The sequence below is a fragment of the Romboutsia hominis genome, from assembly GCF_900002575.1.
Classification (GTDB): Bacteria; Bacillota; Clostridia; order Peptostreptococcales; family Peptostreptococcaceae; genus Romboutsia_C; species Romboutsia_C hominis.
The window spans coordinates 2,710,559-2,768,229 of record NZ_LN650648.1; the positions used below are offsets into that span (position 1 = coordinate 2,710,559).

General features: G+C 29.2%; 50 protein-coding genes and 1 riboswitch (2 of these 51 running past the window's edge). Of the genes, 11 read left to right on the plus strand and 39 right to left on the minus strand.

All coding sequences use genetic code 11. From position 1 onward, the window contains the following. A protein-coding gene (locus FRIFI_RS13115; RefSeq protein WP_240275503.1) for an HD domain-containing phosphohydrolase crosses the window boundary here: on the minus strand, positions 1–1,748 show its 5' portion. 43 nt of this gene lie to the left of the window's left edge; 1,748 of the gene's 1,791 nt are visible here — the first part of the coding sequence; it begins with the start codon at positions 1,746–1,748; its stop codon lies beyond the left edge, outside the window. A gap of 279 nt (positions 1,749–2,027) precedes the next feature. On the opposite strand from FRIFI_RS13115, the gene FRIFI_RS13120 reads away from it, so the two are divergent. Next, positions 2,028–2,303: a hypothetical protein gene (locus tag FRIFI_RS13120; RefSeq protein WP_092922079.1), complete on the plus strand. Its 276-nt coding sequence runs from the start codon at positions 2,028–2,030 to the stop codon at positions 2,301–2,303. Positions 2,304–2,406: 103 nt separating this feature from the next. Here FRIFI_RS13120 and FRIFI_RS13125 read toward each other — a convergent pair whose 3' ends face one another. The 9 genes from FRIFI_RS13125 to purE form a co-directional block, all read right to left on the minus strand. Next, entirely contained in the window at positions 2,407–3,777 is a 1,371-nt protein-coding gene (locus tag FRIFI_RS13125) for an MATE family efflux transporter (protein WP_166506074.1), read from the minus strand. A 375-nt stretch (positions 3,778–4,152) separates the two neighbouring features. After that, positions 4,153–7,968: a phosphoribosylformylglycinamidine synthase gene (locus FRIFI_RS13130; RefSeq protein ID WP_166506075.1), complete on the minus strand. Its 3,816-nt coding sequence runs from the start codon at positions 7,966–7,968 to the stop codon at positions 4,153–4,155. 276 nt (positions 7,969–8,244) lie between these two features. Further along, a complete protein-coding gene (purD, locus tag FRIFI_RS13135) occupies positions 8,245–9,516 on the minus strand; it encodes a phosphoribosylamine--glycine ligase (RefSeq protein ID WP_166506076.1) in 1,272 nt (423 codons plus the stop codon). A 10-nt stretch (positions 9,517–9,526) separates the two neighbouring features. Further along, entirely contained in the window at positions 9,527–11,059 is a 1,533-nt protein-coding gene (gene purH, locus FRIFI_RS13140; protein WP_166506077.1) for a bifunctional phosphoribosylaminoimidazolecarboxamide formyltransferase/IMP cyclohydrolase, read from the minus strand. After that, positions 11,052–11,645 (minus strand): phosphoribosylglycinamide formyltransferase, encoded by a 594-nt coding sequence (gene purN, locus FRIFI_RS13145; protein ID WP_166506078.1) that lies wholly within the window; start codon positions 11,643–11,645, stop codon positions 11,052–11,054. Before purN ends, purH begins: the two co-directional genes overlap by 8 nt. Then, a complete protein-coding gene (gene purM / locus FRIFI_RS13150) occupies positions 11,639–12,709 on the minus strand; it encodes a phosphoribosylformylglycinamidine cyclo-ligase (RefSeq protein ID WP_166506079.1) in 1,071 nt (356 codons plus the stop codon). The genes purN and purM overlap by 7 nt, the downstream gene beginning before the upstream one ends. After that, on the minus strand, positions 12,703–14,070 hold the full coding sequence (gene purF, locus FRIFI_RS13155) for an amidophosphoribosyltransferase (protein WP_166506080.1): 1,368 nt from the start codon (positions 14,068–14,070) through the stop codon (positions 12,703–12,705). Before purF ends, purM begins: the two co-directional genes overlap by 7 nt. An 11-nt stretch (positions 14,071–14,081) precedes the next feature. Further along, positions 14,082–14,777, minus strand: a complete 696-nt coding sequence (gene purC / locus FRIFI_RS13160) for a phosphoribosylaminoimidazolesuccinocarboxamide synthase (protein WP_176579624.1) — start codon at positions 14,775–14,777, stop codon at positions 14,082–14,084. Between the two features lie 2 nt (positions 14,778–14,779). Further along, a complete protein-coding gene (purE, locus tag FRIFI_RS13165) occupies positions 14,780–15,259 on the minus strand; it encodes a 5-(carboxyamino)imidazole ribonucleotide mutase (protein WP_092922043.1) in 480 nt (159 codons plus the stop codon). Positions 15,260–15,613: 354 nt separating this feature from the next. Between purE and FRIFI_RS13170 the strand changes: the two genes are divergently transcribed. Further along, complete coding sequence (locus tag FRIFI_RS13170; protein ID WP_242977257.1) at positions 15,614–16,267, plus strand: biliverdin-producing heme oxygenase; 654 nt, start codon at positions 15,614–15,616, stop codon at positions 16,265–16,267. A gap of 42 nt (positions 16,268–16,309) precedes the next feature. Here the strand turns inward: FRIFI_RS13170 and FRIFI_RS13175 are convergent, their stop codons facing one another. Both FRIFI_RS13175 and FRIFI_RS13180 read right to left on the minus strand, forming a co-directional pair. Next, positions 16,310–16,654, minus strand: coding sequence for a hypothetical protein (locus tag FRIFI_RS13175; protein ID WP_166506081.1), 345 nt, complete (start codon positions 16,652–16,654; stop codon positions 16,310–16,312). Between the two features lie 199 nt (positions 16,655–16,853). Beyond that, on the minus strand, positions 16,854–18,182 hold the full coding sequence (locus tag FRIFI_RS13180; protein WP_278336158.1) for an NCS2 family permease: 1,329 nt from the start codon (positions 18,180–18,182) through the stop codon (positions 16,854–16,856). Between the two features lie 335 nt (positions 18,183–18,517). Here FRIFI_RS13180 and FRIFI_RS13185 point away from each other — a divergent pair, with 335 nt between their 5' ends. Then, on the plus strand, positions 18,518–19,384 hold the full coding sequence (locus tag FRIFI_RS13185) for a potassium channel family protein (RefSeq protein ID WP_166506082.1): 867 nt from the start codon (positions 18,518–18,520) through the stop codon (positions 19,382–19,384). A 26-nt stretch (positions 19,385–19,410) separates the two neighbouring features. Here FRIFI_RS13185 and FRIFI_RS13190 read toward each other — a convergent pair whose 3' ends face one another. From FRIFI_RS13190 to FRIFI_RS13235, 10 genes are all read right to left on the minus strand, one after another. Continuing rightward, on the minus strand, positions 19,411–20,433 hold the full coding sequence (locus FRIFI_RS13190) for a BMP family lipoprotein (RefSeq protein ID WP_092922031.1): 1,023 nt from the start codon (positions 20,431–20,433) through the stop codon (positions 19,411–19,413). 80 nt (positions 20,434–20,513) lie between these two features. Next, on the minus strand, positions 20,514–21,851 hold the full coding sequence (locus tag FRIFI_RS13195; RefSeq protein ID WP_166506083.1) for an NCS2 family permease: 1,338 nt from the start codon (positions 21,849–21,851) through the stop codon (positions 20,514–20,516). Between the two features lie 159 nt (positions 21,852–22,010). Then, positions 22,011–23,543 (minus strand): glutamine-hydrolyzing GMP synthase, encoded by a 1,533-nt coding sequence (guaA, locus tag FRIFI_RS13200; protein ID WP_166506084.1) that lies wholly within the window; start codon positions 23,541–23,543, stop codon positions 22,011–22,013. Between the two features lies 1 nt (position 23,544). Beyond that, positions 23,545–25,008, minus strand: coding sequence for an IMP dehydrogenase (guaB, locus tag FRIFI_RS13205; protein ID WP_166506085.1), 1,464 nt, complete (start codon positions 25,006–25,008; stop codon positions 23,545–23,547). A 213-nt stretch (positions 25,009–25,221) separates the two neighbouring features. Further along, a riboswitch (purine riboswitch) is annotated at positions 25,222–25,323 on the minus strand. A gap of 47 nt (positions 25,324–25,370) precedes the next feature. Beyond that, entirely contained in the window at positions 25,371–26,555 is a 1,185-nt protein-coding gene (gene larC, locus FRIFI_RS13210; RefSeq protein WP_166506086.1) for a nickel pincer cofactor biosynthesis protein LarC, read from the minus strand. Positions 26,556–26,585: 30 nt separating this feature from the next. Next, a complete protein-coding gene (gene larB, locus FRIFI_RS13215) occupies positions 26,586–27,329 on the minus strand; it encodes a nickel pincer cofactor biosynthesis protein LarB (protein ID WP_166506087.1) in 744 nt (247 codons plus the stop codon). Between the two features lie 285 nt (positions 27,330–27,614). After that, positions 27,615–29,240: a chaperonin GroEL gene (gene groL / locus FRIFI_RS13220; RefSeq protein ID WP_092922007.1), complete on the minus strand. Its 1,626-nt coding sequence runs from the start codon at positions 29,238–29,240 to the stop codon at positions 27,615–27,617. A gap of 18 nt (positions 29,241–29,258) precedes the next feature. Continuing rightward, positions 29,259–29,543 carry a co-chaperone GroES gene (locus FRIFI_RS13225; RefSeq protein ID WP_092922004.1) on the minus strand — a complete coding sequence of 95 codons (285 nt, stop codon included), beginning with the start codon at positions 29,541–29,543 and terminating at the stop codon, positions 29,259–29,261. Positions 29,544–29,697: 154 nt separating this feature from the next. Beyond that, positions 29,698–31,188: a cardiolipin synthase gene (gene cls / locus FRIFI_RS13230; RefSeq protein WP_166506088.1), complete on the minus strand. Its 1,491-nt coding sequence runs from the start codon at positions 31,186–31,188 to the stop codon at positions 29,698–29,700. A gap of 16 nt (positions 31,189–31,204) precedes the next feature. Next, a complete protein-coding gene (locus FRIFI_RS13235) occupies positions 31,205–32,080 on the minus strand; it encodes a DNA-3-methyladenine glycosylase family protein (RefSeq protein ID WP_092921998.1) in 876 nt (291 codons plus the stop codon). 175 nt (positions 32,081–32,255) lie between these two features. Here FRIFI_RS13235 and FRIFI_RS13240 point away from each other — a divergent pair, with 175 nt between their 5' ends. From FRIFI_RS13240 to FRIFI_RS13250, 3 genes are all read left to right on the plus strand, one after another. Beyond that, positions 32,256–32,924, plus strand: coding sequence for a deoxynucleoside kinase (locus FRIFI_RS13240; protein WP_092921995.1), 669 nt, complete (start codon positions 32,256–32,258; stop codon positions 32,922–32,924). Beyond that, the gene (locus tag FRIFI_RS13245) at positions 32,912–33,565 is read left to right on the plus strand and encodes a deoxynucleoside kinase (RefSeq protein ID WP_092921992.1); all 654 of its coding nucleotides are present in this window, start codon (positions 32,912–32,914) and stop codon (positions 33,563–33,565) included. Before FRIFI_RS13240 ends, FRIFI_RS13245 begins: the two co-directional genes overlap by 13 nt. Positions 33,566–33,738: 173 nt before the next feature. After that, complete coding sequence (locus tag FRIFI_RS13250; RefSeq protein WP_166506089.1) at positions 33,739–34,998, plus strand: cation:proton antiporter; 1,260 nt, start codon at positions 33,739–33,741, stop codon at positions 34,996–34,998. Between the two features lie 82 nt (positions 34,999–35,080). Here the strand turns inward: FRIFI_RS13250 and FRIFI_RS13255 are convergent, their stop codons facing one another. Next, positions 35,081–36,133, minus strand: a complete 1,053-nt coding sequence (locus FRIFI_RS13255; RefSeq protein ID WP_166506090.1) for a YeiH family protein — start codon at positions 36,131–36,133, stop codon at positions 35,081–35,083. A gap of 180 nt (positions 36,134–36,313) precedes the next feature. On the opposite strand from FRIFI_RS13255, the gene FRIFI_RS13260 reads away from it, so the two are divergent. Further along, complete coding sequence (locus tag FRIFI_RS13260) at positions 36,314–37,207, plus strand: LysR family transcriptional regulator (protein ID WP_166506091.1); 894 nt, start codon at positions 36,314–36,316, stop codon at positions 37,205–37,207. Between the two features lie 379 nt (positions 37,208–37,586). Here FRIFI_RS13260 and pyrE read toward each other — a convergent pair whose 3' ends face one another. From pyrE to pyrB, 4 genes are read right to left on the minus strand one after another with little or no spacing between them, the layout of a single operon-like run. Further along, entirely contained in the window at positions 37,587–38,171 is a 585-nt protein-coding gene (gene pyrE, locus FRIFI_RS13265; protein ID WP_166506092.1) for an orotate phosphoribosyltransferase, read from the minus strand. Between the two features lie 59 nt (positions 38,172–38,230). Beyond that, the gene (locus tag FRIFI_RS13270) at positions 38,231–39,133 is read right to left on the minus strand and encodes a dihydroorotate dehydrogenase (protein ID WP_166506093.1); all 903 of its coding nucleotides are present in this window, start codon (positions 39,131–39,133) and stop codon (positions 38,231–38,233) included. Then, positions 39,126–39,818 (minus strand): dihydroorotate dehydrogenase electron transfer subunit, encoded by a 693-nt coding sequence (locus tag FRIFI_RS13275; protein ID WP_166506094.1) that lies wholly within the window; start codon positions 39,816–39,818, stop codon positions 39,126–39,128. Before FRIFI_RS13275 ends, FRIFI_RS13270 begins: the two co-directional genes overlap by 8 nt. Before the next feature lie 30 nt (positions 39,819–39,848). Further along, positions 39,849–40,820, minus strand: a complete 972-nt coding sequence (gene pyrB / locus FRIFI_RS13280; RefSeq protein ID WP_166506095.1) for an aspartate carbamoyltransferase — start codon at positions 40,818–40,820, stop codon at positions 39,849–39,851. Between the two features lie 416 nt (positions 40,821–41,236). Between pyrB and FRIFI_RS13285 the strand changes: the two genes are divergently transcribed. Next, positions 41,237–41,746, plus strand: a complete 510-nt coding sequence (locus FRIFI_RS13285; RefSeq protein ID WP_092921965.1) for a ferritin — start codon at positions 41,237–41,239, stop codon at positions 41,744–41,746. Between the two features lie 63 nt (positions 41,747–41,809). Here the strand turns inward: FRIFI_RS13285 and FRIFI_RS13290 are convergent, their stop codons facing one another. The 5 genes from FRIFI_RS13290 to cooS all read right to left on the minus strand — a co-directional run bounded on the left by FRIFI_RS13290 (position 41,810) and on the right by cooS (position 47,946). Then, complete coding sequence (locus tag FRIFI_RS13290) at positions 41,810–43,015, minus strand: C40 family peptidase (protein WP_242977258.1); 1,206 nt, start codon at positions 43,013–43,015, stop codon at positions 41,810–41,812. A gap of 398 nt (positions 43,016–43,413) precedes the next feature. Further along, on the minus strand, positions 43,414–44,223 hold the full coding sequence (locus tag FRIFI_RS13295) for an ATP-binding protein (protein ID WP_166506096.1): 810 nt from the start codon (positions 44,221–44,223) through the stop codon (positions 43,414–43,416). 114 nt (positions 44,224–44,337) lie between these two features. Continuing rightward, on the minus strand, positions 44,338–45,606 hold the full coding sequence (locus tag FRIFI_RS13300; protein ID WP_330405535.1) for an NAD(P)/FAD-dependent oxidoreductase: 1,269 nt from the start codon (positions 45,604–45,606) through the stop codon (positions 44,338–44,340). Continuing rightward, positions 45,600–46,052, minus strand: coding sequence for a 4Fe-4S dicluster domain-containing protein (locus FRIFI_RS13305; RefSeq protein WP_166506097.1), 453 nt, complete (start codon positions 46,050–46,052; stop codon positions 45,600–45,602). Before FRIFI_RS13305 ends, FRIFI_RS13300 begins: the two co-directional genes overlap by 7 nt. After that, positions 46,045–47,946, minus strand: a complete 1,902-nt coding sequence (gene cooS / locus FRIFI_RS13310) for an anaerobic carbon-monoxide dehydrogenase catalytic subunit (RefSeq protein ID WP_166506098.1) — start codon at positions 47,944–47,946, stop codon at positions 46,045–46,047. Before cooS ends, FRIFI_RS13305 begins: the two co-directional genes overlap by 8 nt. A 392-nt stretch (positions 47,947–48,338) precedes the next feature. On the opposite strand from cooS, the gene FRIFI_RS13315 reads away from it, so the two are divergent. Further along, positions 48,339–48,509, plus strand: coding sequence for a DUF362 domain-containing protein (locus FRIFI_RS13315; protein WP_092921951.1), 171 nt, complete (start codon positions 48,339–48,341; stop codon positions 48,507–48,509). A 47-nt stretch (positions 48,510–48,556) separates the two neighbouring features. Here the strand turns inward: FRIFI_RS13315 and FRIFI_RS13320 are convergent, their stop codons facing one another. Next, positions 48,557–49,195, minus strand: a complete 639-nt coding sequence (locus FRIFI_RS13320) for a redox-sensing transcriptional repressor Rex (RefSeq protein ID WP_092921948.1) — start codon at positions 49,193–49,195, stop codon at positions 48,557–48,559. Positions 49,196–49,314: 119 nt separating this feature from the next. Here FRIFI_RS13320 and abc-f point away from each other — a divergent pair, with 119 nt between their 5' ends. Together abc-f and FRIFI_RS13330 are read left to right on the plus strand one after the other, a co-directional pair. Next, complete coding sequence (gene abc-f, locus FRIFI_RS13325) at positions 49,315–51,228, plus strand: ribosomal protection-like ABC-F family protein (RefSeq protein ID WP_166506099.1); 1,914 nt, start codon at positions 49,315–49,317, stop codon at positions 51,226–51,228. 162 nt (positions 51,229–51,390) lie between these two features. Then, entirely contained in the window at positions 51,391–52,767 is a 1,377-nt protein-coding gene (locus FRIFI_RS13330) for an MATE family efflux transporter (protein WP_176579625.1), read from the plus strand. A 42-nt stretch (positions 52,768–52,809) separates the two neighbouring features. Here FRIFI_RS13330 and FRIFI_RS13335 read toward each other — a convergent pair whose 3' ends face one another. From FRIFI_RS13335 to FRIFI_RS13360, 6 genes are all read right to left on the minus strand, one after another. Further along, a complete protein-coding gene (locus tag FRIFI_RS13335; protein ID WP_166506100.1) occupies positions 52,810–53,082 on the minus strand; it encodes a hypothetical protein in 273 nt (90 codons plus the stop codon). A 32-nt stretch (positions 53,083–53,114) separates the two neighbouring features. Then, positions 53,115–54,131, minus strand: a complete 1,017-nt coding sequence (tsaD, locus tag FRIFI_RS13340; RefSeq protein ID WP_092921936.1) for a tRNA (adenosine(37)-N6)-threonylcarbamoyltransferase complex transferase subunit TsaD — start codon at positions 54,129–54,131, stop codon at positions 53,115–53,117. Positions 54,132–54,133: 2 nt separating this feature from the next. Continuing rightward, positions 54,134–54,589, minus strand: coding sequence for a ribosomal protein S18-alanine N-acetyltransferase (rimI, locus tag FRIFI_RS13345; protein ID WP_242977259.1), 456 nt, complete (start codon positions 54,587–54,589; stop codon positions 54,134–54,136). Then, the gene (tsaB, locus tag FRIFI_RS13350) at positions 54,579–55,295 is read right to left on the minus strand and encodes a tRNA (adenosine(37)-N6)-threonylcarbamoyltransferase complex dimerization subunit type 1 TsaB (RefSeq protein ID WP_166506101.1); all 717 of its coding nucleotides are present in this window, start codon (positions 55,293–55,295) and stop codon (positions 54,579–54,581) included. The genes rimI and tsaB overlap by 11 nt, the downstream gene beginning before the upstream one ends. After that, positions 55,295–55,747: a tRNA (adenosine(37)-N6)-threonylcarbamoyltransferase complex ATPase subunit type 1 TsaE gene (tsaE, locus tag FRIFI_RS13355; RefSeq protein WP_092921932.1), complete on the minus strand. Its 453-nt coding sequence runs from the start codon at positions 55,745–55,747 to the stop codon at positions 55,295–55,297. The genes tsaB and tsaE overlap by 1 nt, the downstream gene beginning before the upstream one ends. 611 nt (positions 55,748–56,358) lie before the next feature. Further along, positions 56,359–57,671: the 3' portion of a basic amino acid/polyamine antiporter gene (locus tag FRIFI_RS13360; RefSeq protein ID WP_166506102.1), read on the minus strand. Its footprint extends 166 nt past the window's final position; only the last 1,313 of its 1,479 coding nucleotides appear in the window; the start codon falls outside the window, past its right edge; its stop codon occupies positions 56,359–56,361.

Here is a 57,671-nt window from a genome sequence, read left to right on the forward strand (position 1 = left end):
TTAGGATCAAATTGGGTACCTCTACAATACATCATTTCTTTTATAGCATCTTCTTTATTTTTTACTATATTATATCCTCTATCATTAGTCATAGCATCATAAGAATCTACTATATTTACTATTCTAGCCATAATAGGAATTTCTTCTCCTCTAAGGCCCAGTGGATACCCTTTACCATCATATCTTTCATGATGTGCGAGAATACCTATAGCAACATGTGATAGTTCACTTGATGTTTGAAGTATTCTGTACCCTTTTTCTGTATGAGATTTTATTATATTAAATTCATCTTCAGTTAATTTTCCTTTTTTTAAGAGTATCTCTTCACTGATACCTATTTTTCCTATATCATGTAACTTTGTTACTAATTCTAGTTCATCTAATTGAGCAGTTGTAAATCCTAACCTTTTTCCTATTTTGATTGCATAATTTGTTAGTCTTTGAGTATGTTGTTCAGTTTCTAAATTTTTTTCTTGAAGAGATTTATTTAATGAAAATATTATGGAATTTCTTACACTTTTAGAATTTAAAAGCTTTTGTCTATATAACTTTTCTTCTGCTTCTTGGAGATTTGTATAAATATCTTCACCTAAACAATTTTTTATAGATGATCCTAAAGAAATACTCATGTCAATAAGATTAAAGTCACCTTTTTCACATTCATCAATTATTTTAGATATCGCTTCTTCACATTTTTGTTCATCACAATTTGGTATAAGTATAACAAATTCATCGCCACCCCACCTAAATATGAAGTCTTCCTCTCTAGTTACACTTTTTAATATCTTAGCCATTTCCTTTAATAATCTATCTCCTTCAAGATGACCAAATGTATCATTTATAACTTTTAAACCATTAACATCTCCCATTATAACTCCTATAGGAAGATGTTCGATATTATTTAATTCTTCTTTTTTCTCCTCAAAACAAGCTCTATTGTATACCCCTGTTAAACTATCTGTAAAGCTAAGTTTCATTAGTTTTTCTTTTAGTTCTGTTTTTTCAGTAACATCACTAGATATACCTACTATTCCCCATACTTGACCTTGTTCATCTATCACAGGTACTTTTATAGTTTCTTCTATTATTTCTCTACCATCTTGACCGTTGATTCTTCGCTCGACCACTTTCATCTTTTTACTTTCTATTATTGCTTTATCTTCTTCCATAAATCCCCTAGCTACTTCTTCAGATACAGTTTGTGTTTCAATATCATTCTTTCCTATCATACTTCCTATTCCTAGTGCATCATAATGTTCTTTCCATTTTTTGTTATACCCTATATATTTACTGTCTCTATCTTTATAGAAAATGTATTGTGGCAATGTATCTATTATTGTTCTTAATATATTTTCTCTCTCTTCTAATTTACTTTGTTCTTCCTTTAAAGGTGTTATATCTATTAACATACCCATTACACCTATTATTTCTTCGTATTCATTTATATAAGGAGTAACATAACACTGACTAAATTTACCATTTATGCACACTTCAAAATTCTTAGGCTCTTTAGTCATAATTACAGACTTAAAATCTTCATTACATATATCATTGTTGCTACACTCTAAACATTTGTTATTTATTACACTTATATCTTCATTATTTCTAAAGTTGTATATATGTTTAAATGCCTTGTTCGTGGCAATTAATTTTCCATCTAAATTTTTTATCCATATTGGAAATGGTATATTATCCATTATTATATTATTACTAGTTTGTGTATCTTCTTTCTCGGTTTTTAATAACATTACCCCTCTCCCCCTGCTTATTACTACCTAAATAATATTATAAAATAATGATTTTTATATTTCTACATATATTAAATATATTAGATCATAAAAATATTTTATATTATATATATTTCCTTACTCCATTTATACCAAACATGTTATCACTTATTGCTTATTTAAAAATGGGTATTCTTAATTGTTTTTATACTAAATTTTATGAATAAAAATATTATATCCTTAATAGTATTAATTAAAGGTAAACAAGCCTAAGATTATTATCAATATAAGGGGGATACTATGTTAAATGTATTTGTTAGGGATTTAAATGAAAAAACTAAATCTATAAGAAGTAAAGGCTATATTCCAGGTGTTATATATGGAAACAAATTAGATAAAAGCATACCTATTTCAGTATATAAAACAGATTTCACTAGATTAATAGATTCTAAGAATCATGATGGTTATATTCAACTAAATCTAAATAACAAAGTATACAATTGCATTATTACAGATGTTCAAGTAGATAGTGTAAAAGATTTGTTCTTACATATAGACTTTAAAGAGATGAAATAAAATATAAAAAAGGAGAGTAAAACTCTCCTTTTTTATATTTTAACATTCGTGTCTGTTAACCATCATTCTTTTAAATTTAAATGTTCAATCATATTTACTATGACTACATTATTTGCTCTAAATTTGAATTTTTATACTTAAATGACTTGTGATTTTTATATTTCTCAATTGTTAAAATCATACCTAGTATAGTTAACGTAATTAGTTCAGCTAAAGGTAATGATAAGAAAACTCCTCTAACACCTATTATTGGAGGTAAAATCATTGTTAATATAAACTGAAACAAAAATCCCCTTCCTATTGACAATATGTTAGCATATATATTTTTTCCTATTGCTTGATAATATCCACTCATCGCAAATATGATACCTATAACAGGGCTTCCTAAACAATATATTAATATTTCGCTATATGCAAATTCTATATTTTCACTACTTATTCCAAATATTTGTATAAGTTCTCTTCCAAATGAGTTAATGCCTATATATACTAATGTTCCACCTATTGCACATACCCCAATAGTTATATATAGTAATTGTCTCATTCTTTTTATTTTGTTCGCTCCATAATGATACCCTATAAGAGGTTGTAGACCTTGTGATATACCCATGCAAGTATTAACTAAGAAGCAATTAATATAAGTTGCAACTGTATATATAGCAACATCTACTGTATTTCCATATAAGTACATTGTTTTATTTTGAACAAATAATATTATTCCATATGATAACTGTATTGCAAAACTTACAAATCCTATTTTAAGTATTTCTTTTAATATACTTACATCTATTTTTAAATACTCTTTCTTAATCTTTATATTAGCGTTCCCTTTTACAAAGTAGTATAATGATACAACTGTTGATATAAATATACTGGCGCTAGTTGCCATAGCAGCACCCTTAACCCCATATCCAAGTTTCATAACAAATACCCAGTCTAATATAATATTACAAATAGCACCTATTCCTATCATCATCATTGATAACTGTGGTCTACCATCTGCTCTTACTATTGGATTTAACGCTGTTGAAAACAAATATGGTATGGTTATTAAGTAAATTACACTATAATAATCTCTTGCATTTTCTATAGTATCTTTTTCTGCACCTAGCATCTTAAGTATCGGTTCTCTAAACATAAACCCTAAAATCATAATTATAGCGCCTATTAATACTATGGATGTTACAGATATTCCTAAACACTTTTGAGCACTTTCTTTATCTTGTTTTCCAATATATATGGCAATTATGCTACTTGACCCAATCCCTATCATAAGACCAGTTCCAACTATAACAGTTACAGCTGGCCAGACTATATTAACACTTGCAAGACCTACTTCTCCCACTCCTTGACCTACAAATATACCATCTACCATAGTGTAGATAGTATTTAGTACAACGCCAATAACAGATGCAATTACAAATTTTGCCCATACTTTATGTATTGGCACATTTAGAACTTGTTCTATTTTCATCTCCTTATTTTTATCCCCCTTTAATTTCACTATAAATAGCTACAGATAAGGCTATTTATAGTCTATTTCTATAGCTTTAACATTTTTTAATTTTCAATTTCCCTTGCATAATTATAGCACCTTGTTATATAGATTTATAGAATATTTTCAAACTGTAATAATTTTATTTTTAACTAATATTAACATGGTGTTTATATATGGTTTTACAAATTTAAAATAAATTATTTATTAATTTATTTTAATTTCTATATCTGATCACATTTAAACTAATTCAGCAATTCATTATACTATGTATATTTACTTTGTATAATTCAACCATTTTAATTCAAATAAAAATAGACTATTTAAAAGCTTAGATAGTCTATTTTCTATATTTTATTTAAAGTAATTTACTCCACTTTCAAATATTCTTTGTTCTTTTTCTCCTAATATATTTTTCATTACATGGTTGCCAACTCTTTCAGAGTGACCCATCTTACCAAGTATTCTTCCATCAGCACTAGTTATTCCTTCTACTGCATAGAATGAGCCATTTGGATTAAACTCTATATCATAAGTAGGATTGTTATCAAAATCTACATATTGAGTAGCTATTTGCCCATTAGCTATTAGTTCTTTCATAACTTCTTCACTAGCTACAAATTTACCTTCTCCATGAGATATTGCTATACTATGAATATCTCCTATCTCTGTTCCTGATAGCCAAGGCGACTTGTTTGATGCTATTCTTGTTCTTACCACTTTAGCTTGATGCCTTCCTATATCATTGTAAGTAAGTGTTGGTGCATCTACTGATGTATCCCTTATTTCTCCATATGGCACTAATCCAAGTTTTATAAGAGCTTGGAATCCATTACATATTCCTAGCATTAATCCATCTTGTTTAGTTAAAAATTCATTTACAGCTTCTTTTACTCTCTCATTTCTAAATACTGTAGCTATAAATTTACCAGAACCGTCTGGTTCATCACCTGCACTAAATCCTCCAGGTAACATTATTATCTGAGACTTTCGTATTTCTTTTACTATAGTATCTATAGATTCTTCTATGTCTTTATATGTTAAGTTCCTAAATACTTCTATATTTGCCTTTGCTCCAGCTTTTTCAAATGCCCTAGCTGAATCATATTCACAGTTTGTTCCCGGGAATGTAGGTATAAATACCCTTGGCTTAGCAACTGCTATAGAAGATTTTTTATATTTATCTTGAGAAGCAAAACTTATAGTCTCTACTTTACCTTTTATTTCTACTGATTTTGTTGGGAATATAGACTCTAAAGTATTACAATGAGCTTTGTATAATTCATCTAAACATATTTCTTCATTTTCAATAAATATTTTTTCTTCTTCTATTGTAGTACCTAGGACTATATAATTATATCCTTCTAATATACTTAAATCATTTTGAGATAATTCGAAAATTATATTTCCATACCCTGTTTCAAATAGGTTCGTAACTCCTTGTTCAAATTTAAATCCTATTTTATTACCAAATGCCATCTTACTTATAGCTTCACTTATTCCACCATCTCCTAGTGCATATGTTGATAAGACCTGCTTATTGTGTATAAGTTCTGTTACTTTATTTAAATTTTTCTTTAGTAAATCAAAGTTAACCACACCATTTTCTAGTTTATCTGTGCATAACATAACAACTTGTGAATTACTTTTCTTAAACTCTGAAGATACTACCTTTTCTGCATCCACAGTATCAACAGCAAATGATACTAATGTTGGTGGAACATTTATATCTTTAAATGTCCCAGACATACTGTCTTTTCCTCCTATTGCAGGTATTTCTAGTCTATTTTGAGCATAATATGCACCTAAAAGTGCTGCAAATGGCTTACCCCATTTAGTTGGGTTATCCCCAAGCTTTTCGAAATATTCTTGTAAAGTAAGCCTAATCGAACTATAGTTACCCCCAATAGCCACAACTTTACACACAGATTCTACTACTGCATATAGTGCTCCATGGAATGGACTCCATTTTCCTATCTTTGGATTATATCCATAAGTCATTATAGTCGATGTATTAGTTTCTCCACCAAGTACAGGTATTTTTGCTACCATACCTTGAGCTGGTGTTGCTTGATACTTTCCTCCAAATGGCATTAATACTGTATTTGAACCTATTGTGTTATCAAATCTTTCAACTAATCCTTTTTGTGAGCATACATTTAAATCTGATAATACATTTATAAATCTTTCTTTTATACTTATATCTTCATCTACTACTAATTCACAAGCTTCTTCATTTCTTATACTTCTAAAGTATGGCTTTTCTTCATCTACCTTATCTACATGTACTTTTGTAGTCTGTTTAACCCCATTAGTTTCTAGGAAGTTTCTACTTATATTTACTATCGCTTTGTCATTCCAGAACATTCTCATATATCCACTGTCTGTAACTGTAGCTACATGAGTAGCCTCTAAATTTTCTTTTCTTGCTAATTCTATAAATTTTTCTTTATTTTTAGATTCAACAACTACTGCCATACGTTCTTGAGACTCTGATATAGCTATTTCAGTACCGTCAAGTCCATCATATTTTTTAGGAACTAAATTTAAATTAATATCTATGCTATCTGCAACCTCTCCTATAGCAACGCAAACTCCGCCAGCTCCAAAGTCGTTACATCTTTTTATCATTTGAGCTACTTCTTTGTTTCTGAAGAATCTTTGTATTTTTCTTTCATTTGGAGCATCTCCTTTTTGAACTTCAGCACTACAAGTAGTTAAAGATTTTTCACTATGCTCTTTAGATGAGCCCGTTGCTCCTCCACATCCATCTCTTCCTGTTTTTCCTCCAAGAAGTATTACTATATCTCCACTTTTTGGAGTTTCTCTAATTACATTTTCCTTTGGAACTGCTGCTATAACTGCACCTATTTCCATTCTTTTAGCAACAAAGTCCTCATCATAGACTTCAGCAACTTGGCCTGTTGTTAATCCTATTTGGTTACCATAGGAACTATATCCATGAGCTGCATCACGAGTTATTTTTCTTTGCATAAGCTTTCCAGGTAGTGTATTTTCTAAGGTTGTTCTAGGGTCTGCACTTCCTGTAACACGCATTGCTTGATATACATAGCTTCTTCCTGATAATGGGTCTCTTATTGCTCCACCTAAGCATGTAGCTGATCCACCAAAAGGCTCTATCTCTGTTGGATGATTGTGTGTTTCGTTTTTAAACATTACTAAGTATGGTTCGACTTTACCATCTATCTCAACATCTACGTTTATGCTACAAGCATTTATTTCTTCACTTACATCTAAATCTTCTAACTTACCATCTTTTCTTAATTCTTTCATAGCTATTGTCGCTATATCCATTAGACATACATCTTTTTGTCTATCTACATAAACCTTATTTCTTGAATTAAGATACATATCATAAGCTTCTTTTACTATATCTGTATATTTACCATCTTCTATTTTTACATCTTCTATTTCTGTCATAAAAGTAGTATGTCTACAATGATCTGACCAATATGTATCTAGTACTTTTATTTCCGTTATGGTTGGATTTCTTTTTTCTGTATCTCTAAAATAATTTTGTATATGTTCTAAATCACCTAATGTCATTGCTAATCCATTACTATTTAAAAACTCTTTTAGTCCATCTATTGTTAATTCTATAAATCCATTTAGCACTTCTACTTCTATGGGTATTTCACTTTCTATTTTTAATGACTCTGGCTTTTCTAATGATGCCTCTCTACTATCTACAGGATTTATACAATATTCTTTTATTCTATTAAAATTTTCATCACTTATATTTCCACTAAATATATATACTTTAGCTGTATTTATAGTTGGTCTTATTCCTTGATTGACTATTTGAATACATTGACTTGCCCAATCCCCTCTTTGGTCATACTGCCCTGGCAAATATTCTATAGCAAATATTCTTTCCTTTGTTTCATCACTATTTGTAACATCTAATGTTTCATGATAAACAATATCTAAATTTGGCTCTGAGAATACTGTTTGAGCTACTTTTTTATATACTTCATAATCTATTCCTTCTATATCATATCTATTTAAAATTCTTATACTTTCTATTCCCTTTATATGTAAGCTTTCTATTAAATCCTTTTTTAAAGCTTTAGCTTCAAGATCGAATCCTGGCCTTTTTTCTACAAATATTCTTCTAACACTTGACTCTAAACTTATAGTATCTAACATATCTTATCTCCCTTTTATAAAATTAGATTTTTACTACATTGATTAATTCATTAATACATTATTTAAATCTTATTTGTTCTTAAAATTTAAGTAACCTGTCAACGAATTAGTTTTTAAAGCTACCATGTATTCAAATATAAAACCTCTAATTAAAAAATCTAAAGTATATGAATATATAATTGTAGATTTTTTAAATTACATCTAATAATTTCTAGTATGTTATACTTAACACATATAACATACTAGAAATTATCCTATTATGATTTAAAAATATCTTTAACTTAATTCTTCGCACAATGTTATTCCTATATCTGTTCTATAGTGCATTCCTTCAAAATTTATTCTTTCAATATTTTCATAAACTTTTTTCGCTGCTTCTTCTACAGTAGATGCACTAGAGGTTATACCTAACACTCTACCACCATTAGTTACTAGTTTTCCATCTATGAGCTTAGTCCCACTATGAAACACTACTATGTCATCATCTAATTTATTAAGACCTTCTATAACTTTTCCCTTTTCATAGTTATCTGGATATCCTCCAGATGTAAGCATCACACAAACAGACTCTTCTTTTTTATAGACTATATCTATTTCATTTAATTTATTGTTTAATATTGCTTCAATTATATTATTTAAATCTGTTTCTAGTCTAAATAATACTGATTGAGTTTCTGGATCTCCAAATCTTACATTATATTCAAGGACTTTAGCACCTTCTTCAGTTATCATAAGACCGATAAATAATATACCTTTGTAATCTAATCCATCTTTTTTGAATCCTTCTAAGGTTTTTAACAATACTTCCTTTTCTATTTCCTTAGCTACTCTATCTGTATATATTTCACTTGGAGAGAAGGTTCCCATTCCACCAGTATTAGGGCCTTCTTCATTGTTATATACTTTTTTGTGATCTTTTGCACTTACCATAGGAACTATAGTATTATTATCTACAAAAGCTAATATTGATGTTTCTATACCTTTTAAAAACTCTTCTACAACTATTTTATTACCAGCTTCCCCAAATTTTTTATGACTCATCATTTCATGCAAAGTCTGCATTGCTTCTTCTCTATTTTGTGGTATAATAACACCTTTTCCAGCAGCTAATCCATCAGCCTTTATTACTACTGGATATCCAAAAGTGTCTATCTCATTTATAGCATCTTCTATATTTGTATACTCTTTATACTTTGCAGTAGGTATATTATGTCTTACCATAAAGTCTTTAGAAAAAGCTTTACTTCCTTCAAGCCTAGCACATTCTTTATTAGGTCCAAATATTCTAAGTCCACACTTTTCAAATTCATCTACAATTCCTTTTACAAGTGGTACTTCTGGTCCTACTACCGTTAAATCTATCTTATTTTCTTTAGCAAATACTAAAAGTTTATCTATATCACTATCGTTTATATCTATACACTGAGCTACATCTGAAATCCCTGCATTTCCTGGAGCGCAGTATATTTTTACTATACCTTTTTCTTTACTTAATTTCCAAGCTATAGCGTGTTCTCTACCTCCACCACCTATAATTAATATCTTCATAGCCTACCCCCTAGTGTTTGAAATGTCTTATACCCGTAAACACCATAGTCATTTGATTTTTATTACAAGCATCTATAGATTCTTGATCTTTCATAGAACCTCCTGGTTGAACTATTGCATCTATTCCATATTCATGTGCTAATTCTACACAGTCACTAAATGGGAAGAATGCATCTGATGCAAGGACTGCTCCTTTGAAATCTTTATCTTTATTATTTTCTAAAGCATTTTTTAATGCCCATATTCTTGAAGTTTGACCACATCCTAGAGCTAAAGTCTGACCATCTTTAACTATAGCTATTGCATTTGACTTCATATTTTTAACTACTCTCATACCAAATTCCATATCTATTAATTGACTTTCACTTGGCTTAACATCTGTCACCACTTCACATTTTTGTGCTAAAGTGTTGTTTCTATCTTGTATTAGTAATTTTCCATCAAGGTATTTCATATCATATGGTTGTAAACTCTTTTCTATTTTAGCTAACTTTAAAATTCTAAGGTTTTTCTTTTCTTTTAATATATCTAATGCTTCGTCTGTATAATCATAAGCTACTACTATTTCTAAAAATATATCATTCATCATCCTTGCAGTTTTAGCATCAACAGTAGAAGTTATTCCTACTATTCCACCAAATATAGATACTTTATCAGCTTCATAGCATTTTTTATAAGCTTCTAAACTATCTTTTCCTATTCCTACTCCACATGGGTTGGTATGTTTAATAGCTACACTAACAACTTCTTTACTATCTTTAAACTCCCTCATTACCTCCAAACATCCATGTAAATCATTTATATTGTTAAATGAAAGCTCTTTTCCATTTAATTGTTCATAATTTAATATTGAATTTTTAGCATTTGGTTGAGTATATAAAATACCATTTTGATGTGGATTTTCGCCATATCTTAAAGTTTCTTCTTTTTGGAATGTTAAGTTTAATATTTCAGGATAAGTATCTCCTACTTGCTCTGCAAAGTAAGTTGATATAAGTGCATCATATCTAGCCGTTGTAGAGAAAGCCTTGTATGCTAATCTTTTTCTATCTTCTAAAGTTAAATCATTATTTTTTAGTTTTTCTATTATCATATCGTAATCATCTACATCTACTACGATTGTTACATCTTTATAGTTTTTAGCTGCTGAACGTATCATAGATGGTCCACCAATATCTATGTTCTCTATCATCTGTTCATGATTTTTTCCTGCTTTTAATGTTCCTTCAAAGTCATATAAATTGACTGCTACTAAATCTATCGATCCTATATTGTACTCGTTTACTGTATCTATATGTGATTTTTCATCTCTCTTATAAAGTATCCCTCCATGTATATATGGATTTAATGTTTTAACTCTTCCGTCTAACATTTCAGGAAATTTTGTTACATCTTCTATAGTTATAGAATTTACTCCATTTTCTACTAGTGTTTTAAATGTATTACCTGTAGATATAACTTCATATCCTAGACTATTTAGCTCTCTAGCAAATTCTACTACTCTACTCTTATCTGTCACACTTATTAATGCTCTTTTACTCATTTATAAACACTCTCCTCCCCTGAATACTTAATTTATTTTCGCAGAACAACCTTATACTTTCATTTAATATTTTATGCTCAACTTCTAATACTCTTTTAGATAATGTTTTAGCATCATCATCTTGCTTAACTTCAACTGTTTTTTGCATTATTATTGGCCCATTATCCGCAACCTCATCTACAAAATGAACTGTTGCGCCTGTAAATTTAACTCCATAATCTATGACAGCTTGATGCACCTTTTCTCCATAATAGCCTCCACCACAAAATGATGGTATTAATGATGGATGTATATTTATAATCTTATCTTTAAATTCTGATACAAACTTAGGACTTATTATCTTTAAGTATCCTGCTAGAACTACTAAGTCAACTTTATACTTTTTTAATATTTCTATAATCTTATCTTCATTAGTTTCATATATAGCATCTATATCATTATGCTTTGCTCTTTGTAGAGCATAGGCATTCTCTTTATTTGATATCACAACATTAACATTACCTTTGATGTTTCCAAATTTAGTTCCATCAATGATTGATTGTAAATTAGTCCCTCCACCAGATACTAATACTCCTATGTTTAACATAGACTTACTCCTTCATGAGTGTCTACAACGTTTCCTATTATATATGCTTTATCTTTCATCAGTCCCTTATATTTTTCATCTATATTTATTTCTTGATCTTTAGTATTTATATAATTTACAACTTCTTTTGCTCTTTCACTATCTACAACTAGCACTAATCCAATTCCCATATTAAAACTCTTATGAAGTTCTCTTTCTTCTATAGAATTAAATCCTTCTATCATTTTGAATATAGGAGGTTTTTCCCATGAATCCTTCTTAATATCTATACCTAAATCTTTTGGTATAACTCTAGGTATATTCTCTATAACTCCTCCACCTGTTATATGAGCTATAGATTTTATTTCAAATTTATTTATTAAATCTAAAACTAACTTTACATATATTTTAGTAGGAGTTAAAAGTGACTCTCCTAAAGTCATCCCTAATTCTTCTATGTACTGTTCTAATTTATAATTATATGTATCTAAAAAAATCTTTCTTATAAAAGAATATCCATTGCTATGAACTCCACTTGATGATATCCCTATAAGCACATCTCCATTTTTAACATTTTTACCAGATACTATTTTTTCTTTGTCAGCTATTCCAACTGAGAATCCTGCTAAATCATATTCATCATCAGAATACATACCTGGCATTTCAGCTGTTTCTCCACCTATAAGTGCAGATCCTGCCATCTTACATCCTTTTGCTATACCCGAAACTATCTGTTCTACTTTCTCTGCAACTAATTTTCCAGTAGCTATATAATCTAAGAAAAATAATGGCTTTGCCCCTTGACATATTAAGTCATTAACACACATTGCAACTAAATCTATTCCAACCGTATCATGTTTATCTAACATTTGGGCTAGCTTTAATTTTGTTCCAACTCCATCTGTAGATGATAGCAACACTGGTTCTTTCATAGTTGTAAAATCTTTTAAACTATATAATCCACTAAAGTTTCCTAAATCTCCTATTACATTGCTGTCATAGGTAGATTTTATCTTTCCTTTTATAAGATCTACTGCTCTATTTCCCTCATCTATATCTACTCCAGATTGCTTATATGTTAACATGAAAGTAATTCCTCCCTATCTATTTTCTTAACTGGATAATCTCCATCAAAACAAGCTTTACAGAATTTAGATTTTTGTCCAGTTGCCTCTAGCATTCCTTCAATTTCTAAGAATTCTAATGAATCACATCCTATATATTCTTTAATTCCTTCTACATCATTTTGTGATGCTATTAATTTCGAACGGTTTGGTGTATCTATTCCATAGTAACAAGAATACTTAACTGGGGGTGATGTTATTCTAAGGTGAATCTCACTTGCTCCTGCATCTTTTAGAGATTTTACTATTGCCTTTGAAGTAGTTCCCCTAACTACTGAGTCATCTACGAGTATTAATGATTTTCCTTTGACTACACTTGATAATGGATTAAGCTTTATCTTTACTCCAATTTCTCGTTCTTCTTGAGTAGGTTTTATAAATGTTCTCCCCACATATCTATTTTTAACTAATCCTTCGCTCACAGGTAGCCCACTAGCATTGGAATATCCTATTGCCCCTGCCCATCCCGAATCTGGAACCGGAACAACTATATCAGCTTTAACTTTATCATCCTTAGCTAATATTTCTCCACATTTAATCCTAAAATTATATACGTTTACATTATCTATAGTTGCATCATTTCTAGCAAAGTATATGTGTTCAAATATACAACTTCTTTTCACTGTTTTATAATTTTCAGAGTAAAAATAAGATTTCATTTCACCATTTTTTATAACTATTATTTCTCCTGGCTCTACATCTCTTATAACTTCTCCACCTATTATATCTATCGCACAATCCTCAGATGCAAATATAAATTTTTCATCTTTCTTACCTAATATTAATGGTCTAAATCCCTGAGGGTCTCTAACTGCTACAAGTTCATCTTCACCCATTATTACTAGTGAATATGCACCTTTTATATAATCCATTGTTATTTTTAAACTCTCTACTATATCACCTTTATAGTATCTAGCAAGTATGTATAAAATTACCTCCGTATCAGAGTTCGCTTGAAACATATATCCATCTTCTTCTAACATGTCTCGTAAATAATTTGCATTTACCAAATTACCATTATGAGCTAAGGCTAATTTTCTCTTTCTACAACTTCCAACTAATGGCTGGCAGTTTGCCATATAACTTCCACCAGCAGTTGAATATCTTACATGTCCTATTCCCATATTTCCTTTTAACTCTGCTAAGTCTTTTTCCTTGAACACATCTGATACTAATCCCATATCTTTTTTGTAGTTTATTTTTTCATTATCAACTACTGCTATACCACAACTTTCTTGACCTCTATGCTGCATAGAGTACAAAGAATAATATAATTCTTTAGATATATCTTTATTTGAATATATACCTACTATTCCGCACATATTATATCCCCCTAATTACTCATTCTTGCAAGGACTTCTTCATATCCTTGTACAAGGTCTCCTAAATCTCTTCTAAATCTATCTTTATCTAATTTTTCATTAGTGTTTACATCCCATAGTCTGCAAGTGTCAGGAGATATTTCATCGGCTAAAATTATATTTCCTTCGCTATCTTTTCCAAACTCTAACTTAAAATCTACTAGCTTTAAATTCATCTTTAAGAAGAAATCTTTCATAACTTCATTTATTTTTAAAGTTTCTTTTCTTATAAAATCTATTTCTTCTCTAGTTGCTAACTTCATTGCTACTGCATGATCATCATTTAGCATTGGGTCACCATATTCATCATTTTTGTAGCATAGCTCAAATATTGGTTCTTCTAAAACTATCCCTTCTTCTATTCCAAATCTCTTACAAAATGATCCTGCTGTTATATTTCTTACTATAACTTCTAGTGGTAAAATTTCTACTTTTTTGACTAACATTTCTCTTTCTGATAAGTTTTTTATGAAGTGTGTTTTGATTTGTTCTTTGTGTAACATTTCAAATATTATTGTTGATATTTTATTATTTAATATCCCTTTTGATGATATTTCAGCTTTCTTTTCCCCATTAAATGCAGTTGCATCATCCTTGTAATGAACTATGTACTCATTTTCATTTTCTGTAGAATATATTTGTTTAGCTTTTCCCTCGTATAATAACATAATTAATTCCCCCTAAAATTTTTATCATCTTCTAATACTTTAGCTTCCATTTCTTCTCTATATAATTTTAAATCTTCTTTTAATTTTGGATATTTTATACTCATTATTTGAAGTGCCATTAAAGCTGCATTGAGCCCTAGGTCTATAGTCACAGTTGCTACTGGTATTCCCTTAGGCATTTGAACTATTGATAAAAGTGAATCTAAACCATCCATAGTAGATGATTTTATTGGTAAACCTATTACAGGTATTAATGTATGAGATGCTATTACCCCTGGTAGATGTGCTGCCTTTCCTGCTGCTGCTATTATTACGTCTGTATTGTCTTCTATTTCTTCTAAGAAGCTCATAAGTTGCTTTGGCGTTCTGTGTGCTGATAAAGCTCTAACTACTACTTCTACATCATACTTTTCTAATAAATTTATTCCTTCTTCTAATTTAGGATAATCTGATTTGGAACCCATAACTACTGCTACTTTCATTTTAAATTCCCTCCGTTTTTTTATTATAAATACGATATATTTAATTCGTACTATAATTCGAACTTTATATTTAAATTTTATATTAATATTCACATATAATCAAGTATTTATTTTGTTTTTTGTTAATTAAATTCGATATTTAATTATCATTTACATAATTTAATTATATATTGTTCGATAAATGTATAATTAAATTATGTTTTATATGAAATTATCTTTCATTAGACCCTCTACTTTATTTATCTAACGACTTAGTTGATTTTTAAACATTTTTCGGTCTATATTATAAAAATTTTTATAATTTTGGTTTAGCTTATTACTTATTAGGTATAAATTTAGTAGATAATTAAAATTATGAAGAAAGAAGATGATTTTATGGATATGAATTTCCTAAAAACAATTCAAAGTGACACAAAAAAATTACATGATATGGCAGAGAATACAGGGTTCATAAAAAGATTAGTAGACGGTAATGCTACTATTGAAACATATGGTGAGTATATCTACAACCTTTACTTTGTATATAAAGCTATAGAAGATAATTTAAGAAAGCATGAAGATAATGAAGTTTTAAAAGAGTTTATAACTCCCGAAGTTTTTAGAGCTGAGTCTTTACTAAAAGATTCTAAGTTCTTATTAGGAGATAAATTTAACTCAATAGAAATTTGTGATTCAACTAAGGTCTTTGTTAATAGATTAAATGAGTTATCTAAGATAAATCCTAATTTATTAGTTGCTCATGCATATACTAGATATTTAGCAGATTTATTTGGTGGCAGAACAATATTCGAAATAGTTAAATCTAAATACAATATTGATAATAAAGGACTTAATTATTATGTATTTGATCAAATACAAGATTTAAAAGGATTTGTCATGATGTACCATCAAAAACTTAATTTAATAAAATTAGCTGACGAAGATAAAAAAGATTTCTTAAATGAGGTTTGCTTATCTTATGTTTTCAATATAAGTATATCTAATGAATTAGAATATCTAAGATTTTAAATAAAAATATAGCCACTTTTATATATAAAAGTGGCTATATTTTTATCTATTTTTATTCTTATAACTAGGAAGAAAACTAAATGTTTTCCATATAATAGTAAACATATAAATCAAACATGAAAATAATAAAATCGGAATTAACATCTCTGGTAGATTATAATACTTATCTATAGTGAATATAGTCCCTTCTATTATTAGTAGAAATCCTATAGTGTAATTAAGTTTTATGTAGTATTTTTTATATTCCTCATTATCTTTCATTTTTTCTATGCAACTAAACGTAAGATTAGAGTATGGTATAATCCCATTCTTTCTTACTTTATTTGTTGAATATATAGTATATATCCCCATCACTATTAAAAATATATTTACTATTATTCCAAACATAGTAAATCTTTCCTCCTTTATATATGACTTTTCCCCATAGATATTTTTATATTTAGTTTAACATTTATTTATATTTCTAACTATACTTTACTCAATTTGTAATAAATTGTAATATATAGCATTAATAGATTTAATTTTTAATTTAACCTCTAACTTTCTTAACATAAAAAAGCCACTCACTGAGTGGCTTTTTGTTATTTTATAAGAATATAAACTTACATATAAATAATATTGATAATATTATCAATGATAAATTTATTTCATTTGTTCTTTTTGTCGCTATCTTTAAAACTACAAATGATATTATACCAAATATTATTCCATCAGCTATACTATATGCAAGAGGCATCATAGCAAATGTTAAGAATGCTGGTATAGCATTTGTAAAATCTGAAAAATCTATCTTAGTTAATGAACTTGCCATCATAACTCCAACTAATATAAGTACTGGAGCTGTAGCTTGAGTTGGTATAGCTGTAAATACTGGTGCAAAGAATAGTGCTAGTAAAAATAATATTCCTGTAGTTACTGCTGTTAATCCAGTTCTTCCACCTTCACCTATACCTGCTGCACTTTCTACATAAGCTGTTACTGTAGATGTTCCAAGTAATGCTCCTACTGTAGTAGCTATTGCATCTGCAAATAATGCTTGTTTAGCTTTTGGTAACTTACCATTTTCATCTAACATATCTCCCTTTGAAGCAACCCCTACTAAACATCCTACTGTATCAAATAAATCAACAAATAAGAATGTAAATACAACTACTATCATATCAAAGCTAAATATTTGTTCCATTGGAACTGAGAAAGCTTGCATAAATACTGGCTTTAATGATGGTGCAGCCGATACTACACCTTCTGGAGGATGAACTAATCCACCTACCATTCCTACAATAGATATAGTAAGCATAGCCACTAAGAATGCTCCCTTTACATTTCTAGCTATTAGTATTGCTGTTAATAATAATCCAAATATAGTTAATAAAACTAATGGATCTTTTAAGTTTCCTAGTGCAAGTATTGTAGATCCGTTAACTACTATTCCTGCATTCGATAATCCTATAAATGCTATAAATAATCCTATACCTGCTGTTACTGCATGTTTTAAAGCAGTTGGTATACAATCTATTATTTTCTCTCTTACATTAGTTATTGTAAGTAATATAAATATAATTCCTTCTATTAATACTGCACAAAGAGCAAACTGCCAACTATATCCCATACCTAAAACTACTGTATAAGCAAAGAATGCATTAAGCCCCATACCTGGTGCTAAACCTATTGGATAGTTTGCTAATAATCCCATAGCGCAACTTCCTATAAATGCTGCTATTGCTGTTGCAGCAAATACTGCACCTTTATCCATACCTGCATCTGCAAGTATATTTGAGTTTACTACTAAAATATATGCCATAGTCATGAATGTCGTTATTCCTGCTATAACTTCAGTCTTTACGTTTGTGTTATGTTCTGATAGTTTAAATACTTTTTCTAGAACACCCTTGTTCATTGTCTGAGTTGACTGCATTTGTACCTCCCCAATTTTCGAATTTATAATAATATCTTATAAAAATAATTCGTTTTTATCTTAACCTTACATTAGTAAGTATATTATATAGTCCATATTTTTTCAATAGTTTTTTGAACCTTTTTATATTTTTTATTTCTAAAGTTCGTATTTTTAGTTAATTTTTATTATATTTTACTAGTATATACTCTAAAATGTTCTATATTTCGCTTATTTCTATCAGATTTTTAACTCTTATATATTGGCTTTATTTTGACATTATATTTTTTATATCTTAGAATTATTAGTATCATAGTTTGATTTCAAATCACTTATATAAATTGGAGGTTTTTATTTTGTTAGTTATTACAAGAAAAAAGCGAGTTTTCTACAACGTTACTATGGTACTTCTTTCGTTGTTAATTGCTAGTATTTTAATTATTCAATTAACTATAAGTATTAGCCCCAAAACCTCGTTAATTCTTTCAAATATAGAATTTTTCATATGGGTAATATTTGTTATAGATTATATAGCTAGATTTATTACTAGTGATAATAAGAAACTTTTTATAAAAAATAATATATTAGATTTAGTATCAATAATACCTTTTCATACAATATATATATATTTCTCAAACTTATGTAGTTTTCATGTTGGAAAATATATACTTTTACTGAAGTTAGTCATGGTACTAAGAATATTAGCTATAATAAAAAGAAGTAATAGCAATTTTTATCGTTTAATAAGAACCAATAACTTTAGTTATACTCTTTTTATAGCCGTTATAATAATACTCCTAAGCTCTATTTCTATTAGTTATTTTGAAAATTGGGATATTGGAGATTCTCTTTGGTGGAGTATAGTTACTGTTACAACAGTAGGATATGGATATATATGCCCTAAAACTTTTTGTGGTAGAATAATAGCATCGATTCTTATGATATTTGGTATAGGATTTATAGGTTCGCTTACTTCTACGCTATCTACATATTTTATTAAAAAGGAAAATATAAGACATCATCATAAAAAACATAAAAAACATCATTCTCTCCTTCAAGATAGCCTAAAGGATGTAGTTATTGGTGCTAGATTTAGTAAAGATGAATATAAAGACATGGTTATACTAGATATAGTAAATAGGTTGGAAAACTTCGATGATTTAAGTGAAGATGATATAAATACTATGTGTAATGTACTTTCTTCTTTAAAGAAAAAAAGCTAGAGCATAATTTTGCTCTAGCTTTTGATTTATCCTTGAGTTTTTTCGTATTCTGCTTTAGTTGCAGGTACTTTTATTTCTCCATTTTTAACTTTTTCTTTCATTTCATTAACATAGTTTAATACATCTTGTGGGATTAATCCATCTTTTTTCTCTACTATACCAACTCCACCTTGCTTAAGTCCGTATACTTTTTCTTCTCCACCTTTTAACTTACCTTCTACTAATTCTTTAACTGTATCATATACACCTACATTAACTTTCTTTAAAGCTGATGTTAATACATTTTTTGGTGCTAAATTACTTTGATCTCTATCTACTCCTATAGCGTACTTATCTTTCTCTTTAGCTGCTTCTATAGCACCTAATCCAGTAGCTCCTGCTGCTGATAATATTATATCTGTATTGTTTCCATACATTTGATTTGCTATTGATTTACCTTTAGCTGCATCTCCAAATGTACCTGCATATTGTACATTTATATTAGCATTTGGATTTGCAGTTTTTACTCCGTACTTAAATCCATTTTCAAATCTTGATATTATTTGGTTTTCCATACCACCTAAAAATCCTACATTATTAGTTTTAGTCATCTTACCTGCTACAAGACCTGCTAAGAATGTTGCTTCATTTTCTTTAAATAGTATTGGTGTTACATTTTTTGGGATATCATCATAAGTTTCATCGATTATTGCAAATTGTTGATCTGGATAACTTTCAGCTTCCTTCTTAATATCATCCTTCATAGTGTTTCCTACACCTATAACTAAGTCTACACCTTCATCTATGACACTTTCTATGTTTTGTATGTATTCTGATGCTTGTTTAGATTCTATAACTTTTACTTTTATACCTAATTCTTTTTCAGCTTGCTTAAGACCTTCATATGCTGATTGGTTGAATGATTCATCATTTATTCCTCCAACATCTGCTACCATACCTACTTTTATAGTTTCTTTTTCACCCTTAGCTGAATCTGAACCACATCCAACTAAACTTAATGATGCTACTATTATAGCTGTACTTAATGCTGTTATTTTTTTGAATTTCATATTTTTCCTCCTAGTGTATTTTTTCATATATGTCTATATATTGCTTAGTATATTTAATTTATATTCTTAATTTATTGATTTTATAGTAGTGCAAATTTTAATATAAATACTATTGATAATATTATTAAGGATGTTTTTGCTTCATCTTTTTTTCCTGATAATAATTTTAATACTGTATAAGATATTATCCCAAACATTATCCCATCTGCAACACTATACGATAAAGGCATTACTATAAATGTTATAAATGCTGGTATTGCATCTGTTAAATCATCAAAGTTTATTCTAATTATAGAACTTGCCATCATAAACCCAACTAGTATAAGTACTGGAGCTGTAGCTTGAGCTGGTATTGATGTAAATAAAGGTGCAAAGAATAATGATATAAAAAATAGTATTGCTGTGACAATTGCAGTTAATCCAGTTCTACCACCTACGGCTATGCCAGCACCACTTTCTACTGTAGTAGCAAGTGTAGATGTCCCTAACACTGAAGATATAGTAGTTGAAACTGATTCAGCTAATAATGCTTTTTTTACCCCTGGCATATTTCCATTTTCATCTATTAAATTTGCTCTATCAGCTATACCTAATAAAAATCCTATAGAGTCAAACATATTTACAAATAAAAGAGTTAATACTATCACTAACATATCTAAGCTAAAAATATCTGATTTTCCTACTTCAAAAACTTTCATAAATACTGGTTGTATAGATGGTGGTACATCTATAACTCCTTGGGGCATAGGAACTATTGCAAATATCATACCTATTATTGATGTTATTATTATGGATATTAAGAATGCTCCATTTACTTTTCTTATTAATAATGTTGCAGCAATTATTAAGCCAACTATACTAAGTATAACTGTCGGAGACTTAACATTTCCAAGAGATATAATAGCTCCACCTTGTTGTATTATTCCTGCATTAACAAATCCTATAAACGTTATAAATAAACCTATTCCAGCTGTTATAGCATGTTTTAAAACATCTGGCATACACTCTATGATTTTCTCTCTAATATTAGTTACTGTTAATAAAACAAATATGATACCTTCTATAAACATTGCACATAGAGCAAATTGCCAACTATATCCCATACCTAAAACTACTGTATAAGTAAAGAATGCATTTATACCCATACTTGGCGCTAATATTATTGGGTAATTAGCAAGTAATCCCATTATTAAGCATCCTATTGCCGATGCTATTGCCGTGGCTGTAAAAACAGCTTCCTTGTCCATACCCGCTTGTCCTAGTATTGTAGGATTTACAACTAATATATATGCAATTGTCATAAATGTAGTAATCCCTGCTAATACTTCTGTTTTAACATTTGAATTATTTTCGCTAAGCTTAAATATTTTTTCTAAAACATTAACTTTTCCTTGGTTATTCTTTACCGTATTTTTCATTTATACGCCTCCTATAATTAACATTTCAGAATTTTTTCAATTTTATATTATTTTTTATTTTATAATGTAATATTTTGTCGATGGTTTTATAAAAATAAAAGGCTTATAGCCTTTTATTTTTATAATGTAAAGTGTATATGAAGTAATTATATTATAATCTTATTCCCATTCTATAGTTCCTGGAGGCTTAGAAGTTATATCATAAACAACTCTATTTGCTCCATCAACTTCATTTACTATTCTATTTGATATTTTCTCTAAAACATCATATGGCATTTTGTACCAGTCAGAAGTCATCCCGTCAGAAGATGTAACAGCTCTTAAACCTACTAAGTAAGCATAAGTTCTTTCATCTCCCATAACTCCAACAGTTTTAACATCTGGTAAAGTAGCGAATGCTTGCCATATTTCTTTATATAATCCAGCTTTTTTTAATTCATCCATGTATATAGCATCAGCTTCTCTTAAGATATCGCATCTTTCTTTAGTAACTTCTCCTATAACTCTTATACCAAGACCTGGTCCTGGGAATGGATGTCTGAATATTAAAGCTTCATCTATTCCAAGTTCTAAACCTATTTTTCTAACTTCATCTTTGAATAATTCTCTTAATGGTTCTACTATTTGGAATTCTATATCTTCAGGTATTCCACCTACATTGTGGTGAGATTTTATAGTAGCAGCTTCTCCATGTCCACTTTCTACTACGTCTGGATATATAGTTCCTTGAACTAAGAAGTCCATTTTTCCTAACTTTGAAGATTCTTCTTCAAATACTCTTATGAATTCTTCACCTATTATTTTTCTCTTAGCTTCTGGTTCAGTTATTCCTTTTAATTTTCCTAAGAATCTGTCTTCACAATTTACTCTTATTAAGTTCATATCAAACTTATCTCTGAATATTCTTTCGACATCATCACCTTCATTTTTTCTAAGTAAACCATGGTCAACGAATACACAAGTTAAGTTATCTCCTATAGCTCTATGAACAAGTACTGCAGCAACTGATGAGTCAACTCCACCACTTAATGCACATAAAACTTTTTTATCTCCGATTGTTTCTTTTAATTCTTTTATTTTATCTGCTATGAAAGAATCTGTTGTCCAATCTCCACTTACCTTACATACATTGTATAAGAAGTTTTTAAGAACTATATCTCCTTCTAAACAATGTTCAACTTCTGGATGGAATTGTACTCCATATAAGTTCAGTTCAGCATTTTCCATAGCTGCTACTGGACAATCAGCAGTGTAAGCTATTGATTTGAAACCTTCTGGTAAAACATCTATTAAGTCCGTATGACTCATCCATACTGTACTTGTAGTTATACCTTCAAATATAGCTGATTTTTCATAAGTTATTGATGTTTTTCCATACTCTTTTTCACTAGTATTTCCTTTTCTTACATTACCACCTAATATGTGAGCCATTACTTGTATACCGTAACAGATTCCAAGTATTGGTACACCTATTTCAAATATTTCCTTAGCTATCTTAGGAGAATCTTCTAAATATGCACTATTAGGTCCTCCTGTAAATATTATACCCTTTGGATTTTTTTCTTTTATTTTCTCTATAGGAGTCGTATATGGTATTATTTCACAATATACGTTATTTTCTCTTACTCTTCTTGCTATTAATTGATTGTATTGACCTCCGAAGTCAACAACAAGTACTAATTCATGCTTCATATTATATCTCCCCTTGCATACTATAGTTTGGCGCTTCTTTGCTTATTGTTATATCGTGTGGATGACTTTCTTTTAAAGATGCTGCTGTTATCTTAACAAATTGAGCATTCTCTGCTAAATCTTTTAATGTAGGTGCTCCACAGTATCCCATACCTGCTCTTATTCCACCTATCATTTGGAATATTATATCTTCTGCTTTTCCTTTGTAAGGAACCATTCCTTCAACACCTTCTGGAACTAATTTCTTAGCATCATTTTGGAAATATCTATCCTTTGATCCTCTTTCCATTGCCCCTATAGAGCCCATTCCTCTATAAGTTTTGTATGATCTACCTCTATAAAGAACTGTTTCTCCTGGACTTTCTTCAGTTCCAGCAAACATTGATCCCATCATACATACTGCTGCTCCACCTGCTAATGCTTTAACTATATCTCCTGAGAATTTAATTCCTCCATCTGCTATTACAGGCACTCCATATTTTTTACCAACTTCTGCACAATCTATTACAGCTGTTAATTGTGGTACCCCTATACCTGCTACTACTCTTGTAGTACATATTGACCCTGGTCCTATACCAACCTTTACACAGTCTGCTCCAGCTTTTATTAAATCTTCTGTTGCTTCTGGTGTTGCTACATTTCCTGCTATAACTTGAAGCTGTGGATGAGCATTTTTTACTTTTTTAACTGCATCCATAACTCCTTTTGAATGTCCATGTGCACTATCTAATACTATAACGTCTACATTAGCCTTAACTAATGCATCTACTCTATCTAATAAGTCTGCACTTATTCCGACAGCTGCACCACATAAAAGTCTTCCATGAGCATCCTTAGCAGAGTTTGGGTATTGTATTTTCTTTTCTATATCTTTTATAGTTATTAATCCTTTTAAACGACCTTCTTCGTCTACTATAGGTAATTTTTCTATTTTATTCTTTTTAAGTATTTGTTGGGCTTCAACTAAGTCTATTCCTTCCTTAGCTGTTACTAAGTTTTCTTTAGTCATAGCTTCCTCTATACTCTTAGTCATATCATCTTCAAATTTTATATCTCTGTTAGTTATTATTCCTATTAGCTTATTATTTTCATCTACTATAGGTACCCCAGATATCTTATATCTAGCCATTATATCATCTGCATCTTGTATACAATGGTCTTTTGATAAGTAGAAAGGATCTACTATTACACCACTTTCACTTCTCTTTACTTTATCAACCTCTAATGCTTGTTCTTCTATTGACATATTTTTGTGTATTATTCCTATTCCACCTTGTCTAGCCATAGATATAGCCATTTTAGATTCAGTAACAGTATCCATTCCTGCACTCATTAAAGGAATATTTAATTTTATTTCTTTAGTTAAATAAGTCTCTAATTTAACATCTTTAGGTAATACCTCAGATTTTTGAGGAACTAATAAAACATCATCAAAAGTTAAGCCTTCTTTTAGTATAGTTGCCATGGTAGTTCTCCTCCCTTTATTTTTTATATATACGAATTTTATTTCCATTATTTCAATTATTTATTCGTGTTATAAATGTATACAAAAAAACCTGTATAATAACTTCGTCTTATTCTCATAAAAGTGAAATTACTATACAGGCTTCCAAAATATCTATTCTAGCCAACCTATAAGGATTTTAATCAGCCTACAAGTTTACTTTATACGATATTCTGTGATAATAATTTCACTCATAGTCAAGATATTTACGGTATCTCGGTAGAAACTCTCAGACCATATTTCTGAGTATATACGAGTGATGGTATGTATTCATTTATAAATAATTTCTTTAGGTTAAATCCTAATTTATCAAAATTTATTATTTATGTCAATATCTTTATATTAAATTCTTTATATATAATATTGTTTATTTCTAGAAGAATTTTTGTAAACGATATCCCATGATTATCTGCTATTTTTATGCAGTCTTCGTACTCAGGTGTTACTTTTATTAAATTCCCTTTGTAGTACCCAAGCTTTACAGATACTTTTCCATAAATAGTTTTAATTTTGCGAAATTCTCTTTTTAATATCACTCTATCATACTTAGAATATCTCACTCCAAAAGTAGATGTTTCTTTTAGTAAATGTTCGGTTATTTTTTCTAAATCATCTTCTTTGCATATAACCGATAATTTTACTGCTGGTCTATTCTTTTTCATATATATACTCTCAGTATATATATCTAGAGCTCCTTCTTGTAATATTTTATTGTATAGGTGCGAATATATCTCTGATGACATGTCGTCAATATTAGTAGTTATTTCATATACTATTTCCTGTTTTTTTTTTATACCTAGAATACTTCTTAGCATATTTGGTACTTCAAACTTCTTATATCCTATTCCATACCCTACTTTATCCACTTCAAACTCTATATCATCTACAAACCCATTACATAATGCCTTTATTATACCTGCTCCTGTTGGAGTTGTGCATTCACCCTTCACATTATTTAATTTAACTGGTACACCTTTTAATATTTCTAATGTTGCTGGTGCTGGTACTGGCATAAGTCCATGGTCGCATTTTACAAATCCTGACCCAAGAGGAACAGTACTTGCATATATCTTATCTATGCAAAGTAAATCTATTAAAATACATGAACCTACTATATCAACTATAGAATCTATTGCTCCCACTTCATGAAAATGTATTTTATCTATAGTCGTTCCATGTACTTTAGCCTCAGCTTCACCTATTACAAGAAATACTTTCTTAGCCATTTCTTTTACCTTACCACTTAAGTAACTAGAATCTATAATTTCAAATATATCTACTAAATGCCTATGTGGATTATTTTCTTTAGTTATAACATCTACATTCGTTCCAAGTATTCCACTTTCATTTTTAGGTGTAATCTTAATTTCAAATTCTTCTTTTATATTTAGTTTATTAATTTCTTCTAAGAATATTTCTTTAGGCACCCCTAAATCTAACAAACTTGATATGGTCATATCTCCTGAAATACCATTAACCAAGTCTAAATAAAGTATTCTTTCTCCCATAATACAACTCCTTAACGTTAATTGCCCTTTTTAATCTAATTTATTTATCATAGATGCCAAGTATCCTGCACCAAATCCATTGTCTATATTTACTACTGATATTCCCGATGCACAACTATTTAACATAGTTAAAAGAGCTGATAAGCCATTAAAGTTTGCACCATACCCAACTGAAGTTGGAACTGCTATAACTGGTACATCTACAAGTCCTCCTACTACACTAGGTAAAGCACCTTCCATACCAGCAACTACTACTATTACCCTTGCACTCTGTAACTCTTCTGTCCTATATAACAGTCTATGTATTCCTGCCACACCTACATCATATATTCTCCCAACATCATTACCTAAGAACTTAGCAGTATGATATACTTCATCTGCTACTGGTATATCAGAAGTTCCACCTGTAACAACTAATATTTTTCCTTTTCCCTTATTTTCTATAGGATGATTGTTTATCTTTAGGATCTTGCATGTTTTATCATATTCACAATTATCATATATAGATTTGATTTTCTCATATGTTTCTAATCTACATCTAGTACCTAATATGTTAGATCCTTTTTCATACATCTTTTCTATAATACCTATTATTTGCTCATCATTTTTACCTTCACAGTAAATTACTTCTGGGTATCCATTTCTTATTTGCCTGTGATGATCTATATTGGCATACCCTAAATCTTCATAGGGTAGCTTTTTTAACTTATCTAACGCTTCTTCTATGTCTATATTATCATTTTTAAACTCACTTAATAACTCCCTTAAGTCCATAGCTTACCCCTTTCAAATAATTTTATACTTTAAATTATATCCTTATACATATCTTTTTTCCATATTATCCCTAATAAATCTAATGCTTAAATTTTAATATTATCTAATAGATATCTTTATAATATTAAAACAAGGACTAAAATTATTATCTTAGCCCCTACTTTTATATAGATTTTATTAATCTCCTTATAGATTCATAATTTATTACCTTTAGTTTTTCAATTAAATTATTTCACAATAAAAGGAGTAACTTTCGTCACTCCTTTTATTGTAATTAGTTTTTAATTACATCATTCCTGGCATTCCAGCTCCCATTCCTGGCATTGGAGCATCATTTTCTGGAAGGTCTGCAACAGCAGCCTCAGTAGTTAAAAATACTCCAGCTATAGAAGAAGCATTTTGTAATGCACTTCTAGTAACTTTAGTTGGGTCAACTATACCAGTTTCTATCATATTTACATATCTTTCATTTAAAGCATCAAATCCGACTTCAGCATCTTCATTTATTACTTTTTGTATTATTACAGCACCTTCAAGACCTGCATTTATAGCTATTTGTCTTAATGGCTCTTCTAATGATTTTCTTATTATCTTAGCACCTAATTGTACTTCACCTTCTAGTGTCTCTATTAACTTATCTACAACTGGTATAACACTTACTAATGCAGTACCACCACCAGCAACTATACCTTCTTCTACAGCCGCTCTTGTAGCGTTAAGTGCATCTTCTATTCTTAATTTTCTTTCTTTCATTTCAACTTCTGTAGCAGCTCCAACCTTTATCACAGCTACTCCACCAGCAAGTTTAGCTAATCTTTCCATTAACTTTTCTGTATCAAATTCAGAAGTAGTTTCTTCTACTTGATGTTTTATTTGATTAACTCTATTTTCTATAGCTACCTTATCACCAAATCCATCTACGATTGTAGTACTTTCTTTAGTAACTTTTACAGAACCAGCTCTACCTAACATAGTTAAGTCAGCTTCTTTTAAGTCATATCCTAATTCGTCAGATATAACAGTTCCTCCTGTAAGTATAGCTATATCTTCAAGCATTGCTTTTCTTCTATCTCCAAATCCTGGAGCTTTAACAGCAACAACCTCAAATGTTCCTCTTAATTTATTAACTACTAATGTAGATAATGCTTCTCCATCTACATCTTCAGCTATTATTAATAACTTCTTACCTTGTTGAACGATTTGCTCAAGAACTGGTAATATGTCTTGTATATTAGATATTTTTCTATCTGTTATTAATATATATGGATCATTTAATACAGCTTCCATCTTATCTACATCTGTTACCATGTAAGCAGATACAAATCCTCTATCAAATTGCATACCTTCAACAGCATCTAATTCTGTATGCATAGTTTTAGATTCTTCAACTGTTATAACTCCATCTTTTCCTACGATTTCCATAGCTTCTGCTATTAACTTACCAACTTCTTCGTCTCCAGCAGATATAGAAGCAACTTGAGATATAGATTCTTTAGTTTCTATAGTTCTTGATTGTTTCTTTAATTCTTCAACTGCTACTTCAACAGCTTTTTGTATACCTTTTCTTAGTAATACTGGGTTAGCTCCAGCAGTTACGTTCTTTAATCCTTCTCTTATTATAGCTTGAGCAAGTACTGTTGCAGTTGTAGTACCATCTCCAGCTACATCATTAGTCTTAGTGGCAACTTCTTTAACTAATTGAGCTCCCATATTTTCAAATCTATCTTCTAACTCTATTTCCTTAGCTATTGTAACACCATCATTAGTTATAAGAGGTGCACCAAATTTCTTATCTAATATAACATTTCTTCCTTTAGGTCCTAATGTAACCTTAACTGTATCTGCTAATTTGTTAACACCATTTTCTAAAGCTTTTCTTGAATCTTGTGCAAATTTTATTTCTTTAGCCATTTCTATCCCCTCCTATTATTATTCAACTACTGCTAGTATTTCACTTTGTCTTAATATTGTGTACTCTTGCCCATCTATTTTAACTTCTGTTCCTGCATATTTTTGGAATAAAACTTTATCTCCAACTTTTAATTCCATAACTATTTCTTTTCCGTCAACTATTCCACCTGGTCCTACTTCTAAAACTTCAGCCATTTGTGGCTTTTCTTTAGCAGCTCCTGGTAAAACTATACCACTTGCAGTTTTTTCTTCTGCTTCTAACATTTTAATAACTACCCTGTCAGCTAATGGTCTTATTTTCATATTTTTCCCTCCTAAATGAATTGTAAATATGTAAAAATTCTAATATCTAAAATATATTATAAACAAAATAATTGTTATCACTCTTTAAGTTAGAGTGCTAACAATTATTATAATATATTAACTTCCCATATTTTTCAATAGTTTTTGTTAAATTTTATAATATAGGCGAGAACAACCTAGCTATTGATTCTCTAACCTTTTTACCTAATTTTCGCTTAGAAAATTCATCTAATGTTAACTCTTCACTACTATTTAAATCCTCAAAAAAATCTTTATTCATTCTTTCTACAATTTTTTTGTCATATATAAATGCATTTATTTCAAAATTAAGCATAAAACTTCTTAAATCCATATTAGCAGAGCCTGTAGATGCTATTTTATCATCTATTGTCATTATTTTAGAGTGTATAAATCCCTTTGTATATAAGTAGACTTTACCTCCTGACTTTAATATATCATCAAAGTATGAGTAAGAAGCATTGTTAACTATCTTATGATCAGCTATCTTAGGGAATACTATCCTTACATCAACTCCACTTAGCGCTGCACTTTTAAGTGCTATAAGTATACTTTCATCTGGTATAAAATAAGGAGTTTCTATATAAATACTTTTTTTAGCTTGGCAAATAGCTGAGAAATAAGCATATCGTATAGATTCCCAATCACTATCAGGTCCACTAGCTATTATTTGAACCATACTATTACCACATCTTTGAGGACTTGGGAAATATTTATCTTCTGTTATGATCTCTTTTGTTGTATAGTACCAATCTGTTAAAAATATCATTTGTAACATATACACTGAGGTTCCTTCTATTTTTATATGGGTATCTCTCCAGTATCCAAACTTTTTATTTTTACCCATATATTCATCACCTATATTTAGGCCGCCAGTGTATCCAATTTTTCCATCTATTATAGCTATCTTTCTATGATTTCTATAATTTAGCTTTCCACCTGTCAATGGAAATTTAGCTGGTAAGAATGCTACTATTTCTATTCCATTTTCCTTCATTTCATTAAAAAACTTTCTATAAAACCAAAATCTCCAACATCCTACATCGTCATATAATATTCTTATCTTTACACCCTCATTGGATTTTTTGATTAATAAATCTTTTAATTCTCTTCCTATTTCACTATCTTTTATAATGAAGTACTCTAAATGTATATGATTTTTTGCATTTTTTATGTCTTCTAGAAGATTTTTAAATTTTTGATTTCCATCAATATATACACTTACTTTATTATTCGTCGTAAATGGAAGTTTTCCTGTATTAAGTAGTAAACTTATTACCCTTTTTTTGCTATAGTCTTCTATATTTTCATTTAATAATTGATTTGTATTAATTGTACTTTGTTCTGTATTTGCAATTTCCTCTATTCGCTCTAGATTTTCAAATACCTTTTCTTCTCTTATACTACTTGCTAGCTTTTGTGTTTTAAATAATTTCCTCTTCCTCATATTTCTCCCTAATATAGCATATATAACTAAACCTATTCCTGGAAGTAATATAAAAATGAGTAACCATGTAACAGTTCTAGCAGGATCTCTATTCTCAAGTATTATTGACATAGAAATAATCGCCCCAACAATATACGATATGGTTAAGTAGCTTAAAAACAAAAAAACTCCAATACTCATAATTTCTACCTCATCTTTATCTGCCTATACCAAGCTCCCTTGCATAATAGAATAAATATTGTTGTGCAAACCCGGCTAAATTACCAAACTTATCAATAGCATAAGTTCTCATTTTAGGTAAACTCATATCTTCACTTACATAAAATTCTTGCATAACTCTTTTTACCCATACATCAACAGGGAAAGTATCATACTTTTGCATTCCAAATAAAGCTATACAGTCAGCTACCTTTGGTCCTACTCCATTGAATTTTTTTAATTCTTTTATGCAATCATCAGTGCTTAAACTTGTATATCCAGATATATTTTCATTATCTTTTATTACACTCTCAGTTGTACTTTTTATGTATTTATCTCTAAACCCAGTCTGACATGCTCTTATTTCTTCTTGCGAAGCTTTGTTTAATTCTTCTGGTGTTGGAAAAGCATAATAATCCTTACCTCTATAATTTCCAATATAAGTTCCATAATTTCTTGATAGATTTTCTATTGCTTTTTGTATCATTGGGATCCTATTATTAGAAGATATTATAAATGAAATCAACATTTCCCATCCATCTTGTTTTAATATCCTTATACCATAACCAAACTCAGATGCCTTATTTAAATGTTCATCCATGTTTTTTAAAGTATTTTTTATATCTGTGTAATTTGTTCCCAAATCAAAGTAATTATACCAAATCTCTTCAAAATCCTTTAAATTTGTATTATCTAAGTATATTTTATTGTCTTTTTCAGATACATTTATCACTCTACCTTTTGCAACTCCAGTATATGAGTTATCTGCTTCTTTATGCCATCTAAAGCATTGCCCACATTCAAATATATGCTTAGGATTAAAATCTGCTACACCTTCTAATATTACTGTATTATTTTCTTCATAAACCTTCATTTATATATACTCCTTTTTTATGATTATTCTTAATAATACTAATTTACCCATATTTTATATAAATTAAATCTTCTTATATTCTATCTATCAAATTTTTCCTAAAAATTCTAGAGTAGAATTTAAAATTTTTTTCTGATAAAATACAAAAGATATTATTTTTAGAAGGTGATTTCATATGAAAAATAGAGGAATATTTATTGCTATAGAGGGGCCTATCGGTGTTGGGAAAACTACTTTAGCAACTATACTTAATGAACATTTCGGTTATACTCTTCTTAGAGAAATTGTAGAAGAGAATCCTTTTTTATCAAAATTTTATACTGATATTAAAGAATATGCTTTACAAACAGAAGCATTTTTTCTATTTAATAGGGTAAAACAATTAGAAGATATAGAAAAAAATCAATTAAATAAGTCTCATGGAGTTGTTAGTGATTACCATATAATAAAAAATCTTATATTTGCTGGTATAACACTTGATAATAATCAATTCCATAGATATAAGCAAATGTACAATATATTTGTAAATGATTTGCCTCAACCAGATATAGTTATCTACTTAAACTCTAATACAGATGTCTTAATGAAAAGGATAGCTATGAGAGATAGAAGCTTTGAAAGACAAATGGATAGAAATTATATACATGAGCTAAGCACAGAATATAAATATTATTTTAACCCTTTATCTATAAAGCATAACTTTGTAGGTAAAGAGCCATTGATAATTGAAATAGATAATTCAAACCTAGATTTCTTAAATAAAGAAGAAGATAGACAATTTATAATAGATAAAGTAGAAAATGCAATAAAGGCATTAGAAGGAGAAACAGCATGTTTAATTTAGTAAATCAATGTAATAAGCCTCTAAATAGGGACTTATTCATAACAGTGGCAGGAAATGTTGGTGCAGGAAAATCAACTTTAACAAAGATAATTGGTGAAAAATTAAATTTTGAAACTCATTTTGAAAAGGTTGATGGAAATCCATACTTAGAGGATTTCTATAAAGATCAAAAAAAATGGGGATTCCACCTTCAGTTATATTTCTTAGCCCAAAGATTTAAACAACAAAAGGAAATAGACTGTAATGGGTTAAACAATATACAAGACAGAAGTATATATGAAGATGTAGAAATATTCGCTAGAAATTTATATGATAATGGGAAAATGACTAAAAGAGATTATATAACTTATAGGGATTTATTTAATGACATGGTTCCTCACCTTAGAAGACCTGACTTAATGATATACTTAGATGGTTCTATAGATACTATAGTTCATAGAATAGGGCTTAGGGGTCGTGAAATGGAAAAAGCCGTTGATATAGAATATTGGAAGAACCTTCACAACAGATATGAAAAATGGATAGCTGAATATGATCAGTCACCTGTGCTATATGTAAATATAGATAAGGTAGATTTAGTAAATAATCCAGAGCATGTAGATATGTTATGCCATGAAATAAAGAGAATTTTAGGAATGTAGTATAAACTACATTCCTTTTTATATGAACAATCTTTAATTCAGTATATATTTAAAGTAAACTATTTGATAATATTTTAATAATATTAGACAGTTACATTTTTCAAAAATATTAATACTATAAAAAATAATATTATTTTTATAGTATTAATATTTTAAAAGGTGAGGTGTTTTAAATGGAAGATTCTATTCAAATTATAGCAAGTAATAACTTACTTATAACTTTTTCAATTATTGCTATGACCGGTATTGTCTGCAGTAAATTAAGTGAATCATTAAAAATCCCTGATGTTGTTTTATTTTTACTAGCAGGTATTTTACTAGGACCTTATTTTCTTGAAATGATAGATCTTAGTTATTTTGAACTAGAAAAGCAACTTATCCTTACTTTCGGTTCTGCCTTCATACTTTATTTAGGTGGAAAAGAGATTAATTTAAAAATATTAAAAAATGTAAAAATAACTGTTTTTTTACTTTCTACATTAGGTGTTATTATTTCATCTATTTTAGTAAGTCAATTTATAAAATTTAACTTTCAAATTCCTTTTATTACGGCTCTACTCATAGGTTCAATAATTTCATCTACTGACCCTGCTACATTAGTACCTATTTTTAATAAAATTAAAGTTAAAGATAAGGTGTCACAAACAGTTATAAGTGAATCGGCATTTAATGATGCTACAGGGGCTATTTTGACTTCTGCAATTGTTACCATTTTACTTTCTGGTAAGTTTTCTTTGACACAAAATATATGGGATTTATCCATAATGATTATTGTAGGTTCTTTAGTTGGTTGTATTACTGGTATTGTACTTTTAAAACTAGTCAATGATAAACCTTATGGTGTTTTTAAGGACTTTGCTCCAATAATATCTATCCTTTCAGTTATTATAGCTTATGAAATTGCAACTAAATTTGGTGGAAGTGGATATATGGCTTGCTTTATAGTTGGAATAATTACGGGTAATAAAAAAAATTTCAAAATTTGGCTATCTCAAAAATCATACGATGCCGATTTTTATGTTGCTGAAACCCTCGGAACTTTATGCCGTATGGCTATATGCATTATTTTAGGTAGTCAAGTTGAATTAGTTGTATTATCAAAATATTTCCTACCATCATTATTGGTTGTTTTAGCATTTATTTTTATAATAAGACCAATCTGTATTCTAATATGTGCTCTCCCAGACAGAAAAGCAATGTGGACAAAAAAAGAATTGTTATTTATGATGTGGGTGAGAGAAACCGGAGTTATACCTGCTGCACTTTGCGGTATAATTTCTACTATGAAAATCCCTGGTTACGAAATAATCTCTTCTATCACATTTATGGCTATCCTAGTTACTTTAATAGTTCAAGGTAGTACAACTAAACTTCTAGCTAAAAAACTCGACTTATTGGAAGATACTTCTAATAATAAATCTCCTAACTTATAGTATTATTTGAGTGACTAAACTTGCTTTACTTAATAAACAATTGATGTTCACATTATAAAAGAGTGTTCATATGAACACCCTTTTATAATAATATTCCTATTAAAATAACTGCAGTAATTACTTGTAAAGTACCTACAAATAATCCATATAAAGATACTGCCTTACCTTGTTTTACTAAATCTTTTATATTTACTCTTAATCCAATAGCTGCTAATGCTATTATTTCTAATTTATTGCTTAACAGTTTACAAATATGAGATACCTCTGGAGATATAATGCTTGTAGAAAATAAAGCACATGTTATAAAGAATCCTAATACATACCAAGGAACCTTTATTTTGCCCTTTTTAGTATCTTGTATCTCTTCTTCTACTATTTCAGTATTTGATTTATTTTTTAAATGACCAAAAGTGAATACTACAACTACTAAAAGTATAACTCTTACTATTTTAAATATAGTAGCTAAATCTTTTACATGCTCACTTACCATAGCACCACTTGCAACAACTTGCCCTACTGATTGTAATGTACCACCTATTATAGCTGATGTTTTTACAAGTTCAAGATTGTATAACCAATCTGATATTAATGGAAGTAAAAACATTAAAAATATTCCTGTAACATTTACTATTGTTATAGCTATACCTTTATCCTTATCATCAGCTTCAATGACTGGAGCTGTAGCTGCTATAGCAGATGATCCACATACCGCATTACCTGCTGCCATTAGATATCTAAAATTTTCTCCAAATCCTAATTTTTTTCCTATATATAAAGCTCCTATTATAGTTATAGCCATTTGAATTACTATAAATAATATACCATTGAATCCTAATTCCATTAGAGTTGATATACTTAAAGTTGCTCCTAATAATACTATAGAATACGATAGTAAATCAGTTTCTGAGAATTTATATCCTTTATGAAATACTTTTTGATTTAAGAATAAGTTACCTACTAACATACCTAAAAATATAGATATAGTTGCTGCTCCAATTTTTGGAACTGCCTTAGCAATTAACATACTTGCTAAACCTATTAATACTGATACAACTAAACCTGGTAATATTTCTTTTACTTCTTTTATATATTGAAATTTTTTATTATTCTTTACTTCTCCTTTTGAAATATCCATTTATAATACCTTCTTTCTTTTCGTCCTCGTCTATGTTTTTAGTATACATCTATCCTATTCATAAGTAAAATAAATAATAAAAATAATAATCATTAATTTTATTAATAGCTATTTATGATATAATAATTATTAAGACAAATGAAGTTAAACTATACATTTTTTAGAATTGGAGGATTTAAATTGCTAGAAGAATTAAAGACTTTTATTTCAGTCGTAGAATTAAAAAACTTTACTAAAGCTGGTGAATACCTAAATTTATCCCAACCTAGTGTAAGCACTCATATAAAAAATTTAGAAAGTTACTTTGGTGTAGTTCTTATAAATAGATCTATAAAACAAAAACATATTTTTATAACTGAAAGTGGATATATATTGTATAAAAGAGCTAAGGAAATTTTAAATTTGGTAGACCTTACATATATGGATGTTCGAGATACTTCAAATTCGTTTAAAGGACATATAAAAATTGGTGCTAGTTTAACTATAGGAGAATATCTTCTTCCTCAATTTTTAGCTAGTTTTTCAAAGAAATACCCTGATGTAATAGTTGAAGTATTCATAGAAAATACTACTGTTATATGCAATCACCTAAAAGATCTTAATTTTGATATAGGCTTAATCGAGGGTACTTCTATATATCCTGATTTTAATCAAGATTATTTCCTAAAAGATAAAATGGTTTTAGCTACACCTTTTGAATATGAACTTAATTCTAGTAATTTTTCTTTTGATAAGCTAAAAGATCAAAGCTGGATTGCTCGTGAAGAGGGTTCTGGTACTAGAGAGTTTATGGATATGTTTTTAAATAATAATAAAATCATTCCTAAAAATATAATTACTTTTGGTAGTAACTATGCAGTAAAAGAAGCTGTTAGAAATGGTATAGGAATAACTATTATATCTGACCTTGTTACAAGCCCTGCTGTTAAAAATAATGAAATATCAGTAATAGATATAGGTGAATCTTACTATAGATGTTTTTCTTTAATTTTACCAAGAAATATAACTACGTCTAACGTAACTCAAGTATTTATTGATGAGTTGAAAGAGTATGTATCTAATATAAATAAATAGTATATTTAGTAGTTTTAAACATAATATTATACCTAAAAAAAATTTAAATACATCATTAAATGACAAATTACTACAAGTGTTCCATAGTATACTACTATTGATTAAAATTTATTAAGGGTGGTCAAATTGTGGATAGATTCAAAATTCAAATAAAATATTCATAGTTATAGGCATAGTTATATTTTCTATAATCATTTCATTTTTCGCACCTATATTTTTGTTATATTTTATAGATGAATTTTTAAGAAGTAATTGGCAATATCATTTATTCGAAGATAATAAATCTTATATTATGTTTATAATTTTGTTGGTTGAGATAACTCTTATATCAATATTTTATAAAAAGACTAGAGATTAATCTCTAGTCTTTTTGTTTATATTACATTCCTATTTCTTTAAATTCTCTACTTCCTGGCTTAACTAACTCTATATTTCCTTCTTTGCATAAGGGGCACTCATCTACATCATGAACTTGTATATCTAATTTTATAGCGCTATATATTGGCATTCCTATATCATGACTAGTTCTGTTTGCTATACAAGCAACACCTATAACTTCCCCACCTAACTTTTCTAAAGCTTCTTTAGTTTCAATTGTAGACTTACCAGTTGTTACAACATCTTCAGCTATTATTATTTTAGCACCTGGCTTAACTTCAAATCCTCTTCTTAATTCCATTACTCCGTCTTTTCTTTCAGTGAATACTGTTTCTTTATTTAATTGTCTTCCTAATTCATAAGAAACTATTACTCCCCCCATAGCAGGCCCAACTACTAAATCTATATTTAAATCTTTTATTTGCTCAACAACTGTACTTAATACCGCTTCAGCATATTGTGGATATCTTAATACTTTTGCACACTGAACGTATCTATTGCTATGCTTTCCTGATGATAATAAAAAATGTCCTTCTAATAATGCTTCACTTTTCTTTAATATTTCTATTACATCTACTTTACTCATATTTATGCCCTCCAAAATTTATGTTTATTTAATAATTCCCTTTTAATTTAATTGTACCTTTATAATATTCCTCTTATTTCATCTAAAGTCTTTATTCCTTCAGCTTCCATAAACTTTTCTATTCCATCTATTATCTCAAGCCCTATTTTAGGATTTATAAAGTTTGCTGTTCCAACTTGTATACATGTAGAGCCTGCCATTATAAATTCTATGGCATCTTTAGCGCTTGTTATTCCTCCCATTCCCATTACCGGAATATCGACATTTTTGCTTACCTCATGAACCATTCTTAGTGCTATTGGCTTTATTGCTGGTCCTGATAATCCTGCATATACATTGTCAAATACGGGCTTTCTTTTGTGTATATCTATTGCTAATGCTTTGAATGTATTTACTAAAGATACTCCATCAGCACCTTCTTCTTCACATACCTTTGCCATTCCTACTACGTCTTCTGCATTTGGTGATAATTTTATTACTAAAGGTAAGTCAGTTATACTTCTTACTTCTCTTACAACTTCTCTTGCCACTTCGTTTTTTATTCCAAAAGCCATTCCTCCAGCTTTAACATTTGGACAAGATATATTTAGCTCTATCATATCTATTGGTTGATTATTTAATAATTCAACACCTTTTATATAATCTTCTAATGTTCCACCACCAACATTAGCTATTCTTACTAAATCTAATTCTTTAAAGAACTGTAATTCATTATCTATAAATCCTTGAACTCCTGGATTTTCTAATCCAACGCTATTCATCATTCCAGATGGTGTTTCCCATACTCTCATACCAGTGTTGCCATCTCTCTTTTCTAAAGTAAGTCCTTTACTACTTACTCCTCCAAGCTTTTGTATATCATAAATTTCGTTATACTCTTTTCCGAACCCAAATGTTCCAGATGCCATTACAACAGGATTTTTAAAATCAATTTTACCGAATTTCACTCTTAGATTAGCCATTAAATATCACGTCCTCTCCCCAGAATACTGGCCCATCTTTACATGTTTTTTTATTTCCAAATTGAGTTTTACAAGTACATACTAAACATGCACCAACCCCACAAGCCATATGATTTTCTAATGATACCATTATTTTAGTACTCGTACCTTCTGTCATTTTAACTAGTTTTTCCATCATCGGTGTTGGACCACAAGTTAATATGTAATCGTATTTATTTACATCTAGTATATCTGTTACAAATGTATTTCCTGTTGCTATATAAACATCATTACAAACTTCTTCATACTTCTCTTTTAGTATAGCTTCATTTCTAAATCCTAAATATGCATCGCAGTTATCTAGGTTCTTAGCTACTAAGTATAATGGTGCTACTCCAATCCCTCCACCTACTAAAGCTATTCTACCTTCTACTTTTTCATATCCTTTTCCGTATGGCCCTTCTAGCTTTATAGTATCATTTACTTCTAATTTGCTTAATATTTCCGTTCCTTCCCCTACAACTTTGTATAAGAATGTTATTCCTTCTTCATCTATATCATGAATGCTTATAGGTCTTGAAAGTAATGGGTATTTATCCCATGCCCTTAACATATAAAACTGCCCCATTTTACCTTCAAATTTGCCTTCTACCTTCATAAGGTACATTCCTTCGCCTACATATCTATTTTCAATAACTTTATACATGTGATTCTCCCCTCATTTGTCATATGCTAATTAAAGATTTTGTACTAACTCTAATTCTCTTTCTAATACATCTACATTATTTTTTATCCCTAGTAATTTCATTATTAGAGCCATTCTTACAAACATTCCGTACTTTGCTTGTTTAAAATATACAGCTCTTTCATCATCATCTACATTAATATTTATTTCATTTACTCTTGGTAATGGATGCATTACTAGCATATCCTTTGATGCATTCACCATTTTAGCTTTATTTAGTATATAGTAGTCTTTTAGCTTTTCATACTCTTCTTGATTTTCAAATCTTTCCCTTTGAACTCTTGTCATATAAAGTATATCTAATCCTCCAATAACTTCATCTAAGTTATTAGTTTCATAGTAAGCATGACCTTGATTTTGTATTTCTTCTTTTATATATTGTGGCATCTTTAATTCATCTGGAGAAATGAATACAAACTTAGTTCCCTTGTATCTAGCCATTGCTTTTACTAAAGAGTGTACTGTTCTTCCATTTTTTAAGTCTCCACATAATCCTATAGTGTGATTTTCTAAACTTCCTTTAAGAGATTTTATTGTTAATAGATCTGTAAGTGTTTGAGTTGGATGTTGATTTCCCCCATCTCCAGCATTTATAAATGGTACTTCCGCATACTTTACTGCCTCATTAGCTGAACCTGCTATTGGATGTCTCATAGCTATCACATCTGCATAACATGATACTGTCCTTATTGTATCTCCTAGAGATTCTCCTTTTGATACAGATGATGAATTTGGCTCTGAAAAACCTACTACACTTCCGCCCAGTCTGTGCATGGCAGATTCAAAGCTTAATCTTGTTCTTGTTGATGGTTCATAAAATAAAGTTGCGAGTAATTTTCCCTCACATACACGGGAATATTTTGCTGGATTGTTTATTATATTTTGAGATAAAGATAGTATCTCGTCTATTTCTTGTATTGAAAAGTCTTCTGGTTGGACTAAATTTCTTCCTTTTAATAACATTTTATTTTTCCTCCTTGTCAGCCTCTCTGGACTGAATTTAAAAGCATTTTTATTTCTGATTGAATTCTAGCACCTTTTAATATTTATGTCAATATGTTCCATAATTATTGTTTCAACAAATATAATGACACTATTTCCTAGTTTTAAGTATTAATTTATTTTTAAAGTAATTGTAATGATGATTACTTTAAAAATAAATTAAACTGATCAGTTCCTAAAGTATAATTTAATTAATTTTTCCTATGTTATATTTTTAGTTTATTTTACTTAAAATAAATTGGTATTAGATTTCTTAATAAAGATATTTATTAGTTAGACTTCAACAGATGTATTTAAGTATATGGAAAATTTTGTTTATATAAATCAATCGTTATGCTAAACTTTTAATTAGATATAAATTAGAAAGGAGATTTTATATGATAAGCGAAAAATTATTTTCTCAACTTAATGAACAAGTTAATTTTGAATTCTACTCTTCTTATACTTACTTAGGTATGGCAGCATATGCAGAATCTATTGACCTAAGTGGTTTTGCTAACTTCTTTAGAGTTCAGGCTCAAGAAGAGTTATTCCACGCAATGAAGCTATATGATTACATATTCCAAAAAAACGGTATGGTTAAATTAGAAGAAATAGCTAAACCAGAAAATGATTATGAGAATATATTAGATGCCTTCCAAAGAGGATACAACCATGAGCAAGTTGTAACTAGTAGATTCTATGAACTTGCAGATACTGCTAACGAAGAAAGAGAACATGCTACTATAAGTTTCCTTAAGTGGTTTATAGATGAACAAGTTGAAGAAGAAAATACCTTTAATTCTCTTCTTAAAAAAGTTAGAAGATGTGAAGGAAATACAGCTGCTTTATATATGCTAGATGAAGAGCTATCAACTAGAGTTTTCACACCTCCTACTAATGCTTAAAATCTAAGTAAAAAAATATTACTGGAATTATTAATTCCAGTAATATTTTTTATCAAAATCTATTTATAAAACTCTTTTTGCTGTAACAAATGTTGATGAATAGTAAGATGAGTTTATATTCGCTGTTTCAACACTTTTACCTGGCTTAGGCGAGTGAATCATTGTTCCTCCACCTACATATATTCCAACATGACTTACATTTCCAGTCCCATTAGTTGAGAAGAATACTAAATCACCTGGTTTAAGATTAGATCTACTTACAGTTTGTCCGTATCCAGCTTGAGCACTTGACGATCTTGGTAATGATACTCCTGCTGCATTTCTATATACATAAGATGTAAGACCTGAACAGTCAAAGCTATTTGGACCTTCTGCACCCCAAACATATGGTGACCCTAACTTAGCATAAGCTAAATTAACTACAGCTTGAGCAGCTGATGTATTACTTGCTGGTGGATTGTAAGAATCATTTTTTTCTTGAGTTATCTTGTCAGCTTGTACATTGTTTTCATTTGAACTAGGTTTTTTTATTGTATTTAATTCACTATCTGTACTACTGTTTGAGTTAGCATTTTTATCAGTGTTTAAAGAATTATTTGCGTTGCTATTTGAGTTAGTATTCATGCTAGTGCTTGAAGAATTATTTGTATTATTATTTACATCATTATTATCTGTATCGTTATTGCTTACGTTAGTATCAACAGCTGCATCATTTAAATTTTGCTTATCTTGAGCAACTTGTTCTTCTATAACTGGGGCTTGATCAGAAATATAAGATGCTTTAACATACCCTTCATCTTCACCTTTTTTAACTTTCACCCATTCACCCTTGTCCTCTAAAACTTTAAGTGAACTTCCTAAATCTAACTCATCTATTATATCAGAGTCTGTATTTGCTTCTTTTCTAAAGTTTACCTTGTTTTCAGTAGTGTACCCATGAGCTTCTTTTATATCTACAAATCTTTTTGGTAACCAACCGTCTTCACCATTGTCAGATATTTTTACCCACTCACCTTGAATACCTAAAACTTTAAATTCCTCTCCAGTGTAAGCTACTTTTTTAACTTCACCTTGTTTTCTTATCTTTACAGCTACTCCATCTTTAACAGTTGCAACTTTATATGAAACATCTTTAAATTCATCTAATTTTAAAGTATTTTGTTTATCTTCTTTTTGTTCTACGTTTGCTTTTTCATCTGCATTGGCAACTGAGTTCATTGATAATGCTACAACTGATGCAAACATTGGTACTAATATTTTCCTTTTCATAATATTTCTCCTCCAAAAACTGACCATAATTTATGGTTACTTTTTACGTGAAACTTATACGGATAAAATACTAATACACAAGATTTTATAATTTTTGTAAAACTTGTAACTTTTTTGTAATCTATTGTTACTAACTATGTAGTATTATTTTATTAAGAATTATTTATTTTGAATTATTTTGAATTATTTTGAGAATTATTTAAAACTTTACAAATCTTGTATAAAAAATATTTTAATTAAATTTATTATTTTATCCAATGTATCACTTAAATATACATTTGTAACCTTTATTATATCCTAATAATGGTTTTATGTAAAGTTTTTTACAATTTTCGTCATATTTTCCTGTAGAATTTTTATACTAACAGGTATTTTTTTATGCAATTCTATACTTAACTTTAAAAATCTTTCCTTAATTTATTTATATAAATGTCTATTTTATATACATTCATCATTGTTACTTTTTCTATGTTATTTTTTAATTTTTTTTGTATTTCTTCAATTTTATTAAAAATTGTTGGGCTTTTGATATTCACATTTAAAAATATCTTTATGTTATTATTTGCATTAAATACCTCTACTTTATTGACTTTTTCTATTTCATTTATTTGCCTCAACTCATATCTTATAATTTGATGCATGACATTAGGACTTATATAAAATTTTCCTATATAACTAAATGTTGGTCTAATAATAGTTTTTTCTATTAGTTTACAATCTTTATCCTTTTTTCTAAATAATTTTTTTATAGAGTTTATACTTAATCCAGTAGCTATTTGTTTTATTTCCACACTTGGTACGGGTATTATATGATTGCCCCTTCTTCTAGACTCTCTTGCTATATCTATCTCCCTATCACTACTTATATCTCTTATATCTATTGCTTTATAATCTGTTCCTATTTCCAATCTTTTTACTATTTTATCTATCATTTTTTTTGATGTTCCTAATATTAATAGATTCTCTACTTTTTCGTTTTTTATCTTTGATTTAACCGATTGTCTATGTAATTCATCATTAAATATAGCTCTTTTTACTGCTTCCATAGTTGTCTTTGCTTGTTTCGCAGATACTCCAGCTAATATCTTATTTTTATGTATAAGAAGACCATCATCTATTATATAATCTATATCTTTTTCATATGCCAACTCTAAAGCTCTATAACTCTTACCTGTTCCACTTGAACCAATAAGTGCATAAATTCTCATAAAAACACCTCTATACCCCATAAATTTTAATTCTATATAAATTATTATTTATATTTTTAATATATCTATAATATATAATAAATAAGGCTATAGATTAATCTATAGCCTTATTTATTATATATTATAACAGAATTCTCCATTTTCTTTTAGACTTAAGAAATCTGCATAACCTATATCAAATATTCTGTTTTCTAAGTTTTCTATTTCTATCTTATTTTTAATTAAATAAGTTATAGTTCCTATATAAGATATATCACCTTGAGCAATAGCTCCATATATCATATTATCTTTATATATAAATTTCTTGTAATTATTATTATCCTTTCTAATTGCAACTTTATATGATTCATCTATAGGTTCTACCATTCCAAGGGATACTGTCGCTATTCCCATAAAGTTCATACTATTTTTTGCTGCAAAACTATCATCTATTAATCTTTCTTTTCCGTACATATTATAGGCTGAGACTAAGCCTTGTTTTACAGCTATTGGCCATATAGCATTTTTTCCTACTACATCTCCTGCCGCATATACGTCTTTTTGCGTAGTTTCACATTTGTCATTTATAACTATTCCTTTATCATAAGATATGTTAGTGTTTTTTATAAAATCCGCATTTGGTCTAACTCCTGTAGCCACAACAACCATTTCACACTCAACTAAAGTACCATCTTCTAATGATATACCCACTACATCATTATTGTCCTTTACTACGATTTCTTTTATAGATACACCTTGATATAATTTTGCTCCTTTTTTTACAAACTCATTTTCATATATTGATGCACTATACTTATCTAATTGTTTATTAAGTATAAATTGACCTGTGTTTACTAAAGATACTTCAATATTTTTGTACTCTAACAACCCAACAAGAGCATCTATTCCAACTAATCCAGCCCCTATAATGGCTACTTTATTTATTTTTTTAACTTTATCTTTTATATTATATGCATCTTCTATATTTCTTAATGGGTATACATTGTTTGCTTCTCTTAAATTCTTTATTGGCGGTATAAATGCAGATGCACCAGTAGCTATTAGAAGTTTATTATATTCTATAGCTTGATTTTCTAATATTACCTTTTTAGAATTTGTGTCTAAAGATTTAACACTTGTTCCTTTTACCCATATAATATTATTTTCTTTCATAAATTCTTCATCTACAAAGTTTATTTCCTCTACAGTTCTATGGTTAGATATAACATGATGCAACATACAACGCGAATATGTTTTATCATCCTTTGATACTATTACTATGCTACCTTCTTTATCCAATTCTCTTAATGTTTTAGCTGCACTTATCCCTGCTGCACTTGCACCTAATATAACATAATCAATACTTTTTTTACTTCTAAATATGTTTAATATTTTATCTAACATAATGATTCTCCCTTCTGTAGCTCTAGTGCTCCAGTTGGACAATTTGCTACACACTTAGGATTTTCTTCATTTATACATAAGTCACACTTTAATACAACTTGCTTTGTTTTATCGTCTACTTTTAAAACCCCGTAAGGACAAGACATTATACACATATAACATGACCCACATTTCTTTTCATCATAAGAAACTATTCCTGTCTTTTTATCTTTAACCATTGCTCCACTCATACAAGTTAGAACACATTCTGGCTCATCACAATGTCTGCATATAATTGGTACTGGTTTATTATCTTTATCTAATTCTATATGCCCTCTACTATCATTATCTATATCATCTAGATTAAGTGTATACATGTTGCTATTTTCACTGTGCTTTAACATACAAGCTAAAACACAACTTTTACATCCAGTACATAATTCTTTATTAATTATAATTCTATGCATAAGATTCCACTTCCTTTAACCCAAGTTTTTGTCTTCTATCAATTATTATTTCTTCTAATTGCTCTGCTGACGATTTTGGGTCTGGATTAACTATAACGTGGCCTCCTGTTAAATCTTTTAATTTTTCTGTAAGCACTTCTGTTACTAGTTTTCCTCCTGTTATAAATGGTGGTAATGCTAAGTGAAGTGGTAATCCTAGTGCTAAACCAAATGCCCCATCAGCTAATGCTTGCTCCTCTAGCCATTGTGGTGCTGATAGTACAAGTGGTAATTGAGGTAAATCTATACCTAATTCTGCTGCTATTTCTGTAGCAACTATTTCTAATCTTCCTATTGCTAAACATGGTCCAAAGTTTAGTACTGGTGGTATTCCTAAAGACTTACAAACTTCTTTTAAGTTATCCCCTGCTAATTCTTCTGCCCCTGGAGACATAAGCCCTACATTTTCAAGCCCTCCTGTTGAACATCCAGCAGAAAGAACTATTATATCTCTCTTAATTAATTCTTTAGTTAATTCAACTGTATTTATATCGTGTCCACCAGCAGTCATATTTGAGCATCCAACTACAGCAGCTATACCTTTAATTTTTCCTTCTGCAATTAAGTTTATTAATGGTTTCCATGAATCTCCTAAGAATGCTTTTAAGTTCTTTTCACTTACTCCTGTTAAAGATTTTTCGTATCCATGGTCACTTGGTATATCTATTTCTACTACATTTCTTCTTTCTTTATATGCTTCTAATGCTTTATTTATTAGACTTTCGCTTATAGATTCTATATTCTCTCTATCAAATGGTATATACTCTGCATTTGATTTCTTAGCTACATCATCTAAGCAAACCATCTTAACTTTATATTTATCTGCTATTGGCTCAAGTCCTGGTATTGTACAGTTAAATTCTGATAGTACCATGTCTATAGCACCTGTTGAAAGTACAGCCTCACTAGTGAAGTTATTTCCTGTATGACCCACAAATACCTCTTGGTAATGTTCTCCTCTTAACTGTAAATCTTGACCTACACAAGTACATCCAACTAATTTAAACCCTTTAGCTCCTACCGATTTTGCTAATTCTACTACATCGTTGTCTTTTAATCTATCTTGGAAATGAGAAAATACTGAATGTTGATGTCCTGTTATCATTATATTTATATAATCTTTATCTATAACATTAAATCCTACTGGAGCCATTCTTATAACTGGCTCTCCTAACATAACATCATTTAAAAGGTTAGTTAATGTAAGACCATATAAGCCTGTTGATATACCTAAATTTAAGCAATTAACCAACATATCTACTGGATCACTATTTAAGTTTGTAGATGATTTTACTATTGCATCAAAGACTTCTGACTTAGCTCCACCTGGCATTATTCCTAGCTCTTTCCATTTATCTACTCTTGGTCCATATGCTACCTTTTCAACTAATTCCATTTTCTCGTATCTTGGCTTATATAAGTCATTTAACACCTTATTGGCTATATCTATACATTTTTGATGATTATCTTTAGATTCTACTCCAAACATTTCAGCTAAATTATTTAGTGCATTTAATCCCTTTATATTCCCTTTTTTCTCTCCTAAATCCTTTAGATTTCTAGCTGTAGTTTCTACTACATGTAAATAACAAGCGGAACCTGATGCAACTGCTCTTAAAAAGTTTCTAGCTACTATGGTATCTGCATCTGCTCCACATATACCTCTTGGTGATTTTGGTGTTATTCTACATGGACCATTTGAACATAGTCTACAACACACTCCTTGAAGCCCAAATCCACATTTAATTTTTTGATCTTCTGTTCTATGGAATGATGTTTCTACATCCTTTGAAGCTATAAAGCTTTCTAACCTCTTATCAGCACTTTCACACATTCTACAAGTATTACAAGACATAATATTTCCCCCTTAATATTATTTATTAGATTTTAATTTGGATGAAAATTTAGTTAGAATTGAATTGATTTGACCTTGATGACTTGATTGATTTTTTTTTAACTATAATTTTATATTCAATATTTACCATAAAAATTTTAATCTTAAACATATTTTTTAAATTTTTCTTGTCTTAATTATAAAACTTTTTTTATATATATTTATTTTTTATAATGATTAATCTGTTCATTATATAATTAAATATTATTTTTTGTTAGTCTATACCCATTTTATTTTATATTAATCTGTCATTTTATTAATATTCTTGTAAAATTTTTTTCTTTGTTATGTTGGAATTTTTTTGTTATAATATTAATGAATACATAATAAAAAAATCAAGGGAGGATTTTGTGATGGCTTACATGATAAATGATGCTTGCATAAGCTGTGGTGCTTGTGCTGCTGAATGTCCAGTTGAATGTATATCTGCAGGAGATGACAAATACGTTATAGATGCAGATACTTGTGTTGAATGTGGTGCTTGTGCTGGAGTATGTCCAGTTGATGCTCCTCAACCAGAGTAATCTAATATACAAAAACTACCATACATATGTATGGTAGTTTTTTATTTTTATAATTCTTCTTCACTTTCTTTCATTAAGTATGATAGAGTGAATAAGCTTTCTGTTAAATTTACGTTCTCAACTATAACATCCTTTGGTACTTCTAAATCTATAGGTGCGAAGTTCCATATTCCTTTTATACCAACACTAACTAATCTATTGACTGTGTCTTGCGCTCCGTTCTTTGGTATACATAGTATAGCAATATCTATATTATGTTCCTCAACATATTTCTCTATCTCCTCTGAATCTAGTACTTCAAAGTCTCTTATTTTTAACCCTATCATTTTGGGATTTGCATCAAATAATGCTTTAACTTCAAATCCAGCTTTTCTAAATCCAGAATAGTTAGCTATTGCTTGACCTAAATTTCCTGCCCCTATTAGTATTGCATTATACTTTCTATCTAGCCCCAAAATTTTTCCGATTTCATTATGAAGTGCTTCTACATTATATCCATAACCTTGTTGGCCAAAACCACCAAAATTATTTAAATCTTGTCTTATTTGAGATGCTGTAAAACCGATAATCTCACTTAATTCCTTAGATGATATTCTATGTATATCCTTATCTAATAACTCTCCTAAGTATCTATGATATTTCGGTAATCTTCTTATAACTGCCATCGATATATTCTTAGAACCCATTTTTTTCACCTCCTGTAAATATGACATAATTATCTATATTTTTAAAACATAGTTTAATATCCTTGATTATATTATATCAAAACATTATAATTTTAGGTAGTTCAAGGAGGTATAAATTTATGATCGTTTTGTCGTGTAATAACTTAAATAAAAGTTTTGGAATAGATTCTATATTAGAAAATGTAAGTTTTACTGTTAATGAAGGTGATAAAATAGGGATAGTTGGTGTAAATGGTACGGGTAAAACTACTCTATTTAAAGTTATCTCTGGGATATATGGTTATGATAGTGGAGATATATATACGTCTAAAGATTGTGAAATAGGATACTTAGAACAACATACCAATTTCCACTCAAACAACACTATTTTAGAAGAAGTTTTAGAAGTATTTAAAGACTTAATAGAAATGGAAAACTACTTAAGAAACTTAGAGGTTAAAATAGCTGAAGAAAGTGCAAATCCTAACTCAAATAAACTTGAAAAAATAATGGACGAATACTCTCACAAATTAGAAAAGTTCTCTGATATGAATGGTTACGGATATAAATCTGAGGCAAAAGGTGTTTTAAAAGGATTAGGGTTTAGCGATGACGATATGAACAAACCTATCGACGTACTTTCTGGAGGTGAAAAAACTAGAGTACTTCTAGGTAAACTACTTCTTAGAAAACCTACCCTACTTCTATTAGACGAACCTACTAACCACCTAGATGCAGAAGCAATAGAATGGCTTGAAGTTTTCTTAAAACAATATAAAGGTACAGTAATTTTAATATCACATGATAGATATTTCCTAGACCAAGTTGTTAATAGAGTATTTGAGATACATAATAAGAGATTAAAATCTTATAATGGAAATTACTCTGATTTCGTAAAAGCTTCTATTGTAGAAAAAGAAATAGAACAAAAGAAGTATGAAGACCAGCAAAAGGAAATAAAGAAACAAGAAGAATCTATAGAAAGATTAAAAGCATATGGCAGAGAAAAGCATGTAAAAAGAGCTAGAAGTAAAGAAAAAATGCTTGCTAAAGTCGATGTGTTAGATAAGCCTGATGGTGAAAGAAAGAGAGCTAGAATAGAATTTAATCCATCTGTTACTAGTGGTAATGATGTTCTCCAATTAAGAGATATCTCTATGGGTTATGGTGAAAAAATATTATTTAAAGATATAAACCTTGATATATACAGGGGAGAAAAGGTGGCTCTTATAGGTGCTAATGGTATCGGTAAATCTACTCTATTTAAAATAATTATGAATGAGTTAACTCCTTTTTCTGGAGATGTTAAGTTTGGTACTAATGTTAATGTATCTTATTTCCACCAGGAGCAAAAAACTCTTAATTTAGAAAATACTATTATAGATGAGATATGGAATGATAATACTCACCTGACTCAAACTACTCTTAGAAGTATGCTTGGAGCCTTTTTATTTGAAGGTGAAGATGTGTTTAAAAAGATTTCAACATTAAGTGGTGGAGAAAGAGCTAGAGTTGCTATACTTAAATTAATTCTTTCAAAAGCTAATTTTCTTCTTCTTGATGAGCCTACTAACCACTTAGATATAGATTCTAAAGAAGTTCTTGAAGAAGCTTTATGTGGATATACGGGTACAGTGTTTACAATATCTCATGATAGATATTTCCTAAATACTGTTGTAGATAAAATATTAGTTTTAGATGAAACTGGTATAACTGAATACCTTGGTAACTATGACTACTATTTAGAAAAGAAAAAACAGGTTCAAGAAATGAGTAACAATGTTGAGGTTGTAGAGAAAACTAAAACACAACTAAAAGATGAAAAACGTAAAGAGAGAGAACAAAGAGAAATAGAAAAGAAAAATAGAATTAAAAGACAAAATATAGAAAAAGAAATAGAAGAAACTGAATCTGAAATAGAAGAACTGGATGTATTACTATGTCAAGAGGAAGTCTATTCTAATCCTGATAAATCAAGAGAAGTTAGTCAAAAAAAATCATCTCTTGAAGATAAATTATCTACCTTATATGAAGAGTGGGAATTATTTATGTAGAAGCCATTTACAGGCTTCTTTTTTTGTGGGTAATTCTATAAGATAATATTATAATATAAAATATTTTTAATTTAAATTTCTATTATTTATATAGTTACACACGTACTTTATTATGATATTATTTAACAAGATGATTTTAAAATTAAATAAAGGGGTGATATTTTGCAAGGATTATTTTCTTTAAGTGATGATAATAAGATGTTCTATAAGGTACTTGTATCTTTATGCATTCCAATAATAATACAACAACTTATATCAACATCAGTAAATGTAATAGATACTATGATGATAAGTAGTTTGGGCGAAACATCAGTAGCTTCTATCGGTGTTGCAAACCAGTTCTTTTTCTTATTTAGTATGTCTCTATCAGGTATTACTGGTGGTGCTGGAATATTTATTTCTCAGTTCTTTGGAAAAGGTGATACAACTAATATTCGTAAGGTAACAGGATTTACTATTATACTAGCAGTTTTACTTAGTCTAGTATTTTTTATACCAGCATTAATCATACCAACCGAAATTATTCATATATTTTCATATGACCCTGAAGTAATAAGACAATGCACAGAATACTTTAGTATAGTTGTATTTTGTTATCCTCTTATTGCTATGAGTAGTGTTTTTAGTGTAGGCTCAAGAGGAATTAGAAATCCTAAGCTAGGTATGATTTGTAGCTCAGTTGCGTTAATTGTTAATATAATTCTTAATTATGGCCTTATATTCGGTAATTTAGGGATGCCTATGTTAGGTGTTAAAGGTGCTGCACTTGCTACGGTTATAGCTAGAATAGTTGAATTTTCTTTACTAATTGGATATGTATACTTCTTTAAAAAAGATTATACTTTAAAGTTTGGTATAAAAGAATTAAAACTTATTGATAAAGAGTTTTCTTCATCATTTTTAAAAACTAGTTTTCCAATCTTCTTAAATGATACTGCATGGGCAATTGGTACAGTATTGTATTCAGTTGCGTACTCAAAAGCTGGTACTTCTGCCATAGCTGCTAGCCAAATAGCAACAAGTACAGGTAACTTCTTTATAATGACAGCTGTATGTATAGCTATAGGAGCATCTATAATGTTGGGTAATGAACTTGGTGCAGATAATATAGATAGAGCTATCTCTTATGCTAAAAAGTTCTCTGCTCTTGTATTTATTACAGGTCTAATTTTTGGAGGGTTGCTAATATTAAATATTCCTCTATTATTGAATATATTTAGTGTTACACCAAATTTAGCTCCGGATATAACTAAGATATTTATTATAATGGGTATTTTAATGGCTCTTAAATCATTTAATACATTAATAATAATAGGTGTTTTAAGAAGTGGTGGAGATACTAGATATGCCTTATTTTTAGAGCTTGGATGTATGTGGTTAGTATCAATTCCATTAACATTTATAGCAGCATTTAAAGGTGCTCCTATTTATGTATTAGTACTATTAACTTACAGTGAAGAGCTAGTTAAGTTTATTTTTGGTGTTCCAAGAGCATTATCTAAAAAATGGGCTGCAAATATAGTAAAAGAAATGAATTAATTAAAAGAATAACTCTGAGAAATTTCTCAGAGTTATTTTTTATCACATTGTACCTATAAATGCACTAAAAATATATATCACTAAAAATAATGTACTTATAATCCATAAGCCTATAGATATTTTTTTATTTTCTTCATAATAAATATATGATGCTATAAATCCAGAAACTATAGCTCCTGAACATAAAAAGTCTATTATTGATGTAGCTAATGAGCTTGCTAATATAGCATATAAATCTATTATTGATGTAAATACTAATAAAAACATAATTTGAAATATCACTGCTACAATTAATAGTACATTTGATTTTTTCATAATTTCCCCTTATAATTTACAATTTATTGTATTTACCTCTGTCCAATTTTTAGATTTGGAACAGCATTTAAACTCATATCATCTATTATTCCATTTATATAATTATAATATCCTGCACAACCTATCATAGCTGCATTATCTGTACATAAATCTACTGGTGGATATTTTATATCTATATTATTTTCTTTTCCTAATTCTGTTATTTTTTCTCTAAGTGCTGAGTTGCAAGCAACCCCTCCTGCTAAAGCAATTGTATTGTATCCTTTTTCCTTAGCTGCTTTTATTGCCTTTTGAGATAATACTTCTACAACAGCTTCTTGGAAAGATGCGCATACATCTTCTACTACTATTTCTTCTTTTTTCATCTTTTTAGCATTTAGATAATTTAATACAGCAGATTTTAATCCACTAAAACTAAAATCATAACCTTCATCTAAATAAGCTCTAGGAAAATCTATTGCATTTTTATTTCCTTGCTTAGCTAACTTATCTACTATAGGTCCTCCTGGGTATCCTAATCCCATAGCTCTCGCTATTTTGTCAAAAGCTTCTCCAGATGCATCATCTCTTGTTCTTCCAAGTATCTCATATTTTCCATAGTCCTTAACTTCTACTAAATGAGTATGTCCACCAGAAACTATTAAAGTTATAAATGGTGGCTTTAAATCCTTATGAGCTATATAGTTTGCACTAACATGCCCTTCTATATGATTTACCCCTACAAGTGGTTTATTTAAACAAAATGCTAATGATTTTGCATAAGATAATCCAACAAGTAAAGCACCAACTAAGCCTGGTCCATAAGTTACTGCTATATGATCTATATCCTTTAATTCTATTTTAGCTTCATCTAAAGCTTCTTGTAATACTCCATCTATATTTTCTATATGCTTTCTTGATGCAACCTCAGGAACTACTCCACCGAATTTTTTATGTAAATCTATTTGAGTTGAAACTATGTTTGTCAAAACTTCTCTACCATTTTTTAAAATAGCTATAGAAGTTTCATCACAACTACTCTCTACTGATAATGTTATTATATCTTTCATTACTACACCGCCTTTATATCACTCCACATAATCATGGCATCTTCTTTGTTGTTGCTATAGTATTCTTTTCTTATTCCTGCTAACTTAAATCCATACTTTTTATAAAGATTTTGAGCAACTATATTTGAAACCCTTACTTCTAAAGTCATTGATACTATATTACTTTCTCTGCAAAGCTCTACTAGTGCTTGTATTAACTTGTCTCCTATTTTTCTACCTCTATAATCTTCATGTACTGCTACATTTGTTATATGACCTTCATCAACAACAAACCATATTCCAACGTAACCAACTACTTTATCATCTATCTTAGCTACTAAGTATCTAGCAACATCATTACTTAGTTCTTTTTTAAATGCATCTTTAGACCAATAATCTTCAAAGCAGTTTCTTTCTACTTCAAAAACTCCGTCAATATCTTTGGCCGTCATTCTTTCTATAACTATATTATTTTCCATCATTTAACCTCTTCATCTTTTCATCATATTGAACTTCTGCTTGAGATTTTCTAATATATACCGGATTTATAGTATAGCAATCATGAACATTTATATTATTTTTATACTTTTCCATACCTATTACACATAAGCTACTTGCTTTATTTACATTATGAGAAGGTGCTGGTATATGTATATTTTCTATTTCCTTAATCTTATCTTCATATTTATATACAGCTTCTCCAACTAATATCCAATCTTCATTAGAGTTTGATAATTCTTCTAATAAATCATCTATCTCTACTACATCTACACCTTTTAACTCAACTAATTTTCCATCTTCATATTTATATTGTCCCATGTAAACTTGAGTTCTTTGTGCATCTAATATTGAGCATATTTTCTTATCACATAAATCCATATTTCCAGCTAATAATTCTACTGAATTAACACCTACCATTGGTATATTATTTACATGTGATATAGCCTTTGCTGTAGCCATACTTATTCTAAGTCCAGTAAATGATCCAGGTCCTTCACATATAGCTATTAGGTCTATATCATTAACATTTAAATCACTCATCTTAAGCATATTTTCTATCATAGGCATAAGTTTTTGAGAATGTGTCTTTTTTGTATTTACTATATATTCACATATTAATTTATCATCTTCTATAACAGCTATACTTGTAGCAAGCGAAGATGTATCTATTCCTAGTACCTTCATTATCTTGTCAACTCCTCAACTATCTTTTCATATTTTTCTCCCACTGGATTTAATATCATTTCTCTAGACATATCTTTGTATCTTAATTCTATATGTAAGTATTCTTCTGGAAGTATGTCTTCTATTAGATTTGCCCATTCTATTATGCATACTCCTTCTCCATTTATATACTCATCATATCCTATATCATACATTTCATCACTACTACCAATTCTGTATACATCAAAATGGTATAAAGGCATTTTTCCTTCATACTCATTTACTATTGTAAATGTTGGGCTAGTTATATAATCATCTACTTCTAGGGCCTTTGCAAGACTTTGAGTCATTGTAGTCTTTCCAGCGCCTAAATCTCCTATTAAACATATAACACTTCCTGGTGTTAGCAATTTTCCTAATTTATATCCAATTTCTTTTGTTTTATTTTCATCTTCTAAATATATTTTAATCATAAATTCATCTCCATAAATAGTTTGAAAAAATTATCAACTAGATATTATTATATTATAACCATCTGGTATTATAAAGTATTTATAAATATAATATACATTTATGGTTGACTTTTTGAAAATAGTGAACTACTATTTAATTAAGAATATAAGTTAATTGAAACCATGAAGGTTTTTAAAGGTACAGGTGTATGTACTTTTAAAAACCTTTTTTAAATTTACTCTATATTCCTAACCCTTTTTAAAATAATTATTTCCTACTGCCTGTAATATAGGCAGTTTTTTCTTTTTTGTTTAATATTTTAGTCATATTCATTATAAATAAATTTTTTTATAAAATATGTATATAATTTTTCAATATGACAATAATTAGAGTATAAGAAATATTTATTCCCCCAAACAATATATTCCTTATTCCCCTGAAGCACTTGCTAAGAAATTAGTAGGTGCTTTTTAATTTGAATACACATATACTTAAGTCAGAGATATACAAATAAATAAACAAAGTTAATAATGAATATATTCTTATATAATAAAATATTAAATTTCTAAATAAAACGAAAAAATAGAGAGATTAATTTTTATAATCTCTCTATTTTTTTATTTTATCTAAATTACATAAATTTAAATAGATATATTAAACCTACTATCCCAAGCACTATTAGCCCTATAGCAACATATCTTTCTATCTTAGTAAATTCAGGTTTGTCTGGCTCTATTTCTTTTCTTGCTTTTTTAAATACTGGAATACCTATCGCATAGATAATTAGTGATATTAATAAATATTCTAGCCCTGCTGCATATAATAACCATAATCCATATATAGTACCTATTATGGCAGTTATATATGCATAAGTACGGCTTGCAAATATTTTTTTCGGATAAGCATCCTCTTTTGAAGATATTTTATATAAGTATAAAGTTGAAGCTATATAACAAGGTAAAGCCATAACACTTGTTATACTTAACATCATATTCCAAGCATTTCCGGTAAAGTGAACACATATTAATATTATTTGCATTACAATAGTAGATGCAAGTAATGAAAATGATGGTGCTTCTTTTTTATTTTCTTTTGTAAATACTTTAGGGAATGTTCCATCTTTTGCCGCTGCATATGGTAATTCTGTTAACATAACTGTCCATATAAGCCAAGAACTTAAAATGGCTATAATTACACCAACATTCATTATTATACTACCCCATTTGCCCATTATAGTCATTAAGACTGCTGCAGTTGACGGTGGTGCCATTTTAGATACAGCCCCTTGAGGAACTACACCAAGTGGTAATAATGAAAGCATAGTGTATAGTAAAAGACAAGTTAAGAACCCTAAAAATGTAGCTTTCCCAACATCTTTTTGTGATTTAGCTCTACCAGATACAACAACCGCTCCTTCTATACCTGTAAATACCCATAAAGTTACCAGCATGGTACTCTTAACTTGAGGCAATAATCCACCTAGCGCGCTATCATGAACTGATGCAACAGTTTTTAAGCCCCAAAAATCAGTAAAGAAGAGTGAAACTTTAAATGATATAGCTAATACTAATATAAATATAGCTAATGGAACTAGTTTACCGATTGTTCCTATTACATTTAAAAATGCAGCCTGTTTAACACCTGATAAAACTGCAAAATAAATAACCCAAAGTACTATTGACCCACAAACAATAGACAACCAGTTATTCCCACCTGTAAAATATGATGGAAAGAAATAGTTAAGTGAATCCATTAATAGTACTGCATATCCTACATTGGCAAAAGAATTACATATCCAATACCCCCATGCCATTAAGAAACCTGTAAATTTACCAAATCCTAACTCACCATAAGCATATATACCAGTTGTCACATCTGGTCTGGCTGCTGCAAGCACTCTAAAAGTGTTTGCAATAAACCACATACCAAAACCAGTTATTATCC

Bases quoted from the DNA above. Each gene is read 5' to 3' on its own strand.
- FRIFI_RS13120 (WP_092922079.1), top strand. From the start codon at position 2,028: ATGTTAAATGTATTTGTTAGGGATTTAAATGAAAAAACTAAATCTATA.
- FRIFI_RS13125 (WP_166506074.1), bottom strand. From the start codon at position 3,777: ATGAAAATAGAACAAGTTCTAAATGTGCCAATACATAAAGTATGGGCA.
- FRIFI_RS13130 (WP_166506075.1), bottom strand. From the start codon at position 7,968: ATGTTAGATACTATAAGTTTAGAGTCAAGTGTTAGAAGAATATTTGTA.
- purD (WP_166506076.1), bottom strand. From the start codon at position 9,516: ATGAAGATATTAATTATAGGTGGTGGAGGTAGAGAACACGCTATAGCT.
- purH (WP_166506077.1), bottom strand. From the start codon at position 11,059: ATGAGTAAAAGAGCATTAATAAGTGTGACAGATAAGAGTAGAGTAGTA.
- purN (WP_166506078.1), bottom strand. From the start codon at position 11,645: ATGTTAAACATAGGAGTATTAGTATCTGGTGGAGGGACTAATTTACAA.
- purM (WP_166506079.1), bottom strand. From the start codon at position 12,709: ATGTTAACATATAAGCAATCTGGAGTAGATATAGATGAGGGAAATAGA.
- purF (WP_166506080.1), bottom strand. From the start codon at position 14,070: ATGTGCGGAATAGTAGGTATATATTCAAATAAAGATATATCTAAAGAA.
- purC (WP_176579624.1), bottom strand. From the start codon at position 14,777: ATGTTATTATACGAGGGAAAAGCTAAACAAATATATTCTACAGAAAAT.
- purE (WP_092922043.1), bottom strand. From the start codon at position 15,259: ATGAAAGTAGCAGTAGTTATGGGTTCCAAATCAGATTATCCTAAATTA.
- FRIFI_RS13170 (WP_242977257.1), top strand. From the start codon at position 15,614: ATGAAGAAAGAAGATGATTTTATGGATATGAATTTCCTAAAAACAATT.
- FRIFI_RS13175 (WP_166506081.1), bottom strand. From the start codon at position 16,654: ATGTTTGGAATAATAGTAAATATATTTTTAATAGTGATGGGGATATAT.
- FRIFI_RS13180 (WP_278336158.1), bottom strand. From the start codon at position 18,182: ATGCAGTCAACTCAGACAATGAACAAGGGTGTTCTAGAAAAAGTATTT.
- FRIFI_RS13190 (WP_092922031.1), bottom strand. From the start codon at position 20,433: ATGAAATTCAAAAAAATAACAGCATTAAGTACAGCTATAATAGTAGCA.
- FRIFI_RS13195 (WP_166506083.1), bottom strand. From the start codon at position 21,851: ATGAAAAATACGGTAAAGAATAACCAAGGAAAAGTTAATGTTTTAGAA.
- guaA (WP_166506084.1), bottom strand. From the start codon at position 23,543: ATGAAGCATGAATTAGTACTTGTTGTTGACTTCGGAGGTCAATACAAT.
- guaB (WP_166506085.1), bottom strand. From the start codon at position 25,008: ATGGCAACTATACTAAAAGAAGGCTTAACTTTTGATGATGTTTTATTA.
- larC (WP_166506086.1), bottom strand. From the start codon at position 26,555: ATGGGAGAAAGAATACTTTATTTAGACTTGGTTAATGGTATTTCAGGA.
- larB (WP_166506087.1), bottom strand. From the start codon at position 27,329: ATGGACTTAAGGGAGTTATTAAGTGAGTTTAAAAATGATAATATAGAC.
- groL (WP_092922007.1), bottom strand. From the start codon at position 29,240: ATGGCTAAAGAAATAAAATTTGCACAAGATTCAAGAAAAGCTTTAGAA.
- FRIFI_RS13225 (WP_092922004.1), bottom strand. From the start codon at position 29,543: ATGAAAATAAGACCATTAGCTGACAGGGTAGTTATTAAAATGTTAGAA.
- cls (WP_166506088.1), bottom strand. From the start codon at position 31,188: ATGAGTATTGGAGTTTTTTTGTTTTTAAGCTACTTAACCATATCGTAT.
- FRIFI_RS13235 (WP_092921998.1), bottom strand. From the start codon at position 32,080: ATGAAGGTTTATGAAGAAAATAATACAGTAATATTAGAAGGTGTAGCA.
- FRIFI_RS13240 (WP_092921995.1), top strand. From the start codon at position 32,256: ATGAAAAATAGAGGAATATTTATTGCTATAGAGGGGCCTATCGGTGTT.
- FRIFI_RS13245 (WP_092921992.1), top strand. From the start codon at position 32,912: ATGTTTAATTTAGTAAATCAATGTAATAAGCCTCTAAATAGGGACTTA.
- FRIFI_RS13250 (WP_166506089.1), top strand. From the start codon at position 33,739: ATGGAAGATTCTATTCAAATTATAGCAAGTAATAACTTACTTATAACT.
- FRIFI_RS13255 (WP_166506090.1), bottom strand. From the start codon at position 36,133: ATGGATATTTCAAAAGGAGAAGTAAAGAATAATAAAAAATTTCAATAT.
- pyrE (WP_166506092.1), bottom strand. From the start codon at position 38,171: ATGAGTAAAGTAGATGTAATAGAAATATTAAAGAAAAGTGAAGCATTA.
- FRIFI_RS13270 (WP_166506093.1), bottom strand. From the start codon at position 39,133: ATGGCTAATCTAAGAGTGAAATTCGGTAAAATTGATTTTAAAAATCCT.
- FRIFI_RS13275 (WP_166506094.1), bottom strand. From the start codon at position 39,818: ATGTATAAAGTTATTGAAAATAGATATGTAGGCGAAGGAATGTACCTT.
- pyrB (WP_166506095.1), bottom strand. From the start codon at position 40,820: ATGTTATTAAAAGGAAGAAATTTAGTCCAACCAGAAGACTTTTCAATA.
- FRIFI_RS13285 (WP_092921965.1), top strand. From the start codon at position 41,237: ATGATAAGCGAAAAATTATTTTCTCAACTTAATGAACAAGTTAATTTT.
- FRIFI_RS13290 (WP_242977258.1), bottom strand. From the start codon at position 43,015: ATGAAAAGGAAAATATTAGTACCAATGTTTGCATCAGTTGTAGCATTA.
- FRIFI_RS13295 (WP_166506096.1), bottom strand. From the start codon at position 44,223: ATGAGAATTTATGCACTTATTGGTTCAAGTGGAACAGGTAAGAGTTAT.
- FRIFI_RS13300 (WP_330405535.1), bottom strand. From the start codon at position 45,606: ATGTTAGATAAAATATTAAACATATTTAGAAGTAAAAAAAGTATTGAT.
- FRIFI_RS13305 (WP_166506097.1), bottom strand. From the start codon at position 46,052: ATGCATAGAATTATAATTAATAAAGAATTATGTACTGGATGTAAAAGT.
- cooS (WP_166506098.1), bottom strand. From the start codon at position 47,946: ATGTCTTGTAATACTTGTAGAATGTGTGAAAGTGCTGATAAGAGGTTA.
- FRIFI_RS13315 (WP_092921951.1), top strand. From the start codon at position 48,339: ATGGCTTACATGATAAATGATGCTTGCATAAGCTGTGGTGCTTGTGCT.
- FRIFI_RS13320 (WP_092921948.1), bottom strand. From the start codon at position 49,195: ATGGGTTCTAAGAATATATCGATGGCAGTTATAAGAAGATTACCGAAA.
- abc-f (WP_166506099.1), top strand. From the start codon at position 49,315: ATGATCGTTTTGTCGTGTAATAACTTAAATAAAAGTTTTGGAATAGAT.
- FRIFI_RS13335 (WP_166506100.1), bottom strand. From the start codon at position 53,082: ATGAAAAAATCAAATGTACTATTAATTGTAGCAGTGATATTTCAAATT.
- tsaD (WP_092921936.1), bottom strand. From the start codon at position 54,131: ATGAAAGATATAATAACATTATCAGTAGAGAGTAGTTGTGATGAAACT.
- rimI (WP_242977259.1), bottom strand. From the start codon at position 54,589: ATGGAAAATAATATAGTTATAGAAAGAATGACGGCCAAAGATATTGAC.
- tsaB (WP_166506101.1), bottom strand. From the start codon at position 55,295: ATGAAGGTACTAGGAATAGATACATCTTCGCTTGCTACAAGTATAGCT.
- tsaE (WP_092921932.1), bottom strand. From the start codon at position 55,747: ATGATTAAAATATATTTAGAAGATGAAAATAAAACAAAAGAAATTGGA.